At 48.0% G+C, this 57,671-nt stretch carries 50 protein-coding genes (2 of these 50 only partly in view); 35 read left to right on the forward strand and 15 right to left on the reverse strand.

Annotated features, from left to right (window positions below; all coding sequences use genetic code 11):
* The 7 genes from G441_RS0105210 to G441_RS0105240 all read left to right on the forward strand — a co-directional run.
* Positions 1–1,601 carry the 3' end of a beta strand repeat-containing protein gene (locus tag G441_RS0105210; protein ID WP_034474488.1) on the forward strand. 3,856 nt of this gene lie to the left of the window's left edge, so 1,601 of the gene's 5,457 nt are visible here — the last part of the coding sequence; the start codon falls outside the window, past its left edge; the stop codon is at positions 1,599–1,601.
* Between the two features lie 164 nt (positions 1,602–1,765).
* On the forward strand, positions 1,766–2,362 hold the full coding sequence (locus G441_RS0105215; RefSeq protein WP_169726048.1) for a substrate-binding periplasmic protein: 597 nt from the start codon (positions 1,766–1,768) through the stop codon (positions 2,360–2,362).
* A gap of 2 nt (positions 2,363–2,364) precedes the next feature.
* Entirely contained in the window at positions 2,365–2,841 is a 477-nt protein-coding gene (locus G441_RS0105220; protein ID WP_034474490.1) for a hydrogenase maturation protease, read from the forward strand.
* A 103-nt stretch (positions 2,842–2,944) separates the two neighbouring features.
* The gene (locus G441_RS0105225; protein WP_026375372.1) at positions 2,945–4,042 is read left to right on the forward strand and encodes a 4Fe-4S dicluster domain-containing protein; all 1,098 of its coding nucleotides are present in this window, start codon (positions 2,945–2,947) and stop codon (positions 4,040–4,042) included.
* Positions 4,035–4,853 carry an FAD/NAD(P)-binding protein gene (locus G441_RS0105230; protein ID WP_026375373.1) on the forward strand — a complete coding sequence of 273 codons (819 nt, stop codon included), beginning with the start codon at positions 4,035–4,037 and terminating at the stop codon, positions 4,851–4,853. Before G441_RS0105225 ends, G441_RS0105230 begins: the two co-directional genes overlap by 8 nt.
* Before the next feature lies 1 nt (position 4,854).
* Positions 4,855–5,655: an NADH-quinone oxidoreductase subunit B family protein gene (locus G441_RS0105235; protein ID WP_034474492.1), complete on the forward strand. Its 801-nt coding sequence runs from the start codon at positions 4,855–4,857 to the stop codon at positions 5,653–5,655.
* 2 nt (positions 5,656–5,657) lie between these two features.
* Positions 5,658–6,950, forward strand: a complete 1,293-nt coding sequence (locus G441_RS0105240; RefSeq protein ID WP_026375374.1) for a Ni/Fe hydrogenase subunit alpha — start codon at positions 5,658–5,660, stop codon at positions 6,948–6,950.
* Positions 6,951–6,957: 7 nt separating this feature from the next.
* Here the strand turns inward: G441_RS0105240 and G441_RS0105245 are convergent, their stop codons facing one another.
* Positions 6,958–8,289, reverse strand: coding sequence for a mechanosensitive ion channel family protein (locus tag G441_RS0105245; protein ID WP_026375375.1), 1,332 nt, complete (start codon positions 8,287–8,289; stop codon positions 6,958–6,960).
* 269 nt (positions 8,290–8,558) lie between these two features.
* Here G441_RS0105245 and G441_RS0105250 point away from each other — a divergent pair, with 269 nt between their 5' ends.
* From G441_RS0105250 to G441_RS0105260, 3 genes are all read left to right on the forward strand, one after another.
* Positions 8,559–9,128, forward strand: coding sequence for a hypothetical protein (locus G441_RS0105250; protein ID WP_156896289.1), 570 nt, complete (start codon positions 8,559–8,561; stop codon positions 9,126–9,128).
* Between the two features lie 71 nt (positions 9,129–9,199).
* On the forward strand, positions 9,200–10,309 hold the full coding sequence (locus G441_RS0105255; RefSeq protein WP_051275353.1) for a hypothetical protein: 1,110 nt from the start codon (positions 9,200–9,202) through the stop codon (positions 10,307–10,309).
* Between the two features lie 126 nt (positions 10,310–10,435).
* The gene (locus G441_RS0105260; RefSeq protein WP_034474494.1) at positions 10,436–12,547 is read left to right on the forward strand and encodes a methyl-accepting chemotaxis protein; all 2,112 of its coding nucleotides are present in this window, start codon (positions 10,436–10,438) and stop codon (positions 12,545–12,547) included.
* 17 nt (positions 12,548–12,564) lie between these two features.
* Here G441_RS0105260 and G441_RS17960 read toward each other — a convergent pair whose 3' ends face one another.
* Positions 12,565–13,224, reverse strand: a complete 660-nt coding sequence (locus G441_RS17960; protein WP_051275355.1) for a TorF family putative porin — start codon at positions 13,222–13,224, stop codon at positions 12,565–12,567.
* Between the two features lie 161 nt (positions 13,225–13,385).
* Here G441_RS17960 and G441_RS0105270 point away from each other — a divergent pair, with 161 nt between their 5' ends.
* Positions 13,386–15,896 carry a putative bifunctional diguanylate cyclase/phosphodiesterase gene (locus tag G441_RS0105270; protein ID WP_026375379.1) on the forward strand — a complete coding sequence of 837 codons (2,511 nt, stop codon included), beginning with the start codon at positions 13,386–13,388 and terminating at the stop codon, positions 15,894–15,896.
* Here the strand turns inward: G441_RS0105270 and G441_RS0105275 are convergent.
* Entirely contained in the window at positions 15,893–17,035 is a 1,143-nt protein-coding gene (locus G441_RS0105275; protein WP_026375380.1) for a response regulator, read from the reverse strand. The two genes, G441_RS0105270 and G441_RS0105275, sit on opposite strands and share 4 nt — an antisense overlap.
* Positions 17,036–17,292: 257 nt before the next feature.
* Here G441_RS0105275 and G441_RS0105280 point away from each other — a divergent pair, with 257 nt between their 5' ends.
* The 16 genes from G441_RS0105280 to G441_RS0105355 all read left to right on the forward strand — a co-directional run bounded on the left by G441_RS0105280 (position 17,293) and on the right by G441_RS0105355 (position 32,240).
* Positions 17,293–17,655 carry a response regulator gene (locus tag G441_RS0105280; RefSeq protein WP_026375381.1) on the forward strand — a complete coding sequence of 121 codons (363 nt, stop codon included), beginning with the start codon at positions 17,293–17,295 and terminating at the stop codon, positions 17,653–17,655.
* Positions 17,656–17,668: 13 nt separating this feature from the next.
* On the forward strand, positions 17,669–19,714 hold the full coding sequence (locus G441_RS0105285) for a chemotaxis protein CheA (RefSeq protein WP_026375382.1): 2,046 nt from the start codon (positions 17,669–17,671) through the stop codon (positions 19,712–19,714).
* A gap of 15 nt (positions 19,715–19,729) precedes the next feature.
* Positions 19,730–20,224 carry a chemotaxis protein CheW gene (locus G441_RS0105290; RefSeq protein ID WP_026375383.1) on the forward strand — a complete coding sequence of 165 codons (495 nt, stop codon included), beginning with the start codon at positions 19,730–19,732 and terminating at the stop codon, positions 20,222–20,224.
* A gap of 27 nt (positions 20,225–20,251) precedes the next feature.
* Positions 20,252–22,771 (forward strand): methyl-accepting chemotaxis protein, encoded by a 2,520-nt coding sequence (locus tag G441_RS17965; protein WP_051275357.1) that lies wholly within the window; start codon positions 20,252–20,254, stop codon positions 22,769–22,771.
* A 3-nt stretch (positions 22,772–22,774) separates the two neighbouring features.
* Positions 22,775–23,275 (forward strand): chemotaxis protein CheW, encoded by a 501-nt coding sequence (locus tag G441_RS17970; RefSeq protein WP_051275358.1) that lies wholly within the window; start codon positions 22,775–22,777, stop codon positions 23,273–23,275.
* Positions 23,272–24,021 carry a ParA family protein gene (locus tag G441_RS0105305; protein ID WP_026375384.1) on the forward strand — a complete coding sequence of 250 codons (750 nt, stop codon included), beginning with the start codon at positions 23,272–23,274 and terminating at the stop codon, positions 24,019–24,021. Before G441_RS17970 ends, G441_RS0105305 begins: the two co-directional genes overlap by 4 nt.
* Positions 24,022–24,486: an STAS domain-containing protein gene (locus tag G441_RS0105310; protein WP_026375385.1), complete on the forward strand. Its 465-nt coding sequence runs from the start codon at positions 24,022–24,024 to the stop codon at positions 24,484–24,486.
* 2 nt (positions 24,487–24,488) lie between these two features.
* Positions 24,489–25,304: a CheR family methyltransferase gene (locus G441_RS0105315; protein ID WP_051275359.1), complete on the forward strand. Its 816-nt coding sequence runs from the start codon at positions 24,489–24,491 to the stop codon at positions 25,302–25,304.
* The gene (gene cheD, locus G441_RS0105320; RefSeq protein ID WP_034474497.1) at positions 25,301–25,918 is read left to right on the forward strand and encodes a chemoreceptor glutamine deamidase CheD; all 618 of its coding nucleotides are present in this window, start codon (positions 25,301–25,303) and stop codon (positions 25,916–25,918) included. Before G441_RS0105315 ends, cheD begins: the two co-directional genes overlap by 4 nt.
* Before the next feature lie 9 nt (positions 25,919–25,927).
* Positions 25,928–27,031, forward strand: coding sequence for a protein-glutamate methylesterase/protein-glutamine glutaminase (locus G441_RS0105325; protein ID WP_026375388.1), 1,104 nt, complete (start codon positions 25,928–25,930; stop codon positions 27,029–27,031).
* A gap of 33 nt (positions 27,032–27,064) precedes the next feature.
* Positions 27,065–27,469 (forward strand): BLUF domain-containing protein, encoded by a 405-nt coding sequence (locus G441_RS17975; protein ID WP_051275360.1) that lies wholly within the window; start codon positions 27,065–27,067, stop codon positions 27,467–27,469.
* A gap of 43 nt (positions 27,470–27,512) precedes the next feature.
* Positions 27,513–28,163 carry a BLUF domain-containing protein gene (locus G441_RS0105335; protein ID WP_026375389.1) on the forward strand — a complete coding sequence of 217 codons (651 nt, stop codon included), beginning with the start codon at positions 27,513–27,515 and terminating at the stop codon, positions 28,161–28,163.
* The gene (locus tag G441_RS0105340) at positions 28,163–29,380 is read left to right on the forward strand and encodes an EAL domain-containing response regulator (RefSeq protein WP_026375390.1); all 1,218 of its coding nucleotides are present in this window, start codon (positions 28,163–28,165) and stop codon (positions 29,378–29,380) included. Before G441_RS0105335 ends, G441_RS0105340 begins: the two co-directional genes overlap by 1 nt.
* A 35-nt stretch (positions 29,381–29,415) precedes the next feature.
* Complete coding sequence (locus G441_RS19185) at positions 29,416–30,501, forward strand: PAS domain-containing protein (RefSeq protein ID WP_051275361.1); 1,086 nt, start codon at positions 29,416–29,418, stop codon at positions 30,499–30,501.
* A gap of 150 nt (positions 30,502–30,651) precedes the next feature.
* Entirely contained in the window at positions 30,652–31,602 is a 951-nt protein-coding gene (locus tag G441_RS17985; RefSeq protein WP_240485091.1) for a GGDEF domain-containing protein, read from the forward strand.
* Positions 31,603–31,646: 44 nt separating this feature from the next.
* Complete coding sequence (locus tag G441_RS0105355; RefSeq protein ID WP_169726049.1) at positions 31,647–32,240, forward strand: biliverdin-producing heme oxygenase; 594 nt, start codon at positions 31,647–31,649, stop codon at positions 32,238–32,240.
* Here G441_RS0105355 and G441_RS0105360 read toward each other — a convergent pair.
* The 5 genes from G441_RS0105360 to G441_RS0105380 form a co-directional block, all read right to left on the reverse strand.
* Positions 32,209–35,268 (reverse strand): ATP-binding protein, encoded by a 3,060-nt coding sequence (locus G441_RS0105360; protein WP_026375392.1) that lies wholly within the window; start codon positions 35,266–35,268, stop codon positions 32,209–32,211. The two genes, G441_RS0105355 and G441_RS0105360, sit on opposite strands and share 32 nt — an antisense overlap.
* Positions 35,269–35,379: 111 nt before the next feature.
* Positions 35,380–35,757: a response regulator gene (locus tag G441_RS0105365; RefSeq protein ID WP_026375393.1), complete on the reverse strand. Its 378-nt coding sequence runs from the start codon at positions 35,755–35,757 to the stop codon at positions 35,380–35,382.
* Between the two features lie 369 nt (positions 35,758–36,126).
* A complete protein-coding gene (gene yghU / locus G441_RS0105370; RefSeq protein WP_026375394.1) occupies positions 36,127–36,990 on the reverse strand; it encodes a glutathione-dependent disulfide-bond oxidoreductase in 864 nt (287 codons plus the stop codon).
* A gap of 27 nt (positions 36,991–37,017) precedes the next feature.
* Positions 37,018–37,713, reverse strand: coding sequence for an aspartate/glutamate racemase family protein (locus G441_RS0105375; protein ID WP_026375395.1), 696 nt, complete (start codon positions 37,711–37,713; stop codon positions 37,018–37,020).
* A gap of 1 nt (position 37,714) precedes the next feature.
* Positions 37,715–38,824: a sel1 repeat family protein gene (locus G441_RS0105380; RefSeq protein WP_034474501.1), complete on the reverse strand. Its 1,110-nt coding sequence runs from the start codon at positions 38,822–38,824 to the stop codon at positions 37,715–37,717.
* Between the two features lie 89 nt (positions 38,825–38,913).
* Here G441_RS0105380 and G441_RS19190 point away from each other — a divergent pair, with 89 nt between their 5' ends.
* Positions 38,914–40,089 carry a GGDEF domain-containing protein gene (locus tag G441_RS19190; protein ID WP_051275363.1) on the forward strand — a complete coding sequence of 392 codons (1,176 nt, stop codon included), beginning with the start codon at positions 38,914–38,916 and terminating at the stop codon, positions 40,087–40,089.
* Between the two features lie 9 nt (positions 40,090–40,098).
* On the opposite strand, the gene G441_RS0105390 is transcribed toward G441_RS19190, so the two are convergent.
* Both G441_RS0105390 and G441_RS0105395 read right to left on the reverse strand, forming a co-directional pair.
* Positions 40,099–40,626, reverse strand: coding sequence for an outer membrane beta-barrel protein (locus tag G441_RS0105390; protein WP_026375397.1), 528 nt, complete (start codon positions 40,624–40,626; stop codon positions 40,099–40,101).
* 135 nt (positions 40,627–40,761) lie between these two features.
* Complete coding sequence (locus tag G441_RS0105395; RefSeq protein ID WP_026375398.1) at positions 40,762–41,097, reverse strand: VOC family protein; 336 nt, start codon at positions 41,095–41,097, stop codon at positions 40,762–40,764.
* A 146-nt stretch (positions 41,098–41,243) separates the two neighbouring features.
* On the opposite strand from G441_RS0105395, the gene G441_RS19195 reads away from it, so the two are divergent.
* The 3 genes from G441_RS19195 (at position 41,244) to nei (ending at position 42,929) form a co-directional block, all read left to right on the forward strand.
* Positions 41,244–41,654, forward strand: a complete 411-nt coding sequence (locus G441_RS19195; protein ID WP_051275364.1) for a hypothetical protein — start codon at positions 41,244–41,246, stop codon at positions 41,652–41,654.
* A gap of 133 nt (positions 41,655–41,787) precedes the next feature.
* Positions 41,788–42,075 (forward strand): high-potential iron-sulfur protein, encoded by a 288-nt coding sequence (locus G441_RS0105405; protein ID WP_026375399.1) that lies wholly within the window; start codon positions 41,788–41,790, stop codon positions 42,073–42,075.
* A 26-nt stretch (positions 42,076–42,101) separates the two neighbouring features.
* Positions 42,102–42,929 carry an endonuclease VIII gene (gene nei, locus G441_RS0105410; RefSeq protein ID WP_026375400.1) on the forward strand — a complete coding sequence of 276 codons (828 nt, stop codon included), beginning with the start codon at positions 42,102–42,104 and terminating at the stop codon, positions 42,927–42,929.
* A gap of 3 nt (positions 42,930–42,932) precedes the next feature.
* Here nei and G441_RS0105415 read toward each other — a convergent pair whose 3' ends face one another.
* The gene (locus G441_RS0105415) at positions 42,933–44,216 is read right to left on the reverse strand and encodes a ribonuclease J (protein ID WP_051275365.1); all 1,284 of its coding nucleotides are present in this window, start codon (positions 44,214–44,216) and stop codon (positions 42,933–42,935) included.
* Positions 44,217–44,671: 455 nt separating this feature from the next.
* Here G441_RS0105415 and G441_RS0105420 point away from each other — a divergent pair, with 455 nt between their 5' ends.
* The 3 genes from G441_RS0105420 to acnA all read left to right on the forward strand — a co-directional run bounded on the left by G441_RS0105420 (position 44,672) and on the right by acnA (position 50,748).
* A complete protein-coding gene (locus tag G441_RS0105420; protein WP_026375402.1) occupies positions 44,672–45,610 on the forward strand; it encodes a phospholipase A in 939 nt (312 codons plus the stop codon).
* Positions 45,611–45,615: 5 nt separating this feature from the next.
* Positions 45,616–47,976, forward strand: a complete 2,361-nt coding sequence (locus tag G441_RS0105425) for a fatty acid cis/trans isomerase (RefSeq protein ID WP_156896291.1) — start codon at positions 45,616–45,618, stop codon at positions 47,974–47,976.
* Positions 47,977–48,045: 69 nt separating this feature from the next.
* Entirely contained in the window at positions 48,046–50,748 is a 2,703-nt protein-coding gene (acnA, locus tag G441_RS0105430) for an aconitate hydratase AcnA (protein ID WP_026375404.1), read from the forward strand.
* Positions 50,749–50,787: 39 nt separating this feature from the next.
* Here the strand turns inward: acnA and G441_RS0105435 are convergent, their stop codons facing one another.
* On the reverse strand, positions 50,788–51,948 hold the full coding sequence (locus tag G441_RS0105435) for an EAL domain-containing protein (RefSeq protein ID WP_240485087.1): 1,161 nt from the start codon (positions 51,946–51,948) through the stop codon (positions 50,788–50,790).
* A gap of 148 nt (positions 51,949–52,096) precedes the next feature.
* On the opposite strand from G441_RS0105435, the gene G441_RS0105440 reads away from it, so the two are divergent.
* Positions 52,097–53,734, forward strand: coding sequence for a diacylglycerol kinase family protein (locus G441_RS0105440; protein ID WP_026375406.1), 1,638 nt, complete (start codon positions 52,097–52,099; stop codon positions 53,732–53,734).
* 22 nt (positions 53,735–53,756) lie between these two features.
* Here G441_RS0105440 and G441_RS0105445 read toward each other — a convergent pair whose 3' ends face one another.
* The 3 genes from G441_RS0105445 to G441_RS18000 all read right to left on the reverse strand — a co-directional run.
* Entirely contained in the window at positions 53,757–54,950 is a 1,194-nt protein-coding gene (locus G441_RS0105445; RefSeq protein ID WP_026375407.1) for an MFS transporter, read from the reverse strand.
* Positions 54,951–55,028: 78 nt separating this feature from the next.
* Positions 55,029–56,645 (reverse strand): Na/Pi cotransporter family protein, encoded by a 1,617-nt coding sequence (locus G441_RS0105450; protein WP_240485088.1) that lies wholly within the window; start codon positions 56,643–56,645, stop codon positions 55,029–55,031.
* A 94-nt stretch (positions 56,646–56,739) separates the two neighbouring features.
* Positions 56,740–57,671: the 3' portion of an SDR family NAD(P)-dependent oxidoreductase gene (locus tag G441_RS18000; protein WP_051275367.1), read on the reverse strand. 25 nt of this gene lie beyond the right edge of the window; only the last 932 of its 957 coding nucleotides appear in the window; the start codon falls outside the window, past its right edge — the gene reads right to left on this strand; the stop codon is at positions 56,740–56,742.

Genomic DNA, 57,671 nt, shown 5'->3' on the forward strand with positions numbered 1-57,671 from the left:
GTGGGCTGATGGATGGTCAGGGTACCCTTAATAACGTCAAATTGACGAATATGGGCACCATTACGGCTCGAATCGGAGCCTACACCATTGATACCGCAGCAGGCTCGACAAACACCGGCTTGATTCAGGCCAATGCGGGCGGTTCTCTGGCGCTTCAGAATGGCACTATCAACAATGCTAACGGCATGATAAAGGCCAACAATGCTTCAATCACACTAACCGACTTCACTGTGCTCAATGGGGCGGTCGAAGTGATTGGCAAGAATGCGGCGCTGCGAGGCTACGGAAATCTTGAAAACGTCGCCTTGAAGGTGTCAGAAGGATTAATTTCTGCCAATGTGAACGGCCAGAAACTGACTATCGACCCTTCCACGGCAGCAGAGCTCTATCGCGCCACGCTGCAGGCGGAAAATGGCGGTACGCTGCTGATCACAAATGGTGATTTTAACGCTGCTGGCGGCACGCTAATCCGCGCCAAAAACGGCTCTATTGTCGAGATGTTAAATATTGTGATGGTCGGAGGTCAGTTGGTTACCGAGGGATCGGGCAAGATCATTGACCTTGGCTCGAGCAATTTTACCGATATGACATTTAATGCCAATACCGAAGTGGCGAGCGGCGGCGAGTTCAATTTCTACGGGACCATTGTTAATAAACAAAGCATCACGGTAAAGGATGGCGGTGTGCTGCATCTGCATGATGCACGCGTGACCGGCTTGTCATTAACGGTCAATCCTGATGGGACAGTGTCGGAAACAGTAGATGAAGGACTGCTGCGCATTGAACAGGGTGCACAGCTTATTCTCGATAGCGGTCGTATTGATAATCAGCGTTTGCAAAATCTCGGTCAGATGATGGTAAGCGGGGCAAACCCAAGCCGCATAAACGTGGTTGGTGACACTTTCTTAAATCAGGGCGGACTGACCATTAGTAATAGCTCGTCACTGTTTATCGACAATGCAATGATGGAAAATCAGGGCGATGTTGACGTGCAAGCAGGTTCCGAAATGACTGTTCAGGGCGTCTACACGCAGACTGACGGTACTACCCATGTTGACGGCACCTTATCAGCAGATGAATTGGTGTTCGAAGAAGGATCGCTGTCCGGCAACGGTACTATTGAGGGTGACACGGTGATCGGTGAGAATGCGACCATCAACCCTGGCAATTCACCGGGCACGTTAATTTTTACTGACGACCTGGATCTATTCGGCACCTTTATTGTCGAAGTGGAATCCACCACCAGTTTCGATTCATTGAATGTATTTGGCGATGTCACGTTCGATACGACCACGCTGTTTGATTTCAGATTCGGACCTGATTTTTCACCGCTGAACCTGTTCTCACTGGATTTCCTGTTAGCGGCTAATTTCATTAATGCCAATGTGCTGAGTCGTGCTAACTTCGCATTTAGCGGCTTATCTGACAGCTTTGATGTCGACTTTGTATTTGGACAGGGCAATGGACTGTTGTCACTGGTATTTTTTGACACGCAGACATCCAACGTCGATGTACCGGAGCCTGGAACTGTGGGCTTGATGTTGTTAATGATATCACTGCTAATTTTGCGCCAGCGCTGTGCCCGCGCGGCGTCTCGGTAGAGAGAATACTGTAAACAAACATTAGGGCTGTGCGCTACACTACAAGTTGAGGTAGTAAGTGGTAGATTGATGAGATGAGGGTTTTAAGGCCGGCCACATGGTTTTTGGTGCTTGTTATGTGTTCCGGTGCGGTATGCGCACAGTCAAGGACGATTACGTTTTTTGTGTCAGAGCAGCCCCCGTTTGAATACAGTGATGAAAACGGTGCTGCACGGGGAATAGCCATCGATCACGCTGATGCATTGTTTGCGCAGTTGGAATGGGATGTAAACTATGCGTTTAACTCGGTCAGTCGTGGCGTGGTAAACCTGCACGCAGGTGAATACGATATCAGTTCAGCGGTTAGCCCGGCCGACGACTTGCGAGAGCAATTTTACGTCAGTGACCATCCTCTCTATGAAATTACGCTCAGCGCCATCAGGCTTGCCAGCACAATGCCGGTTACGTCGGCAGAACAATTGAGCGATAAGCCCTATGCGGCCATTTTTGAAAATAGCTTCGCGTTTATCGAACGTCGGCTAACACAGGGAACAACGCTTCCTCAGCGTTACAATGTCGACAGTTATGAGCAAGGCATTAGGCTGGTTAGCCTGGGCAGACTGCCTTACTTTTTGACCTACGCCCTATCAGATTTGCCAGATTCAAACGTGCACCTGGAGGTGGATACGCTGATGACGCTGCCAGTTTATTTGATTGTGTCGAAACAGCATCCTGAAGGGCAGGCTCTGATGCTGGCAGTTAATCGGGTACTGACAAAATGACTATGCTGAGAGTACTTTGTCTGGGTAATCCGCTGCACAGTAATGACGCCGTTGGAGAATGGGTATTCGATGCGTTACAGAGCGTAGACTTTGGGCCTTATGTTGAAGTGATCAATGGCGGTATAGGTGGACTGACGTTGCTGCCATATTTTAAAGACTGTGAATGTGTGCTGATTGTTGACCTTATCAAAAGCGACCAGCCTGTCGGCACCCGTCAGTTGCTTACAGACCTTCCTTCACATCTAAAGCAGCTACCAACAACAGTTGCCACCCATGGCGGCGATCTGACCACCCTGCTGTCCATGCTACCTCTGTACGTGCCCAACCCGCCGCGCATAGACCTTTTATCAATGAGTGCTGAACATGTCTGTTATTTTAGTGAAAATTCGTCACAAGAGATTCGCCAGGGGATTGCTGCACTGTGTGACGATGTGAAGCACTACATAAGCCGATATCACGTATCCGGCACGCCCGCTTAGCGAGAATATTCTTTCTCTCATCGGTTCTTTTGCGCTGCATCAATAACTCTTTTTGCTAGTCACGCATTCTGTACCACAGGAATTTCAAATATGGGCTTAAGACATGGAAAAGGGCTTCCTGCCCAGAGAGAACTTATCCCAGTTACATGCCGTGTTATGTCAACAGGGGTATAAAGTCATTGGGCCGCAGGTCAAAGATGGCGCCATCGTTTTTGATGGTCTGCGTGATATAGCGGATCTTCCATGGGGAATAGTGGAGCATACTGAGGCAGGCGCGTACAGGCTGGAAGATACCGGAGATAATCGGTGTTTTGCATGGAATAATGGTCCGCAAGGACTGAAACCCTGGCTGTTTAAATCTCAACAAACCGTCTGGCGAGGTGAAGCTACGTCCGACGGGATCCGTTTTAAAAGTGAACAGCCCAGCCCTCAACCATTGGCATTTATTGGTATCCGTTCCTGTGATATTTCAGCACTTTATCTGCAAGACAAACACTTTATGCATTCGGCCTATGCCGATCCCTGGTATACGGCACAGCGCAAACAATTGTGCCTGATAGCGGTTAATTGCAGTCGCAGTAATGATACCTGTTTTTGTGAATCAACCGGTGACGGCGTCGAAGCCACCTATGGTTATGACATTCTGCTGGATGAGCTTGACGACGGATATCTGGTCGATGTGAAAAGTGAGCGGGGCAGAGCAATAACGGCAGCGTTACCGCTACAACCAGGCTCTCAACAGCATCATAAGCAGGCACAGCGACAGCTCAAAAATGCGCGCCATCAACAGCGAGTGATGCCAGACGCAGAGCAGTTATTGAAGCTGCTTGAGCATTTAAATGATAAGCATTGGCAGGATATCGCCGAGCGCTGCCTGGCGTGTGGCAACTGCACATTAACCTGTCCTACCTGCTTTTGCTCAAAACAGGAAGCTGAAGTGGAGCCGGTCAGCGGAGAACATCATCAGGTCAGGTATTGGGATTCCTGCTTCAGTGAAAAGCATGGCTACATTGCAGGTATGCAACTGCGTGGCGACGTCAGTCAGCGTTACCGACAATGGATGACCCACAAACTGGCAACATGGCAGGCGCAGTATGATCGCAGTGGATGTGTGGGATGTGGTCGTTGCATTAGTTGGTGTCCTGCCGCCATCGACATTGTGGCTGAGGCAAACCTGATATTGGGAGATGACCATGACTGATTACGTGCCGATCAGGGCGCGACTGATGGTAACCACTGAAGAGTCGCCCGGACTTGCTACATTGCATTTAAAAGTGCAAAGCGAGACGCCGTTCACCTTTCAGTTTGGTCAATTCAATATGCTTTCCATGTTTGGTATCGGGGAGATCCCCATTTCCATTATGGGCTGGCAGGACGGCCTTCTGATGCACACGATCCGAGCGGTAGGCCGCGTTTCGACTGCCATGATTGGAATGCAAAAAGATCAGGAATTAGGGCTACGCGGCCCTTTTGGTAAGGGGTGGCCGCTTGAAAAGTTTGAAGGGCGTGATCTGGTATTCATTACTGCAGGATTAGGCTGTGCGCCGGTCGTTGCCGCTATTAATTACGCAGTGGCACATCGCAATCGCTACCGTCGCATTGTCATTTTGCAAGGGGTAAAGCATCACAATGATTTGTTATGGCAACCCAAATACGATGCCTGGCGAACCATGGGGGACTGTCAGGTCTTACTCGCCGCGAGTGAGGAATCAAAGCGCAAGCATCATTGGAAACTTGGCCTGGTGACAGCGCTATTGGACGATGCTGAATTTGATCCCCGACACTGTGCGGTCATGATCTGTGGTCCGGAAATCATGATGCTGGCAGCGATGCCATTTTTACAAAAACATCAAGTGCGGGATGAAGACATTTATCTGTCCATGGAGCGAAATTTCCAATGTGGAATGGGCGCTTGCGGGCATTGTCAGATAGGTCCGCATTTTGTGTGTCGGGATGGCCCCGTGTTTCATTATCCTGACGTTAAGCCCTGGCTCGGGGTTAAGGGGTTTTAGCATGCTACAGCGTCCGCTCAAAGTGGCCATTCACAAGCTCACCTCCTGTTCCGGATGTCAGTTGGCGTTCATCAATCAGGGGCCGAAGCTACTTAAATTGCTGGAGTTTGTTGAGTTCACTCATTTTATTGAAGCGGGATTGTTTGCGCCCGACCAGGAAGTGGATGTGGCACTAATCGAAGGCAGCGTCTCGACTCACGATGACCTAAAGCGTCTAGTCAATGCGCGACAGCGAGCAAAGTTGCTCGTTAGCATCGGTGCCTGCGCAACCAGCGGGGGCGTTCAGGCACTGCGTAATATGGCTGACGACAAGGAAAACTGGAAGCGTGCCGTGTACGCCCATCCAGAATTCATTGAAGAGTTGCAAGACTGCACAGCGGTCGCGACACACGTTAAAGTCGATTTTGAACTGTGGGGGTGTCCTGTTACCCAACAGCAGGTTACTGAATGTCTGCGTCAGCTGCATGCTGGTGTAAAGCCGAAGGACAATGCCGAGAAGCTTTGTATGGAGTGCAAACGGCAAGGTAATGTATGCGTGCTGATCACCCAGCAGGCGCCATGCCTGGGTCCGGTTGTGCGAACTGGCTGCGGCGCCCTGTGCCCATCTTTTGGTAAAGCCTGCTATGGCTGTTTTGGTCCATCTGAACAACCCAACTGCGAGAGCCTTACAAACCGAATGACAGGTTTTGGATTGATGCCTAACGACATCGTCCATCGCTTTGCTGCTATTCACAGTCAATCACCGCCGTATCAGCAGCAAATCGCACGCTGGCGTTTGCAGGACCTTGAGGGGAGTGACTGAATATGAGTCGCGAAATTAAGCTTAATGTGCCTTTCATTACCCGAGTTGAGGGGGAAGGGGCGCTGCAACTATCCGCCAAAGGCGATGAAATCGAGTCATTACAATTACAAATTTTCGAACCACCGCGCCTGTTTGAACGATTTTTACAAGGTAAGCCCCATACTGATGTCGCAGACTTAAGTGCCAGGATCTGTGGGATCTGTCCTATGGCCTATCAGCTAACTTCAATTCTTGCCATGGAAAGCCTGTTTGAGATTGAACTGCCAGATCACATTGTGGATTTGCGACTGTTAATGAATCTTGGCGAGTGGCTGCAAAGTCACGCTTTGCATATCCATTTTCTGGCGATGCCTGATTTTTACGGCTACGACAGCGCGGTGCAAATGGCCGCAAAACATGGTGACCTGCTGACCCGCGGGATGCAAATTCAGGAAGCAGGAAACACGTTAATGCGACTGCTTGGAGGCCGCTCAGTGCATCCGATAGGATTGCAGGTGGGGGGATTCGCAGCTTTGCCTGATAAAGGTGCCTGGCAGCATGCCAGACAGTTGGTCAACGATGCGATACCTGCAGCAATTCAGCTGTTGCAATGGACAGCAGAGTTGCCGATTCCAGATCATTCGCAGGACTTTACCTATGTGAGTCTGCTAGGCGAAGACAGTTACCCCATTAATGGTGGCAATATCGCCTGCAGTAATGGCTTGACGATCACCGCACAGCAATACCCGCAGCATTTTAAGGAGCATCACGTCAGTCATTCGACCGCGTTATATTCACTGGTGGATGGACAGGACTATCTGGTTGGCCCTCTTGCGCGGGTCAACAATAACTATAGGACGATACCAGAGCACATTCGTCATCTGGCTGAGCAGTGTGGCTTGGAATTTCCCAATATGAACATGTTTACCAGTATTCAGGCCAGGGCACTGGAGTGCCTGTGGGCCTTGTTTGAAGCGCAACAGATGTTGCAATACGACGTACCGAAAGGCCAGGCACACGTGCCATATAAGGTGAGGGAAGGTGAGTGCAGCTTTTGTACTGAAGCGCCACGAGGTTTGATTTTTCATCATTATGAACTGGAACAGGATGGCACCGTTGCTAAATGCACCATTATTCCTCCCACCAGTCAGAATCAGGCCCGTATTGAACAGGACCTGAAACAGTCGGTGAAGCAGTATGGCTTACATCACTCTGATAACGAGCTGAAGCTGTTTTGTGAGCAGGTGATCAGGAACTACGATCCCTGTATCTCCTGCTCGACCCATTTTCTGGACTTCACGATAACACGCCAATAACAGACGTTTATTTGGCGTGCGTCGTATTGGAAATGGTCATGGCACTGTTATCCAGAACACGCACTTCACGCTGCGGGAAGGGTATTTCAATATTGTGTTCACGCAGTGTCTCAAACACGATCAGCAGCAAATCGCCGCCAACTCGATTTTTGCCGTCGTCGATGCCAAGCATCCAGAATTCAACGAACATATTGACACCAGAGTCGCCAAATGAATCAATCTCGCAGTCGGGACGCTCTTCAAATGGGATATCGTCGCCTGAGATAACTTGTGGGTGTTGCGCCACCGCCTCTTTAATGATGTCACACATGGCGCGAATATCGGTCTTGTAGGCAACTGAGAAATCGATACGGTAACGCTGTTTGGGATCTTTGTGTGTCCAGTTGATCATCAACGAATTGATGAACTTTTCGTTAGGCACCAGAATATCTTTACCATCGTAAGTTTCCAGCACCGTATAGCGCATACGAAACTCCCGTACAAAGCCCTTGCTGCCGTCATCAAGCTCAACGTAATCACCTGCGGTAAGTGATTTATCAAGAAGAATAATGATCCCTGAAATAAAATTAGAAGCGATGGATTGCAGGCCCAAACCAAGGCCAACACCGACTGCTCCTCCAAATACGGCAAGTGCGGTCAGGTTGATACCCATAACGTTGAGCAACAAAATAAACACTACGCAGAACAGCGCGACTTCAAAGACCTTGGAAAATACTTCTTTAGTGGTGATATCAAGTTTCTGCTGGTTGCGAATAATTTCATTGCCGACATTGCGTGACGCTCTGCCCAGCCAGAACAAGAAGGTACCAAATACTGCCACTCTGGCGACGCCGTAAGCTGAGATATCAACGTTACCCACCGTCACCGACATGGACTCCATGACTTCTATGATGGCGGGCAGGACATCAATCATATGCAGAAACACAATAGGCAGGCCGACCCAGCGCATGAAAATGGCAAACACGTCACTGTCCACAAACGCATTGATTAAAGTATTTAAAAACAGCATGACAGCCACAACCAGTGCAATATTGAGCAGCCAGGCGTCGAACTGGAACTGCTCACCCATGACGGTGGACAGTTTCAAAAACGTAATAGCAAGAATAGGGAACAGGATACCCTTGAGTTTATATATCAAAATCAAAAGGGTGTGAGCGCCTTCTTCAGGCGCTTTGTTGGTTGCCGCAAGTTTGCTTTTCACACGTGAGGAAAGAAGGAATGCGACGAGATAAATAGACAGAATGATGGACAGCTGAGTAGCAAATTCAACGCTAAGTATCTTGGTAAGGGTACTGTTGGCTAATGCCTGTACTTCCTGTAACACGTCATTAATTGACATAAATAAGTCACCACGTTTTTTTATTTGTGTACCTTGTAGTTAGCTCTGCGTCAAGCGACTACAATGTTGTTATTGGCCACAAGTGTAGCTGTGACTATTTCCAGATGCGAGTCTGTCAGCGTTTTTCCCGCACGTATGTTTTTGCGTTAGTTTCGGCCCTGTTTTTTGTGATGTGTGCAAACTCTGCACACAGCCAGACGCTTACTATTGGTTTTATTGAGCGGCCTCCCACTATTTTTAAAAACGCGGATGGGTCATTGTGCGGAGAGTTGGGAAAAAAGGTTCATGATATTATTGATCGCGCTAATCTGCGGGTAAGATTCACGCCAACAGAGCCTGACAGTATTGATAATTTCGCTGCTGACGTCTCTCTGGATGGTCTGCTTATCACACGTACGCTTGTCACCGACGATTCCCAGTTTGTGTTTAGCGACAAGCCGCTAATCGAATTACAGTTTTATGCCTATCATTTAGATGATGTCGCGCCCGTCTCGGACTTTTCTGGATTGGCTAATCGTAGCATCGTCAGCCCCATACAGATAGACGTGAAAAGGGGACCACTTAAAACCGCCCTGGACGACCCTAACCTCAATATCAATGTAGTGGCAGTGCAAAGTGAATTTGAGCCACAATTAGAATTATTGCACCGAAACATTGCCGACTACGCGATCAGTTATTTTAGCCCAAGCAATATGGCCTTGCTGTTTTCCCCACGTATAAATCAACGGGACTATATTGCCAGTGAGTTATTCTCTATCCCAATGCACCTCGCACTGCGTTCAACAGTAACGGATGCTGAGCAGCTTTTAGCGGTACTGAATGAGGCGATGTCTGAGTAAAAAGCGAAGCGCTTTACACCAACAAGGACTTCTGTGACTATTAGCGTGAACTTCACTATCACACCCACGCTATGCAGGACTTAACAGACATCAAGCCAGCGGAGTCTCAGGCTTCCTCACCCAGTCAAAATAAAATCCGCAGATTACAGGATAAGATCCCTGGCATAGAGCAGCTGCGCGCACTGTGGGAAAAAATAACGCGCCGCGAACCCAAGCCCAGACCTCGTATATCTTGGGGAGAGAAGTTCAGGCAACTTTCAGTGTCTCAATGGCTCTACTTCGCCGCGTTTATATACATGCTCAATTCGTCTACCGATTCAAACTGGGCCGACGGTGACATCATAACCATCGGGCTGATTGCGGGAGTTGGGTTAGCCAGAGAACTGTGGCACTTGTTCCAAAAAATGTGGTATTCGATGCTAGGCAGGGGGGTGATTGTCGTACTTTATGCCGCTACAGCGAACTTTGCACTGGCCATAGCCGCGTTGAAAGTCAACGCCATTGCGGGCGTGGAGCCGACGCCGCTTAAATTCACTATCGGCTTTACCACGCTCATTATGCTGCCGATGTGGATATTTGCCGCCTCTGTCGTGTTTTCGTCCATGTTATTAATGATAGGGAACTTATGGTCTCTGTTTTCTCTGTTGTTACGCATTGTGCGCATTCGCGTGCCGATCCATTGGGAGGACCGCTCATTCGCAGGGTTCTCAATGCTATTGCGACTGATATTGCTGCCGTTTGTGATCGCCGCCATCTTTTCGGTTACTGAACCCTATTTAAAACAAATCTACGTATTTGAATCGCCACTGCAAATAGTCAAAACAGAGATCGGCGCCGGCGTTGCCAAGGAGCTTGAAGGACTGTCAGATGAAGAGCGTTTGGTGAAGCTTCGAGAGCTGCAACAGGCAGGTGTGATAGAGATGAGTGAATTCAACAGTGTTGTCGATGTTGTTGAAGATCAGGAAGAGGAGCCGCGTTCACTGACTATCGACCGACTTATCGCAGGTTTCATCTATCAACTTGAGACCTATCCTTATTCAACGTGCCGAAAAGCAGACAACCAGCGTGTGCTCACGTTGGATGAATATTCTATGTTGGTGTCGGAACGCGATGACAGTGAACTGGGGTATAAATTCAGTATTCAGGCCTGCGTGCAGGTGCATAAAGAGATTGATGGTTGAGGCTGCAAGCAGTCTCAGCTATTAACAATGTGATATTTAAATAAATTAGTTTGTTAAAAACTCCCTCTGTTTCTATCTTTAATGTTGTAAGGCGTGTGCCGTTTTTTGCAAAGGAATCCCTGCAACATGCTATCCCGAAATAGTTCGATTAAAGCGCAAATGGCGCTGTTTTTGATTGCCATCGTTACGCTGTTGTCTGTGATCTATGGTGTGGTTGCCCTCACCAGCCTCACATCGTTCTCATCAGAGCAAGTTAAACTTAACGAATCTCGCCTGGAACAGACGGTGATTTCGCGAATGAAAGTGGCAGGTGAATATCAGGCTAGCAGGGTAACGGCGTTGATCAACGAAAGTTTCGCACTTGCTATCGGTTTGGCCAAAATATTGGCTGATACTGCCTATCCAGGACAACCATTAAGCCGAGAGGACGTCACCCGACTGACTGCGTCCACGCTGGAGGGCAGCAGAACGATAAGTGCCATGTATGCTCAGTTTGAGCCAAATGGATATGATAATGACGATGGAAATTGGACAACATTTGGCTCGCATTCGACACCGTCTGGCTCGTTGGAAGTGTATTTTGTCAAAGAGAATGGGGTTGCCGTTTTATACCCAGTTGAAAGTGAACAGGAAAAATATGCCGCCAATAAAGATGACAATGGTATTCGTGAAGCTGAATGGTACTTATGCAGTAGAGACACGAAAAATAACTGTGCACTGGACCCATACCTTTATGAAATAGATGAGGGTAATGAAGAACTGATGACGACATTGTCTGCCCCTGTTGTGGTGTCAGGGCAGTTTCGTGGGCTGGTAGGCGTAGACATCAACTTACCGGTTGTGCAGCAATGGGTAGAGCAATATGCAACATCGCTGTTTGATGGAAAGGCGGATATTGAGTTAATTAGCCAACGAGGTCTATTGATTGCCTCAAGTCAGTTTGAGAAGCAGCTTACCCAGCCCGTCAGTGACGTCAGTCAGTCATTACAAAGTGCGCTTGGCAGTAATCAGGAATTGTTGAAAAGTAAAGGTGTCTGGATGGTTAAAGTGCCGGTAACCATAGAGCAGGCGGATACTACCTGGACATTGATTATTTCTATTCCAGAGCAGGTGGCCCTGCAAAACGTCACCGAAATGAAAAACAGTGCAAGTGACAGTTTGCAAAGCACTACCACCACGTTTCTCGTGTTTGCCGTGCTGTCTGCGGGAATTGCCGTGGCGGCGGCGTTTTGGCTGACCAATTCAATCACTGCACCTATTCGTGTGGTGTCAGATTCGATTTCTGAATTGGCAGACAAAGAGGGAGATCTGACGCAGGTGGTTGATATCAGAAAGCATGCAGAGCTTATCAACCTGGCCAATGGTTTTAACCGCTTCATCACAAAACTGGCCGATATGATTCGCGTATCCAAGCACAGTGTACAAGAGTTGGCATCCCAGCAGAAACAGCTGCATACCATCTCTAATGAGGTGGAAGGTGACACGCAACGTCAACAAGCAGAGCTGGATAATGTCGTGACAGCCGTAACTCAAATGGCGGCAGCCGCCTCAGAAGTGGCTAAAGTTGCTGCAGATACTGCGGCCGGCAGCAGTCGCGCTTCAGAACTGGTCAATGAAACGCAAACTGCGCTGAGGGAGAGCGTACAAAACGTTGAAGCCTTGGCGCGCGGTATTGATGTTTCTTCACAGCAGGTGAGTCAGGTCGCACATCGAAGCGCAGATATCTCTGGCATTGTTGGCACTATTCAGTCGATTGCTGAGCAAACGAATCTGTTGGCGTTAAATGCGGCCATAGAGGCTGCCAGAGCCGGAGAGCAGGGTAGAGGGTTCGCGGTTGTGGCTGATGAGGTACGTAACCTAGCGGCACGCACGCAAAGCTCCACACAGGAGATTGCAACGCTCATCGATAATCTTCAATCTGATGTAAACAGCACGGTGAGCTCACTGGAGAAAATCCATCAGTCTGTATCGGACACCGTGGGGAAAACAACAGAAAGTCTGGACAGGCTAAACGAGACGCTCGCCAGTGTTGAAGAGATAAGCGAAGGTGCGACCCAGGTTGCCAGCGCTGCAGAAGAGCAAAGCACGGTTTCAGAGGATATCAATATGCGTCTGACGTTAGTGTCGGATAGCAGCCGGCACCTGGCTAAACTGGGCAATGAGTTACAGGCACAAAGCATCAACTCAAAGAATTTAGTTGATCAAGTTGAACAACAGCTTAGTCGATTAAAAGTGTGATGCTGTCTTTGCGTTGATTAAAATGAATACGAGGCGCCCACAACAACCCTAGCGTCAGCGGTATCGTCATCACTTATATCTGTTGAATAGATAGCCAGAAATGTATCGATGCCGTTGAATGTTTTGGACAAGGTTGCGCCATAGTCTGCGTAGTTACTGCCCAATGCATCTTCGCCGAATGAGTAGCCGGCATTCAGCGTTAATAGTAAGTCATAATAGGGTAGGGCTATGTCGTGAGAGGCACCGATGTAGGTCACGCTCTCTCCGCTTTGCACGTAATCAATTGCATGGGCCAGAGTCAATGTTGTGTCGCCAAATCCTGCGCCGATGATGACTTCCCCATAATCAGACTCATCTTCGCTCTCGTAACCTGTGTAGGTGTAATAAACCAGACTGACGTCTAATGTCATTGCACCAATGTCTTCAGAAAAACCGAGGTAATAGTCAATTTCAACGTTTGCATCATCGCCAAAATCGACGTTTGACGCCCAAGCGCCAATATACATTCCTCCTTCATGAGCATAGTCAATGCTACCCTGAAGCGCAGGGCTGCTATCTGTTTGGCTTATGCCGCGAAAAACATAATCAGAGACGACTGAGGCAGTGGCACTAAGTTCAGCGGCGGCCTGATGTGACAGAAAAAGTAAAGGTAAACCAACATAAATAGCAGTGCGCATGGTGAGTTCTCGGTATCTTTTGTTATTCGTTTAAAAGTAGCCCTCAAATGATCTTGGTGCAATGAAAAACCACTCTTAAATCAATCTACTTAACTGGTTGCGAAATCCTTATTGGCGTTCATACTATTCATATTCGATAAAACCAATGGTAAGTATTTGTCTTGACGGCCTTTTACACTGCGTTAATTGCTTTAAATCTATTTTGCGCCGGCGCATTTTTTCTTACCGGTAAAAAATACAAACAAAATCACTTTCTGGCACTGGGCGTGTTAAACGTACTGGTGTTCTTGTTTAATGCACTATCCCTGCGCTTGCTTAGCGAGTCTAATCTTCATGTTGCGGTCGAATACAGCAAGTTGCACACCGCTGTGTTGCTCATCAGTTATCCGGTAATTTGTTACGCATTTGGTTTATGGGCAAAATTTAAATATACCATCCAGGTGAGCACACTTTTTGCGGCACTATCTGTACCGGTGGTGGTGGTAAATTTCATGATGGATGGCACCATCAGATATGGTGCGCAACCGGAATTAGTATCATATACCACCATGTTCGGTGATGTCGCATACCTGCTAAAAGGCAGCCCAAATGCATACTATATCTTTCTGCATCTTGCCTATCTGGTGAACACGTTTGTACTTGCTTACTTTTCATGGCGGTTATTAAGACGCCATCGCTCACTTATTGCTTACACGCTTCTGTTCACAATCTTGTTACAGCTTGGTAGCAGCTATACCGGCTACGCTTTAGATAGAATGCAGGATTTCTGGGTGTATACCGGCGGCATTCCCTGGACCTTTTTATCTGTCGTTATCGCAGTATCAGTGGCGGCAGGGTTTGCTGATAACGCCAGGCGTCTACAAGAAGAACAAGACCAAAGAAATGCTATGCAGGACCTGTTCGCAGCATTGGCGAAAATATCCGTATCGGGTTCTCGTGCTAACTTTTATGTTGAAGCTGGCCGGTTGCTTGCCAAGTTTAGTCGAGCCGATTATGTCATCATCGGTTTTCCGAAAGCGGATGATGCCATGCAGATACAAACCCGTGCATTTATCAAACATCAGAGTGTTAAAGATAACTTTTCCTATCACCGACGTGGTACTCCCTGCGAGAATGTGCTGTCAGATGATACCTGTGTTTATGAAGATCATGTCGCTGATTTGTTTCCAGAAGATGCCATGCTGGCCGATGAAGGGATCGAAGCCTATATCGGTTATCCCATAGTCGATGCCACAGGACAGACAATTGGACTGATTGCCTTATTGTTTTGTCATCCTATTAAAAAGCAGCAGAGCACCGTGCAAACCGCACTTGATGTTTTCGCATCGCGACTTAGTGCAGAACTGCGTCAGGAACAGAGCAATGAAAAACTCAGGCAGATGGCCTACGTGGACTATCTGACCGGCCTGCCGAATAGAGCAAAGCTGATAGAGAAACTTCAAAGTTTCACACACAAGTCAAAGCAAGTCGGCATGGACTCTGTGCTCTTGGTGTGTGGTATTGACCGGTTTGCAGAAGTGAACAATAAATTTGGTTACGATGTGGGTGACAGGATCCTAAAAGTGCTTGCTGAGCGATTAAAAAACTATGCCAGCAACGATATGTTTGTCAGCCGCACCAGCCGCGACGAGTTCGCTATTGCGTTACCCCCGACAGAGGGAAAACCAGGCGCTATCATCGATCTGCAATGGGCAGCCATCAGCGCTTTGATTGAGAAAACCTGTGTAATTGGTGATCGTAAAATTAATCTGAGCTGCTCGATGGGGGCAGTGGTGTTTCCTTCTTATGAACTGGGCTCTTTTGATCTGCTCAGCGCAGCAGAGTACGCCATGCACCTGGCAAAAGATGACGGACGACGTCGCTACAGGGTGTACGAGCACAAGTTGGTAGAAAGCATAGAACGTAAACGCCATATTGAGCTCTTGCTTAATGAGGCGCTGCAAAAAAATAGTGGCTTGTCAGTGGCCTATCAGCCCAAAACGACCCACGATGGAAAGTTGGTAGGTGCGGAAGCATTGATTCGCTGGCACCACGATGACGATGGGTTTATTTCCCCAGCCGAATTTATCCCCGTGGCAGAAGAATCTGGACTGATCTTTAGACTTGGGCTATGGGTGATGGAATCAGTATTCCGGCAAATGCGAGATTGGCAATCCAAGGGGCATGCATTGGTGCCAGTTTCCATTAATGTGACGGCATCGCAGATTAACGATCCTGATTTTGCAACCGGGTTACTTAAGCTATTGGCTGAATATGCCATTCCAGCATATCTGGTTGAACTTGAGCTAACCGAATCGGGCTTACTTGCCAATGTCGACAACGCTGTAGAGGTGTTATCGAGTCTCAGGAAGGAAGGGATTAAAATAGCCTTGGATGATTTCGGTACTGGCTATTCTTCCCTGAGCTATCTATCTGAATTGCCCTTGGATGTGCTGAAAATTGACAAGTCGTTTGTAGATAAAGTGGGAGAACATCGCAGTCAGGAATTGATCCGTTCAATAATCGCGATAGGTAAAACTTTGGGTTTAAAAAGCGTGGCTGAGGGCACTGAACACAGGCATCAGGTTGACACACTAGCGTCGCAGGGGTGTGAAGTGTTTCAGGGATATTATTTCAGTAAACCGATTGCTGCCGCTGAATTTCAACGTTGGTTGTCGGACGGGCAAGACTAGAATAGTTCAATATCGTCGTGATCTTCAGGCTCTTCCTGAACGGCAGAGTCATCAATTTCCAAGTTTTTAGCGCATTCATCCAGCAGGTTAACTACTGACAGAAAGGTTTCGTTTGACGCATCTTCATTGAGCTTTTTCTCAATTAAATTAAGGAAAAAGCTTTCCTGTACTTCTGTCATGTCCAGTTCATGGAAACTCACACCGATCGTTGCTGCGATATCCTGCATTTTTTGTTTTCTGTCGATTTCCATATTGGCGATCGCCTGCTTGACCATATCAATGGTGTCATGCAGCGACGCTCTGGTGGTCTGCATGGTGATGACGTTGAGTAAAGAGACAAAACGACTACCAACCGCGGGGACTAACTTGGCGAATAAGTCAATTGCGGCATCGTAAGACAGGGTGCCCTCGGTTGGCATGTTTTTGACCAAAATAGACGCAGTTGGCTCGTTAAAAATCGTGCGTTTACCGAAATGATAAATTCTGCCTTTATCGTGAAGAAGCTCGAAGACTTTTATCTCGTTGTCGCTGCAGACCCGGGTGTCTACGTCAAAGTGGTAGCGCGCGTCGGCGACACGAAATTCAACGGCACAGTGATAGCCTTGCGCAAGTAGGCCGTTAGTCAACACTTCCATAAAGCGTTCAACGGTTTGGCACTGGTTAAGCTGGGCTAACAGTTCCAGGCCGCTGCCATATGCCGCAGCCTGCTTCATAGCCGTTTCAGCAAGGGTGCGCTTCTTGGCGTCATCCTGCTGTAAGGCATTGATCTGGGTGATATCCCGTGACAGGCGCATAACACGTTGATGAAATGCGACTACATTAAAAGGCTTGCCTATGTAATCACTGGCGCCCAATGAATAGGCTTCTTCGACGGTTTTCTCTGCCAGATCTCCAGATAAGATCACGACAGAAGGACGGTTATTAGGATTGAGTGCAGCAACGTGACGACAGATGTCTAATCCGGATTTCACCGGCAGGTGGATATCAACAATGATAAAATGAAAATGCTGTTTGCTTATCTCGTCAATGGCAGTTTGCCCATCCGATGCCAGCGTCAGATCAAAATCATCTTCCAGCATCAGGCTTAGCACTGACAATAAGTCGTCGTCATCCTCAGCAATCAGCACAGGGTGCTTCATAGGCGATGTTACTCCACTCAATGACGTCGCAATCTCACGTTGTTAAAACCTAGCATGCTATTGCGCTAAAAAGGTTGACATAAATCACTAAAATCATTTTGACTTAACACTAGTCTAAGATTCTGACTAACAAAAAGTTTTTTTTTAAAAAAAAACTAAATTTTGCCTTTCACTTTCAATTAGTGCTGCTATACCTAATGCATAGTGAAAGAATTCTTATCCTTTATAAGTAAAACGAAACGTTACAAGGGAGCACTATGGCTAAAATTTTGACTGTCGACGATTCTGCATCCATGCGTGCGATGGTGACCTTCACCTTAAGCGAGCAGGGTCACGAGGTAGCAGAAGCCGAAAATGGCCAAGAAGGGCTGAATACGGCGCGCCAGCAGCAATTTGATTTGGTCATTTCAGACGTCAACATGCCGGTCATGAATGGTATCGAGTTCATCAGCACACTGCGCAAGGATGAAGGCTATCGATTTACACCAATCTTAATGTTGACGACAGAATCCGGTCAGGATTTGAAAATGCAGGGTAAGCAGGCTGGTGCAACAGGCTGGATAGTCAAGCCGTTTGACCCACAAAAACTGGTTGCTGTGGTCAACAAGGTCCTTAAATAAGCGAGTGCCGTAGATGACAGATCCAATGGAGCGTTTTCGACAAGTATTCTTCGACGAGAGCGCCGAAGCATTGGACACTATTGAACAGCATCTGCTGGCACTGCATTTGCCTGATGTCGATGATGAAGTAATTAATGACATCTTTCGCTCGGCGCATTCTTTGAAAGGAGGCAGTGCCACGTTTGGCATGAGTGCGCTGGCTGACTTCACTCATGTAATGGAAACACTCCTGGACATGGTTCGTGCTGGAACCCGCAGCATGGACCAGGCAGTCGTGGATTGTTTGTTTGAGTGTCTCGATTGTCTACGCAATCTGGTTAATCATTATCAATTTGACGAGGCCGTTAACGCGCAACAAATTGAAGCCGTTAAAGCAAAGCTGCAGTTTTTGATTGATGATGTGGCCTCTGGCGACGGACAGCAGAGTGAACAACTCGCTGAGACAGGTGCAGATCAGGGGAAGCACTGGCAGATTGCGTTTGTGCCTTCTCCCCAGCTTTTATTATCCGGCAATGAGCCACTGCGTTACCTTGATGAGTTGTCAGAATTGGGTGACTTAGAGGTAACCTGCAACACAGAACGAGTGCCAGAACTTAATGATTTGTCTGCTCTGGACTTACATATCGAGTGGCAGATAGACCTCTCAGCTAATGACATTATAAGTAAGGAAGACTTGTCAGAAATTTTTCTGTGGATTGAAGATGACGCGGAGTTAACTTTTACTTGTAAGGACGCGTCTTCATCCAGCAGCAATCAACAAACTGATGCGCCAACCCCTGATGTCAGTAAAAAAGCAAGCACTGCTCCGTCACCGTCTAGCGAGGAAGCCACAGCCGCACCTTCTCCATCGTCTGCAACGGCACCTGCACAAGCTAATAAACAGCGGGCGACACAGTCGATTCGTGTAGAGCTTAAGAAGATTGACGGTTTGATTAACCTGCTCGGCGAGCTCGTCATCACTCAATCTATGCTCAGTACTTTCAAAGATTTGGAGCGTTTTCCACAGCTGCAACGTTTGCAAGAAGGGCTTGGTCAGTTGGAACGGCATACCCGAGACTTGCAGGAAGGCGTCATGCAAATTCGTATGCTGCCAATCGATTTCTGCTTTAGCCGGTTTCCGCGCATGGTGCGGGATTTATGTATTCAACTCGGTAAGGAAATAGACGTTGAGATCATCGGTGAGACCACGGAGGTGGATAAGACCGTCATCGAGGAATTAACGGATCCACTCGTACACCTGGTGCGCAACAGTATTGACCACGGTATCGAGCTACCTGCAAAGCGTGAAGAGAATGGTAAGCCGCGACAGGGTAAGCTGACGCTAAAGGCGTTTCATCAGGTTGGTAACATTATCATCGAAGTGGGCGACGACGGTCAGGGGCTGCCAGTTGAGAAAATCAGACAAAAAGCGATTGAAAAGGGTGTGATAAAAGGCTCTGAGCGACTTAGCGAACAGGCCATAAAAGAGCTTATATTTGCGCCGGGTTTTTCGACCGCGGAAAGTGTTACCGACCTTTCTGGCCGCGGCGTAGGCATGGATGTAGTGCGTCGCAATATTCAAGCGCTAGGGGGCCAGATTGAAGTACGTTCAGAAGAGGGACAGGGTACAACGTTCAGTATCCGACTGCCGCTCACCCTGGCCATTCTGGATGGTCAGTTAATAAGCGTAGCGGGAGAAACTTACGTTATCCCCATGCTGGCGATTATAGAGTCTATTCAGATCTCATCATCGGCCATTAACCGGGTTGGCAAACAGAATGTGTCGTTTAAATGGCGAGATCAGTTTATTCCATTACTGAATCTGGCAGAGACCTTTGGCTGTCACAACAGCGGCGAGCCTCTGCCCGACACATTGCTGGTTGTGGTGGTCGAAAGTGACAAACAGCAGTACGGCTTGATTGTAGATGAGCTGTCCAACCATCAACAGGTCGTGGTGAAGTCGCTGGAAGCCAACTATATCAAGGTGGATGAGCTATCCGGTGCGACCATATTAGGTGATGGCTCAGTGGCGCTTATTCTGGATGTTGGCGCTCTGACGCAGCGGTTGAAGGTGCATTAGATGGCGCTTGATGACATGAAAAATCTACAGTCTACAGACTCGCTTGCTGATGATAGTGATGATGCTGTAAGCCACGAGGAATGGCTAAGCTTTTCGCTTGATACCATTACCTATGCCGTCGACATTCTTAGAGTTCGCGAGATACGAACCTGGCAGACCATGACAAGGGTGCCATATGCGAAAGACTATGTCGTTGGCTTGATTAATCTGCGGGGAGCCATTGTGCCCATCGTCGATTTGCGTGCCCGGTTCGGACTTTCTCGCCGCGAGGCAGACAAAGAAACTATCGTACTGATCATGAGTGTTATGACCGAAGACGGTGAAAAAACCATGGGGATTGTGGTGGACCGCATTAGCGATGTGATCAACCTTAATACCGACAGCATTGAAAGTGCTGAAAAATTTGATTTAACCATCTCCAATCGCTTTGTGAGAGGGATCACGGATGTGAAAGGAGGCATGGCCGTGTTGTTAGAAATAGACGCCGTATTGGATATCGCCGACTTTTAAGGTCGGTACTTTAGAAGAGGAAGTGATATGAACACCAACCAACAGACAATATTCACACTTGTCGGCGTGTTGCTCGCAATCGCACTGGCACTGTCGGCATGGCAGTATCCATCTAATCCGTGGATTTTAGCCGTGTTCGCAACGCAGTTGGTGACTGCTGCTGCCATTTTCATGTGGGCCAAGCGCAACGCTAGCGTGGTCGAAGAGGCGATAAATGAATCACAGAGTAATGTCGATATGGTTGCTGACAAACTCAGTGCATCTGAATCGGCCATGGCGTCAATGACTACCAATATCATGATGGCTGATGCCAATCTGGACATCACCTTTGTGAATGATTCACTGAAACAGATGTTGGCCCGAAATGAACAGGAAATTCGTCAGCACATTCGTAGCTTTAATGTGAACTCGTTAATCGGCACGAATATCGATACCTTCCACGCCAACCCTCAGCATCAACGTCAGATGTTAAGTCGCCTGACCAGTACTTATGAAACCACTATTAAAGTCGGCCCTTTGTCTTTTGGACTGGTGGTCAATCCGCTCAGCGACACTAAGAATCGCGCTGCCGGATTTGTGGTGGAGTGGCACGATCTTACTGACAAGCTGAAGCAGGAAGCGCGTCAGCGAGATAATGTCCGACTGCAGGTCGCATTGGATAATGTAAATACCAATGTGATGATGGCCGACCCTGACTGCAACATTATCTATATGAACAAGAGTCTGCATGGCATGATGAAAGCAAATGTAGATACCTTCCGTTTGCTAAAGTCAGATTTCGACCCCGATCGTCTGATTGGCGTGAATATTGATATTTTCCATAAAAATCCTTCCCATCAACGCAATTTACTGGCGGACCTTAGAACCACTTACAATACCGAAATCAGCCTTGGCGAAATGACCTTTGCACTCACCGCGACGCCCGTATTTGACGATGCAGGAACGCGCCTTGGTACGACGCTTGAGTGGGAAGATGTGACCGATCGCAATCGCCGAGCGTTGATTGCAGAAGCGAATGCCCGTATCAAATCGGCGCTCGATGGCGTGACGACGAATGTTATGGTGTCTGATGCAGAACTCAATATCGTTTATATGAATGACTCCGTACAGAGTATGTTAAGAGACGCCGAGTCTGACCTACGTAAAGAACTCCCCAATTTCAACGCCAATAATTTGCTTGGGCAGAATATCGATCAGTTCCATAAAAACCCGGCTCATCAGCGTAATATGCTGTCCAAGCTGGAAACCACTTACAGAACCCGAATTCAGGTCGGCCGTCGTCGCTTCAATCTGATTGCCTCACCGGTATATAACGAGGCACGTGAGCGTATCGGCTTTGTGGTCGAGTGGGCCGATATCACCTTGCAGGTTGAAACTGAGCAGGAAGTGGAAAAACTGGTGACCAGTGTCGCGCAGGGCAATCTTGGCGCACTCATTAGTACCGAAGGCAAAGAAGGTTTCTTCCTCAACATTGCCAACGGTCTGAACGACCTGTCACAAACCGTCAACGCTTTTGTCAGGGATGTAAATACGTCGCTGCAGCAGGTGTCTGATGGTGACATGCGTGTGCAAATCACTAATGAGTATCAGGGCATGTTTGGTGAGGTTAAACAGGCGCTTAACAATACGACAAGACGTCTCAACAGTGTGATATCAAATATCAAAACGAGTGCAGATTCGATTCGGTCGGCTAACCATGAGCTCTCTCTTGGTAACGATCAGTTGTCAGAACGGACAGAGAAGCAGGCGTCTAATCTCGAGGAGACAGCAGCAAGTCTGGAAGAGCTGACCGGCAATGTTCGCAGCACCGCGGATAATACATCAACAGCGAATACTGCTGCGGGTAAAGCACGCAATCAGGCCAAAGAAGGCGAATTGATAGTGTCCAAAGCGGTGACCTCAATGAATGAGATCACTGAAAGTTCAAACAAAATCAGCGCTATTATCGGTGTGATTGATGAAATTGCCTTCCAGACTAACTTACTTGCACTAAATGCATCAGTAGAAGCCGCCCGAGCTGGAGAACACGGTCGTGGCTTTGCGGTAGTGGCTAATGAAGTGCGTAACCTTGCTCAGCGCTCTGCCACCTCAGCCAAAGAGATTAAAGAACTCATTGATGACAGCTCTACTAAGGTGCAGTCGGGTAGCGATCTGGTCAACCAATGTGGTGAATCCTTAAAAGAAATCATTGCCCATGTTGACCAGCTGTCGACGCTTATTTCAGATATCGATAATGCTACCAACGAGCAGGCTAGCGGTATTGCTCAGGTTAATCAGGCGGTAGCCGAACTAGATGATATCACACAGCAGAACGCGGCCCTGGCTGAAGAGGCATCATCGGCCAGTCAGTCCTCCGTGCAACAGGTCGATGATATGGTTGAGCGCGTGTCATTCTTCAAAGTGGAAGGTGGCGATGAGGCCCCCATGATGGCGTCAGCGCCTGCCAAGCAACGAGTGGTGGCCAGACAGCCATCGGCACCGGCGTCTGCGCCAAAGGCGGTGAAAGCGATGCCACAGACCAATGATGAAGATTGGGAAGAGTTCTGAGCAATGATGCATCAGTCTGCTGACTCACTGGAATTGCTGAATCTCAATGTCAGCAACGAATCCTTTGCCATGCACATTACCGACGTGCAAGAGATTCGTGTGCTGGAAGGCTTGCGACGCATGCCAAACGCGCCGGACTGTTGGCTGGGTGTAATTGATTTTCGCGATCATATGATACCGCTTATTGATTTGCGTCTGGTATTTGGCGCACGGGAGAACCCCATTACCGACAAAACCGTGGTAGTGGTGGTGCAGATAACCTTGGGTAATACACCTCGTCTAGTGGGCCTGGTGGTCGATGCTGTGTCGGATGTCATGAGTATCGCTGTGCAGAAGATTAAGACGCCGCCGGATATGAATGATAGCAGTAAGAGTGTGGTTGCTGGCGTGTTTAAGCACAATGACCACATAGTGTTGTTGCTTGATCTGATCAATCTGGTGAGTGCCAAGGATTTTGACAAGATACAGTCTCAGCTCTCAGTAGTAAGTGACGGAGTGGAATGACGCGAATTGTCAGCTGTGTTAACCAAAAGGGCGGCGTAGGCAAAACCACAGTATGCGTGAATATGGCTGACGCGTTGGTGCAAAAAGGCAACAACGTACTGGTAATTGATATGGATCCACAGGCGCATTGTTCACAGCACTTTGGCATTTTTAGTAAGCCTGAGCATGGCGTGTATCGTGTTATTCAGTCTGAATCCAGTCTCGACGATGAAGTGGTAGAAGTATTTTCAGGGCTGAGTGTGGTGCCTGCCGGTCAGCAGCTGATTCGACTCGAATCGGTGCAGATGAAACCGGGCAGGGGACTGCGACTGCGCAAAGCCATTCAGGCGATGCGAAAGCAGTACGACTTTATTCTGATTGATTGTCCGCCTTCTAATGGATTTTTGGTGGTCAATGCGATCGCTGCCAGTCAGGAATTACTGGTGCCGGTGACGCCTGATTATTTTGGATTGAGTGGGCTGTCGGAGATGACCCAACAAATCAAACGATTTGAAAGGGTCATGGGTGACTTCCGTCGCTGCTGGATTTTGATCAGCCGCTATCAGAGTCGTAAGGTCAGTCAACAGGCAGAAGAAAAGATACGCCACTATTTCAAACAGGACGTGATCAAGCAGGTTGTACGGGAGCGTACCGTGCTTGCTGAGTGTCCCGGTCATGGCATGCCGGTGTCACGTTATGCGCCGCGCAGCATGGCATGCAAGGAGTTTCGGCAGGCTGCCAGCCAACTTTTGCAGGAGGAACGCTAGGTGAGTAAAAAATCTCAAACTGATGATGAAAAACTTGGTCACGATCCTCTCGAGTGGCTTGCTGAGGAGTCTGTAATGGATGAGGACGCGCGGCTGCAGGAAACGTCGAGTGATGGCGACCTTGAACCGCAAGAACCATCTGAGGATATGCCTGACCGGGTGGATGAAAACGGAGCAGAACAGCTCAGTTACCCATTGCCAGAGCGTTTGACGGTGCAGGTCGTAGAAGCCATGCAACAGGAATTGTCAGCGCTACTGGGTAATGCAGGGTTACGTGAACTATCGCTGGATGCGCAAAATTTATCCATGCTTGACTCGTGCGGTTATCAACTATTGGTTAGCGTCCTGAAGACCTGTCATGCTAGACAGGTGAAGATAAAGCTACATGACGTGCAGGAAGCAGTGTTATCGCAGCTTCTTCTATTAGGTGATCATGACCTGTCTGCCATTCAGGGAGAAGTATAATTTTGAAAGCGGACAAAGAGTTTGATTTTTCTTTCAAACAGTTCGACCGCCTCCGCCGGTTGGCACATGATTATTCTGGCATTCATGTTACCGACGATAAATATGAGATGTATTATGCGCGGCTCGCAAAGCGTCTTCGCGCATTAAAACTGAACAATTTTACTGATTATATTACGCGGGTAGAGAAAGATAAGGATGAATTTCGTGAATTTATCAACGCGATCACGACAAATGTCACCGCTTTTGAGCGCGAGCCACATCACTTTGCTCATTTAAAACAGATTATCTCTAGTTGGTCAAAACCCACCATAAATATTTGGTCGGCAGGATGCAGCACGGGACAAGAACCCTACAGTATTCTGGTCAATATTTTACCGATTTGTAGACAAAAACGCATTAACGTAAAAATGCTGGCTACTGATCTCGATACTGACGTCTTGATGAAGGCCAAAGCCGGTATCTATCCACTGGAAGCGATTGACGCTTACGACATTGATACAAAACGTAAGTTTTTTAAGCGAGGCAAGGGCAATAAAGAGGGGTTTTGTCGGGTCAAACCTGAGCTCACAGGAATGATTGATTTCAAACAACTCAATCTGATTTATCCATGGAAAATGGACCAAACATTTGATTGTATTTTCTGTCGTAACGTATTGATTTATTTTGAAATGGATAAAAAACTGGAGATCCTTGATCGTTACGCCGCGCAGCTTGCTCATGATGGAACCTTGTTTCTTGGTCACTCCGAGTCGATACCCCGTTCCGATACAAGCTGGCAGACCATTGGCAAGAATATGTATCAGAAACGGTCGTTATGAGTGCTATTCCTCCTTGTCTGCCGGGTTTTGAACATATCAACCGGTTCATGGACCGGCAGTTACATTTGCCCACTGCTAAAATTTTACCGGGTGAGTTCTACGTCACAGGCAGGCATGAGTTGATTACTACCGTGCTTGGATCCTGTGTTTCGGCGTGTATATATGATGAGAAAAACCATGTGGGTGGCATGAATCACTTTATGCTGCCACAGCAAAACACCGCAAAGATTGACGTTACAAGTGAGTCATTTCGATTTGGTGATGTGGCAATGGAGCGTCTGATTAATGAGGTGATAAAGGCGGGGGGAGAGAAACGCCACCTCAAATTTAAGGCATTCGGAGGCGGCCAAATTATCAAAAAGATGACGTCAATCGGTGAAAGTAACATTGAGTTTCTGAAAAAGTTTATGGCGTTGGAAGGCTTTTCGCTGCTCGCCTCGGATCTGGGTGGCAGGCATCCGAGAAAAGTCCGTTTTGACCCCCTTAGCGGCAAAGTATGGGTGAAAAAGTTAGAGCATTTACACAACGATACCATTTCACAACGTGAAGTCAGTTATCAGAAAGCGCTTGAAAAACAGGAAGAATCTTATGGCGATGTGGATTTATTTGAGTAGGACACGGGTATGGTACGTGTAGTCATCGTTGACGACTCCAAGCTGATTCAATCAGTGTTAAACACCCTGTTCGAGAAGGACGGGCGTTTTCAGGTCGTGGGCATTGCCGAAAATCCCCATGATGCCCGTCAGGTCATCAAAGATACTGACCCGGATGTGATCACGCTGGATGTGGAAATGCCAAAAATGAATGGTATTACCTTTCTACGCAATTTAATGAGACTGCGGCCCACCCCGGTGGTGATGATTTCTACGCTAACCGCCAAAGGGGCTACAGTGACGATGGAGGCGTTGGAGTTAGGCGCGCTTGATTTCGTTGAAAAACCGGCAGATCTGGCTCACTCGATGGAGAGTTACCAGCAGGATATTTGCGACAAGGTATATGCCGCATCCAAAGTGTCACGCTTGAAGCTGTTGGATTTGCAGCAGCGGTTGTTGTCCGATAACGCCGCCTCCGCGGCCCAAACGGCGGCACCTTCTGTTGCGCAAGTTGCCCAGAGCAGCCAGCCTGCGGCGCCAAAGGGTATCGTCGCGGCACACCGAATTTGTGCCATTGGTGGTTCAACGGGAGGGCTGGAGGCCCTAAGCCATTTGCTTAAACATGTCAGTTTTTGCCAGCGTGAAACCATTGTCGTGGCGTTGCACCTGCCTGCTGGATTTACTGCATCTTACGCCAACCGTCTCAACTCTCTTCTACCTATCGATGTGAAAGAGGGAGAACAAGGGGAGGTGCTCAGACAAGGATGTGTCTACATTGCGCCAGGAGGACGCCATATGGCGGTGAAGAAGCGTCAAAGTAACTATGTCATCGTACTTGATGATGGTGAGCCAGTGAATCGCCACAAACCCAGTGTCGATGTGTTATTTGATTCAGTAGCGTCAGAAATTGGCGCCAGTGCAATAGGTGTGATCCTGACCGGAATGGGCAGAGATGGCGCCGTTGGACTAAACAATATGGCGCAAGCCGGCTGCGTAACCTATGCTCAAGATGAGGCAACGTCGGTAGTGTGGGGAATGCCGGGAGCGGCATATGAATTGGGCGCGGTGAGTGACAGAAACGTACTGCCACTGACTGAGTTAAGTCAGCGTGTGACAGCCTATTATCGCAAGTAGTGAAGATCGCGAGCAGTTCAGTGGAGGTATAACGTGAATGCTTTAAAACAACTCGTTTACGTGAGTGAAGTAGAAAAGGACATGTTTACATCGGATACGGTGACACAAATCCTCAAAGTAGCGCGCAGTAACAACCCTGAGAAGGGTATCTCTGGAATGCTGGTGTGTAACTTTGACCATTTTCTACAAGTTCTTGAAGGACCCTCAGATGAAGTCCGTCATTTGTTTGACAAAATTGCTCATGACAAACGCCATAAGAATGCCAAGGTGATTGGCGAAAAAGACATTGATGAGCCGCAGTTTGATAAATGGGCAATGGGCTTTGCCAATACGAATAAGGGCATATGGCCTTACGCTGACCAGTCATGGGCAACGCTCAGTAAACAACAGGCGATGGAAGTACTGAGCTTTGCTGCGTCGCAGTCAAAAGCGATTTAAGTCTTCTAGAATGAAGTAAAAGTAATCACGAGGTATGTGTAGCATGACAGTTGATTCTCAAACAGTGCGCACCTGGCTACATGATATCGCTAACCGCGCGATGTCATTAGGTGGCCCGATTACTCTGATGCGACTGGGCAAAATAAAGGCCGATCAAGATCAGTTGATGGCTATGGAGCAAAAGTTTGAAGCACTGTCCGATGCCATTAATTCCGCGCGCCATCAGCTTGCTGCAAACGTCGCGAAATCTGAATCCCAACAACTGCTCGAAATTACCTGCATCAGTCAATGCGCGGTAGATACAAATGACAGTGAATTCGAATACATACTCAATGATATTCGTAGTGAATCTGCCGAGCGAAACAGCAAATGGAATATTAACGGCTTTTTACTGTATTCCGACGGTATATTTCTGCAGCGACTGGAGGGTAATTCGGAAAAAGTACGACAACTTGCCGCCACCATAGCTCTGGATCCTAGACACAAATGCGTGACTTTTCTTTCCCAGCAGCCTATTTCTCATAGCGACCAAGATAGGTGGAAATCTATGCTTTTCTTCAGTGCAAAACAGGAAGATAAACTAGCAGAAAGTTTGCACCGGCTTCAACAACTGGTGCTAGACTCAAATGACGCAAGTCAACGAAATGCTCTGTTGAACGATTTGACAGACATGTTGAAGGACAAATCAGCATAATGGCTAACGATGAAGTAACTAACTCATTTTCCATCGTTATCATTGAAGATGATAAGGACATTATTGATGTGCTGTGTCACTACGCCGCTGCATCGGGCGCGAATGCCCACGCCTTTTCAGAGGTTGAACATATTGACCATGGTGTACTGGCCAACGCTGACCTGATCTTTCTGGACTTAATGCTGCAAAGCCATGACGGTCTGGATGTGGTAAAAATCATGCAGGATCATCAAATCACCACACCGATAATTATCTGTTCGGGCATGGATGCAGGTATTATTAGTTCGGCTCAGGACCTGTTACAAGACTATGGATTGAGTTTCGCTGGTAAACTGCTAAAGCCCTTCACCTACGCGCAATTTGAGGAAGTACTGACCCGCAAGCAGCAATCGGACAATGTGCCAATTACTGGCACTGAAGCACAATCAATACAGCTATCCCGTGTTGATGTACAACAAGCACTGAATGCCGGATGGCTGACGTTGGCCTATCAGCCAAAGCTAAACCCATCTAACGATATGATTTGCGGAGTTGAGTGTTTGGTGCGCATGGAGCATCCTCTGTTCGGCACCTGCATGCCCGGACAGTTTTTACAAAAAGCAATTGCTGCTGGTTTAATGACCAAGCTTACCCAAACGGTGATTCAAAAAGGCCTAGAGGAGCTCTGTCATTCTTCCATACCTGAACATGTCACCATTGCTTTTAATATCGATCCGGGCTCTCTCAGTCATGACTTTCTGGCCTGGGTGATTGCAACAGCCGAAGATTATGATGTCAGCCCAAAAAGAATCTGCCTAGAGATAACCGAAGTGTCTGCACTAGAGCTGACCAAAGACATTAAAACTATTCTGACTAAGCTACGTATCCGGGGCTTCAGCATTTCATTGGATGATTTCGGCACCGGTTATTCTACTATTCAGGAGCTTAACGACTTACCGTTCAATGAGCTCAAAGTCGACCGCTTGTTTGTGTCTTCGATGCTCGAGAAGGACACATCGTTTGCTATCGTGCGTTCAACGATTGAGCTTGCCAAGCGGCTAGATTACACCGTTGTGGCAGAGGGGGTCGAAACTCAGCAACAGTTGGAAAAACTTATTGAGCTGGGCTGCGGGCAAGTGCAAGGGTTTTTATTCTGTAAGCCTGTTAGTATTGAATTGTTGGAAGGGTTTTACCAACAAAGTCTGGATAATCAAGGCCGCGATAACATCTCTGAGTAAGCGCGACAGAGGAAAGCCAGGAGAGCATCAGGATTATGAAGAATATTAACAAGTTGGACTCTCTGCAACTGCAAGGCCTATTAGAAATTTTGCTCGAGAAAAGCTTTGAAGCAGTAATCATTACTGACGCCAGTGTCGATGATCATAGGATCCTGTATGCCAACCCGAGATTCTGCAAGATGACCGGTTACAGCAAAGAAGAGCTGTATGGGCAAAGTCCACGCATTTTGGGTGGCGAGAAAACCAACCCTGAAGTGATCAAACGCCTCAAAGCATCACTCGTTTCTGGCGAGCACTTTATTGGTGCGACGACAAACTATCGCAAAGATGGCACTAGTTACCCCGTACAGTGGAATATTTACCCTGTTAATGACAATGAGGGGCAGGCGCAATTTTTTGTTTCTATTCAGAAAGACCTGTCTGATTTACGACGTTCCCTGACGCGATTAAAGTCGTCGAGCGGGTACTTCAGACAGTTTTTGATGGAATTGGAACAAAAGAGGCTGCTGGATAAATCTGAAGGCTCTACAGCTGCCCAAGATAAAGTAGAGAGTGAGCTGAAGAGCAACGTCCAAATGCTATCGGACTACGTCAATACCAGTGACGCAACAAGCAACGATGAAGAAGATTTCTTTGATTTCGATGACTTCGCTATCGATTCAGACATCGATAGCGTCGGTGCAGACATGGAAAAACTCAGTGCTGTAGAGCTTTTTACCTCTACATCGATTGATGAATCGGTGCTAAGAGACCTAATCAGCATTGCTGCAAGCCTCAAAAAGTATGCCGAGGAATATGACTTACAGGACTTATTTGAATCAGATCGCAAAGAGCTAATTGAAGAACTGCAGGAACTGGCTAATGCGATCTTCTTTATTGAAGAATTCATGGATATCTCGGTCAGCTTAAGTGAGCTGGTTGTCGGGATGTATCACCGGGTTGAAGAGCCCTTTGATGTGATTATCGCCGAGTCTCTCAAAGGTTTGATTAATGACCTTTATATTTGGATACAGGAAGTTTTTGAAACACGGACATCGTCAAATATTCACTGGTTGGATAACAGTATTATCGGCAGTTGTAAGCAGGTGCTGGTGTTTGTCAGATTGCAAGAGATAGAGTGATACCAAGTAAATAAAGCGGTTGCTCGAAGTGAATCGCAACGTGAATGAGTAAATGTTACACAGGATCTTAATGTGCAAACAAATTTATTGTCATCCATAGTCAAGCTGACTCGCTCTCGCAGTACAGATAATTTGGAAGTCAGTTTGCTGATGACTATTACCGAGTTAATGAAGTGTCATGAGATACAGTTGCTTGAGAGTTACGTTGTAAATGGCGAAGTAATTATCGAGGTGTTGCTTGGTCTGAAAAAGACGCAGGATACTGGGGAGATGCGTTGGTTACCAACTCACACTTCACCATCGCATACTGAACAGGTGACAACGGCGTGTCGGCAGAGAAAAAACGTTCGCAAGTCTTTGAAATCCGGTGAGCTTAGGTGTGTCCCAATAGAGCTGTCAGAGACAGAGACTAATTGCCTAATGATAGTTGCTGATAGCTTCACTGCGGAACAGACGCTGATGCTCGACGCGTTGGTGCAGATCTACGTTAACTATAATATTCTGATACAACAGTCTGAAAAAGATAAGTTAACCGGGCTTCTAAATCGCAGCTCACTTGAACGTCGTTATAACTCCTTGGTTGAAAAGCAAATGCAAATGCAGCGCGAACTTCAGGCAACCAACGAGAAGCGAAACCTCTCCCAACAAGATAGTACGTGGTTAGCGTTGATCGATATTGACCATTTTAAAAAGATCAACGACACCTTTGGGCACCTATGCGGTGATGAAGTCCTGCTCAGACTGTCACAATATATGAAGGGCATGTTTCGTAAGTCAGACCTGCTATTTCGCTACGGTGGAGAGGAGTTCCTGATTATTCTGGAGCCTATTTCAAAATCAGCTGCGGTTCAAAAACTGGAAGCATTCCGCAAATTTGTGGGCCATGCTGATTTTCCATTGATAGAAAAGATTACCATCTCCATTGGTTTTACTAGTATTTCTTCAAATGAATATTACCAAAATGCGATTGAGAGAGCTGACAAAGCACTCTACTACGCTAAAGAAAATGGCCGGAACGCCGTGTATAGTTATGAAGATTTAAAAGAAAAGGGAGCAATCTACACAACTGATATCGATGCCGGTGATGTAGATCTGTTTTAGGTCCGCTATTCAAACATTGCTATCAACAAGAACAAGGAATGATATTGACCATTCTAACGGCATTACGAACTGAAACCTCAGCACTTCATCATGCAATAGAAAGTCAGTATCCGATGTCTGTTTTTGCGCAGAGTGACTTTACCACTCAAGAATATGCGTGTGTGTTGAGGTGTTTATTGCGATGGTACGATGCTGTACTGCCTCCCAGTCGAGCTGGTTTATCTGGGACGCCCTTTGCAGCGCTTTTGGACGATGAACTATCACAGTTCCTAGTCAAAGATTTGCAAATGCTGGGGCAATTTACACGATTGTCTACGCTTCAAAAAGCCCCGCTCGTTATGAATACCTGGCACTGTATTGGCGCTTGTTATGTGATTTTGGGGTCGAGTCTGGGCTCTGCTTATATTCTCAAACGCATAAACGTCTGGAATAAAAAACAACCTAACCCATTACCTGTAGCGTTCTATTCAGCCAACAAACAACAAAGCGCACAGTGGAAAGCGTATATTGAGCTGCTCGATGACGTTAATGATAATAATGCACATATGGTAGTACAGGGTGCAACGTTGATTTTCGCTCAACTACAACAGATTATGACTGAGCTGACTATTTGTCAGCCTGACCTCTCACACTGTTAAAGACCTTCTCTAAACAGACCTCCAAGTCTTTATACTTAATCGGTTTGTGTAACAGAAAGCTAATGGATACACCCTGAGCGGTAAGCTCGTCCATATTTTTTGTCATATCGCCTGTCATCATGACGCGCCGCGAAGGACATGACGGGATAGAGTTCAGCATTTCCTCGCCTGTCACTTCCGGCATATGAGAGTCAATAAGCAGTACATCATAATCGCATCTGGATATTTTCTCCAAAGCGTTGGCAGCCGAATCTGCTTCATCTACCTTGCACCCCATCATCGTCAGTTGACTGCAAATTGAGGCTCGTAAATCGTCTTCGTCATCAATCACGAGTGCAGATAACTCGTATTTCTTCCTTTTTGTGGGGCCGTCTGCAGACTTGGGCGTTAACTTACTTAGCTTCATTTTGATTGAAAAGGTCGTACCCTCTCCAACCACGGAGTCGACCAGCAAGTCACCTCCCGCTTCACGCAGTAAGTTCCGTGATATAGATAAGCCCAGACCCGTGCCTTTACCGCGTTCTTTAGTGGTGTAAAACGGCGAAAATATTTTTTCTATTCTTTCTTGTGAAATCCCATGTCCCCGGTCAGACACGTCTAAAAATAAAAACTTTCCTTCAAGTCTTTCAGTGATGCGAATGGTTCTATCTTCAGCATCGTGTGTCGCATCTTTTGCGTTATTGATCAAATTCATTAAAACCTGTTGTAGACTAGAGACATCGATGGCCGCATAACTTTTCACTGCGTCAAATTGGGTTGTGATAGTCACACCATGTTTTTTCAACAACTCTGACATCATGTCTGTGATCTCGTTTACTGCAGACGGGACATGGCAACTGGTGTTGTCGTCTCTCGCAGAGGCCTTTCTCGCCAGGCTTTTTAGTCCTGCAACAATTTTACCTACTCTCTCTGTTGCGGCTAAAGCGCGTTGATTCGTATTGATAATTTCATCGTAGAGTGGTGGACTTTCTTCCAATGCAAACTGTTGCAGCTCCAGGCTGCTCATTATTATCGCAAGAGGATTATTGATCTCATGACCTACGGTTGCCGCTAATTCACCCAACGACACGAGTCTGCTTTGCGAAGCGTAGTGCTGTAGGTCATCTTTCATCGCTTCGTTGCTGATTAATTCATCGGTAATGTCAACGTTGGTGCCTACTACGCGAGTAACTTTTTGCTGATCGTCCTGTTCAATGGTGGCATGCGCCCGAATAGTACGTATACCTCGAGTTGGATGCATAATACGAAACGTAAGCTGGAAAGGGCGATGCTCATGTACGCATCGTTCAAATGCTAGAGACGCTTCTTGACGGTCACTCTCACAAAGCGCATGTAACCAGATTTCATACTTGGCAGTAAATTTGCGCTTGTCGATACCATACATATCGAACATTCGGTCACTCCAGTATAGGTGGCCGGATGCTACATCAAGACTCCAGATGCCAATGTCGCTACTTTCAGAGACAACCTGCAATTCATGGTGACGCAGTAATCGCAGATTGACCAGATATCCTTCCATGAAAATGCGTTGCAACTCATCTATCAAAATCTGTTCAGATTTTTTCCAATCCTGACATCTGTCGTGCATCACTTGTTGCCACTGCTCAAATGAACGTCGAGGTGACAACGTTGTAGCTTGACCTAAATGCTCTATATGCTTTTCACTGGGGTTACCTGCCCAGTTGATAACCTGCGTGGCCTCTTTACGAAATAGCATAAGATGGACAGCAAGCTCAGGTGTGTGATCATCCACGATAGGCGAAATGATGCATACCCCTGATATGTTAAAATCCAAAGGCTGATTTGGGATAAAGTCCTTGAGGCAATGTATATATCGCACATGCTGATTTGTGATTATGGACTTCGCAAGCACCTTCTGTATTCTGTCTGCGCTTAGCGTCTCACCAAAGCAGCGGATGTTAGCGCCGTCAATCAACGCCAGTCCACAGCTGCGGGTTAAGCCTTTAATGTCTTCTATTAACCACTCATTTCCCTCAGGGTTCTGCAGAAAACGTAGCATAGAAAGTGCACTGAAATGGCTACGGGCGATGGCTTTATTATCCAATCTAAAACCGACGTTGAGGCGCTCGATCATTAGAGACACGATCAGCGCCAGTGACTCGCAATGCGCTCTTTCCTCAACGTTAAGGTACCTTGCTCCCTGATAATGATGACAGGCAATCAGCCCCCATAACTTGCCTTCAACAATGAGTGATAGTGTCAGTGTAGCGTTCACGCCCATATTCTTGAGGTACTGAATATGTATCGGGGATACTGCTCGACAACCAATATATGTCATATCAAGTGGCGTCCCAGTATCATCAAACATAAGTAAAGATTGCGTGGAGCTATCTACATTTTCAATCTGTCTTACTAACTGTTTGGTGTAGAGCTCGCGAGCCTGTTTTGGGATGTCGGTTTCTGGATATTGAAGGTGTAAAAACGGTTCGAGATGAGAAGACTTGTTCTCTGCTATTACGCTGCCATTCCAACTTTCATCGAATTGGTAAATCATACAGCGGTCGTAACCCGAGCATGAGCGTAATATTTCAACGGTACGTTCAAATAGCGCCTCATGCGTTTCGCATTTAGTTAATTGACCAGATATATTTTCAGGGCGGCAGTGTGGAAAGTCGAATGCGGTACCCGCTGATTCAGCTAGCTCCAGCTCAATCGATAGCCAATTTTCATGACTGGGTATCGTTGCGCACCTGATACTGTAATTAACGTTATTGATTGTGACGAGGTTTGAGACCGTACAACACGTCTCACCGTGTTCTGATTTGGCCAGGTTAGTGTTTTTAAAAGGCGGCAAGGTCGCAAGCGGTTGATGCACTATTTGATCAGCAGATAGCTTCAACAGTGTCGAGACGTTCTCTGATATACCGCGTATTACACCGCCTGAATCGACAATAATTAGCCAGGCAAAGCTCTGCGTTTTACCGGGAATATGAATGGGCTCTTTTTCACAATCTGAAAAATCAGGATGATTATGTTTGTGGTGTGAAGACAAGTCGCAGTCGTCCATGAAAAGTGAGTACACCTAAACTTGGTAAAGCGGAGGTAAAAAAGCAAACCCTAGATGAAAGAACGATGATCCATAACAAACTCTCCTGTGATAATGACCATAACCTTGCAGCTAAGTACAAGGAAGAATCTCTCGTGTCTTTTCAAGAATATCATTGGCACGTGTAGGCTTGAGGAAGACCGCAACGGCGCCCGCGCTTAAGAATGCTTCTTCTTCATGCTCGTCCGCATACCCCGTCATGATGAAGATAGGTAAAGACGGAACAATTTTATGTACTTTCTCCGTAAGTGATTTTCCGTCCATGTTCGGCATCATAAAATCAGACACTAGCACATCGATATTGTCGTGGTGTTGCGTTATGTAATCCAGAGCAAGTTGGCTATCGTTAAAACACGTCACGTTGTGCCCGGCATGTTCAAGTAACGCCTCCATACTTTCCAGCAATGAAGGCTCATCATCAACCATTACAAAACGCAGTTTCTCTAACACATTACCACCGCTGACTGCTAAAGAATTATCAGTTAAGTGTGTTCAGTGAAGTGACGAAGTGAAGTTCTCACCTTAATGTGTTATCTCCATACCTCGCTTTCACTGGCCAAAGTTTCATTTTACATTCACCAGCACACTATACTTTAGTCTAATTTTAAATTAAAAAATGAAAACTGCCTTTATATTTTTATTCATGCTTTATTCGAAAAAAATAAAATTTTACCAACGAGGCTTAATATGTGCTGTTCAAGCCATTAAACCTAAGCGTGTTGATCTCAACGAAGGCTGACTTGCTTGATAATGGTGACGGAGTCAAATCTTTCGCATCGACAGTAGGGGCAGCAGAGCTTTATCTTAGAACTCCAACGCCTACACAAGTTTATCCTGCGTTTTGGTTTCAAAGTCTGACGCATCATGTCGCTCATGCAGCTGATCGTGCGGCTCTCCCCAAGTGCGATTGACCATGCGTCCGCGCTTGGCCGCTGGACGTTTGTTGATCATATCTGCCCAGCGAATGACGTGGGTGTAGGAGGCAGCATCGATGAACTCCCCCGCGTCGTATAGCTTGCCTTTTACCAGCGCGCCATACCATGGCCATATTGCAATATCCGCAATCGTGTATTCATCACCACACATATACTGATGCTCCGCCAGATGCTGGTTCAGCACGTCCAATTGGCGTTTAATCTCCATGGTGTAACGGTTAATCGCGTACTCGTATTTTTCCGGCGCGTACGCATAAAAGTGTCCAAATCCGCCACCTAGCAAAGGTGCACTGCCCATTTGCCAGAACAACCAATTCATGCATTCGGCTCGCTTTGCGGCGTCTTTGGGTATAAAGGCAGAGAACTTATCTGCCAGATAAAGCAGAATTGACCCTGATTCAAACAGGCGAGTGGGTGGGGTGGTGCTATGATCCACCATGGCGGGGATTTTTGAGTTTGGATTGACCTTGACGAATCCGCTGCTGAACTGTTCGCCTTCCATAATATTTATCAGAAACGCATCGTATTCAGCCTCGCTGTAGCCCGCTTCAAGCAGCTCCTCTAGCATCATGGTGACTTTCACGCCATTGGGCGTCGCCAGTGAATAGAGTTGCAGGGGATGTTTGCCTGTTGGCAGTGCTTTATCGTGCGTTGCGCCAGCTACAGGGCGGTTGATATTCGCAAACTTTCCGCCGCTAGCGGCATCCCAGGTCCATACTTTTGGGGGCGTATAGGTCGGGTCTGACATGCGGTTGTTCCTCCAGTTACACGTGCCCTATTTCAGGGCTGCATCAATGGCATAATGACAGTGGATTTGTAATGCATCATAGCAGGGCAATTCACAACGCTGGTCGTCCAGTAACATGCCAAGCTCTGTACAGCCAAGAATGACTGCCTGACAGCCACGTTGGTTGCGATAGTAGCGGACGATGTCAGCGAGTGTCTGCTGTGATGTTTCGGTTGTTATGCCGCGGCATAGTTCATCGTAAATGATGTCGTTGACCTGGGCCTGGTGCTGCTCATTCGGTACGGTTACCACAGGCCCTGAATCTGCACTCAGCCTGTCTCGATAAAAAGCCATGCTCATGGTGTATTTGGTGCCGAGCAGCAATACCTGTTGGATGCCATTGGCAATCAGCTGGTCTTTAACTGCATCGATGATATTGCATACTGGCAGGCCCGTTTCACGCTCAATGTCATCTGCGCAATAGTGCATAGTGTTCGTACATATGAGCAGCTGTTGCGCCCCCGCTTTTTTCAGGCTCCTGGCAGCGTTGAGCATGTCCTCTGTCGCTTGATGCCAATTGCCACTGGCTTGGTACTCGGCAATATCTGCGAAATCAAAGGACCAGACCAGTAGTCGCGCAGAGTGCAGTCCGCCAAGCCTCTGTGCAACGAGTCTATTCAGGGTTTGGTAATAAACAGCGGTACTTTCATGACTCATGCCGCCAATCAAACCGATAAGTTTCATCTCAGTTTGCCGTCATGCGAGTAGCTGCCTCATGCCTGTCGAGCAGGGCGTTTTCTATTGCCGCTTTCAGTTTCTTATAAAAGGCCTGCTGTGGCTGGTACAAATTAAAATAAACTGGACGCTGCTGTTGCTGATATAGCGCCAAGCGCTCATCAAACTCGCTGCGCAGTTCTTGCTTGCGCGTGTCAGTGAGTTGCTCATCAGCCTCAAGAAAATCGATGGCCTGCTGCTGCAAGCTCAAGGCCTGTGCAAACTCCCCGTTATTGGCATAAGCGGCAGCCAGGGTATCCACATAACTGTAGCGTTCGGCATGCTCTTCATCGTCTACCACTTTTTTCGCCAGTTGCAATGGATAGGTGGGATCGGTAATAGGATTTTCATCCAGAGTAGCCAGAAACCATGCCACGTTGTTGGTAGTAGTAGGGAAGTTGGTCATGGCGTAGTCATCAAGAATGTTTGCAGCCCGCTTCATGTTCACTCTGGTACCATAGCCATTGCTGTGTATACGTGCCATATCGTAAGCTGACACGATGGTATTGTCAGTCTCGTAAGCGCGTTCCATTAACCATGCGGGACTGGCCTGTTTAGGCATGCTGTTGAGCTCAAGTTGGTAAATTGACGCAAGGTAGGCCAGCGCCATTGGATAGCCGACATTGGCCAACTCGCGTATACCTTGCTCGCCACTTTCCTGATCCTGCGGTTCGGTGCCAAGGATAAACAGTAAGATATTGCTCAGCAGTTTTGATTCATCACGCTGCCTGCTCGCCAGTGCCAAGTAGTCAAACGCCGCTTGCCAGTCCTGATAATCACCTTCAACGCTGTATAGGAATGCCATTTTTTGTTGGGCCCGATATGAGCCTTCCTCAGCAAGCGCTGAGCAGGCCTCCAGCGCTTCGCTAGGGGCCGCGTCAACCAGTTCATTGCAGACGGAAAGTGACTGTTCGAGCTGCTCATTATTGTTGGTTGTGTCTCGGTTTTCTTCGTCTCGTGAACCTTGAGTGCCTACGTAAACCCAGGCGGCAACAATCAGTGCTACGATAATCAATAAGAGCCAGTTTGAGGCCACAAAACCTCGTTGGCGAAGTCCTGATGAACGGTGAAATGTGCTCATGCTATTTGTAAGAATTCCTTAAAATTGGGTTTCCTTGAGTCTGATTCGTGTTATGCCGATATATGTTGTAAATTGAATCACTTAACTCAATGACCTACATCATTATGCAGTCTGCGGCAGAAGTAAACCAACAGCTATCGACACAACGCATCAACAACCTGTTTGATGCCACTTATACTCTTGCCATCGGTCAGCCGATCATCGGACTTATATGCATTAATCTGCTCTCTGCTTCAGTGGACGGGTTTATTGTCGGTTGGTTTAGCGTATTGCTGCTGCATTCAGTGCTTTTTGTTATCGCTCAGCGACAATACCGAAAAACAGCTGTAAAGCCGCAACACGGTGATCTTTGGCTGCGTCGTTTGATCATGCTCACTGCCATTTTAGGGTTAATCTACGCGACGGCCTGGACAATATTGATCCCGACGGCGCAAAGTCACACAGACCTTGTCGTCCTCAGCATTTGGATGACAATACTGGCCGCATTAGTCTGCAACACGCTGTACGCTGACAGAATTGTCATGCTCGTGTTTGTGGTTTTCTGTGTCGGCGTTGGTATTACGCTGTTAATCCACAATGCAGGTACCTTCGGTATGTGGTTGAGCGCTTTATTACTGGTTTTTACTGCACTGACACTACGAACTGGCCATGTGCTGCGACTTGCCTTCAACACAAGTGCTGGAGAGCACCTGTTATTACAGCAAGAACGCGCCCAGCGCACCGCGCTTGAACAAAAGCTGGCGCAATTATCGTTCAATGATAGTCTGACCGGCCTGGCCAATAAACAGGCCTTTACCCAGCACTTCACCGATGAACTTAACCGCGCAGAACGAGCCGGTAATCCGGTAAGTTTGCTTATCATCGATATCGATGCATTTGGATTATTCAATAAACAATACGGCCACGTGGCGGGTGACAGCAGTATTCAGCGTATTGCGGAAATATTGTCCAATTCTTCCCGGCGCGCAGGCGAAATGGCTGCCCGTCTGGAAGGCGCAACGTTCGGCGTGATCTTGCCGAGTGTCACCGCCCCTCATGCATTTGTGGTGGCCGAAGCAATACGTACGGCAGTGCAGGCATTACGCATTGACCATGCGTCGAATCTGGCTACGGGGGCGAATGTCGTGACGGTTAGTATTGGCGTTATAACTGCCGTGCCCAATAAAGACAAACACGCGGAGTATTTTACACAGCACGCGGATGCTGCATTGAAAAAAGCCAAGTCATCCGGACGCAATGGTATCCATCAGGTTACTGAGTGCTAACACCTGAATTTAAAAGGAATAAATCACGCCAAAGTTGACGGTTGAGACATCTACGTCAGAGCGCTCAACGTGCTGGTAGTCGAGGTTAGTAGACCAGTTTGGGGTGAATCGATAACGCCAGCCCAGTGCGCCGCCCCAGCTTGCTGAATCGTCACCGCTGAATGTGGTGTCGTGATACTCCGATAGCAAATCGGTTTCGTTGGTACCAAACGCGGCATATACCTCGTTTTTTTGAGTGATGGCGACGCTTGCGTTGAGCTGAATGAAAAACGACTCAACATTATATTCCTGCCAGTAATTGCGGTCCTGGATCACAAATGCTGGCGCCGGAGGTTGCTGGCCATTCAATTTCACATCAACACTGAAGGCAGGGGTAAACTGCAGTCCATAGTCGCGAGCTGACGTTTGGCCGATAAAACTGTCCAGCGAAGGAAGAGAAGCAATACCGGAATGAGGCTGATAAACATCTTCTGCTGCACTGACGGAGAGCGTCAGGGACAGTCCATACAGCAATGTGATGGCGCGAAGCGTGTTCATAGTCGTGTGTCTCTTAACATTTGGCCCACTCTTTTGGTGAGCCTTATTTTCAGTGTAAACGCTTCTTGTGATAGTGCGAATATTATCTGCAGAAAGTGATAGCCATCCCAATTTTTAGGTTAAAAAATAACCAGGTTAAAATTGATCGAACATAATACGGTTACCATCTGGATCGCTTAGCACGAAATGCGTCGGTCCATCAGTACCCTCAGTCGGTTTATCAATATGATATCCCGCCTCCTTAATCGTTTGTTCGATAGCCCGTGCATCGGTGGGGTTGAACGTCAGAATATTGTCCTCGAACATACCTTCAAACAAACCTATATGTGTCGTACCGTGGGTCATGATCAACCATTTGTCTTGAATAGAGCCACAGTCTGGCTCGGCAACGAACCCCAATGTTTCATAAAAGGCTTTTGATGTAGCAATATCCTTTACGGCGAGACTGACTGAAAAGCGACCGATGTCCATAAAAATGCTCCTGAAAATAAGAAAGTGACACACTGCGAATCACAAAGCATAGTGCAACGTAATGCATTTGCATCTTGTTAATAAATTGTTAAACCACTAAGGTGTGATCCGCGTAGACAAACACTAAAACCAATAAAGGGTCTATTATGAACATACAAGAGCTTGCAACATGGACAAATCGATTAGACGAGGCGTCTGATGAAATATTACTGGGATTAAGGCTTGTGCTTGATGAGCCCGATCCGGTTGCCAGTATTGAGCAGGATCTGCAAGATCTTTTTACCTATCCCGAACGTCTGCAGGAAAGTTATCGTCACGAATGGGTAGCCTATGTTAAACGCGCACTTGCTGAAGAACTCAGTAGTGAACAGTTGAACGATCGTCATATTCTGGAAGCGTTTTTACAAACCCGGCTGCATGAGCGGGAAATGTGGATCAACCGTGTGATGGATTCAGGCATTCGGGCAATTGCAAAAACCACAGCACTGTTATCATCGGACAATGTAACGCGCCTGCCGAACGCTCATCGTCAGGCGGTGGAAAGAATGGTCGAATAAAGTGAACCAACTTCCCATATTGTACGTTTGAATGCATAGATAACAACCGCCCCGCAGATCGCGGGGCGTTGTCGTTTTAATAGGCTAGTAAATAAGAACAATTTTCATTTTTATCTACACATAGGTGAAGACAATGTCGAACGTAAACAGACGGGATTTTCTTAAACTTTCAGGTACCTCACTGATTGGCATGACGTTAGGTGGCGTGACGCTGCGCGCGTCGGCACAGGAGCAGGTCAAACTAGACGACCCGACTGCGAAAGCCTTGCAGTACACCCACGAGTCGGCAATCGAGGGGCAGGCATGCAGCAACTGCATGCACATACAGGGTGATGCAGCTGATTGGCGTCCCTGCGCGTTGTTCCCGGGCAAATTAGTGAACAATAACGGCTGGTGTGCGGCCTGGTCTAAAAAGCCCTAAACCTTATCAAGTTGGTATAGTAGGCGATGCCTGAAGGCCCTGAAATTCGCCGCGCGGCAGACCAGATAGCCGATGTGTTAGTGGGAAAAACCATACAGCACATTGAGGTTGGTCTGCCGGCACTACAACCTTACATTCCTAATCTTACCGGACAGACGGTGACTCAGATTGAATCTCGCGGCAAAGCGTTGCTAACGCATTTCGACTGCGGACTGAGTGTTTATTCCCACAACCAGCTGTACGGAAAATGGGTGTGCGGACGTCGCGGACAGCTTCCACCCAGTAATCGGTCTTTGCGTCTGGCATTGCATACCGATAGTCATTCGGCAGTGCTCTATAGCGCATCCGATATTCAAGTACTCGATGAAACCGGTCTTGCAGCGCATCCGTTCTTGCGGAAAATTGGACCGGACATACTCGCTGCTGAACTGACGCCCGCTATTATTGCCGACCGGTTACACCAGAAAATCTTCCAAAATCGAAAGCTTGCTATTTTATTTCTGGATCAATGTTTTATTGCGGGATTAGGTAACTACTTGCGCAGTGAAATACTGTTTGCAGCCCGAGTGCATCCAGACCTGACCCCAGCACAATTAAGTCACGAACAAGTGCGTAAACTTGCCGACGCGACATTGCACATTTCACGCCGAAGCTATGACAGCGGTGGCTATACGGTGCCCGAGCATCTGCTCGGTGCATTACATCGCGAGAAAGGGGACTTTGAGCGCGTTCGTTTTATGGTATTTGATCGAGAAGGACTGCCTTGCCGGGAATGTGTTAAGCCCATAGTTCGTATTACGCGTGCCAGTCGCCGGCTTTACCTGTGCCCGGATTGTCAGGCACAGATAAGCTAACAGCTATGTATCAATGGCGATTCTGCCGACGGGCACAGCGCTGCGCCTGATGCCGGGAACAGGCGCGAGTATAAACAAGTCACCGTTATTACCGGTCAGCGTTCTTGTCACGCCAGACTGACTGGCAATATTGGCATTGCATTGCATGTGTTCAGGCTCACCGTGGGTCGGCACCGCAATGTTCGGTTTTACCCATTTGTACATGGTTTCCAGCTCTTGCTGGCAAGGATGACCTGATGCATGGATGGGAATATCACTGTCTGCGGCAAGAATGACGTTAATGTCACGGCTTTCGAATTTTTTCACCAGCGATGCCACTTTATCTTCGTTTCCCGGGATCAACATCGCACTAAAAATGACGGTGTCGCCCGCCTCAAGATCGAGCTCACGACAGTTGCCATCGGCGAGCTTGTTTAGCATGGCCCGGGGCTCGCCTTGGCTACCTGTGGCAACGGCTAAGACTTCTTCACGGGGCAAAAAGCCCAGATGCATCGGGTCGATATGCAGTGCTTCGTCAGGCCAATGACCGCTGACCCTGGCAGCCGCGACCATGTTTCGAATACTGCGGCCTATCAGTCCCATATAACGACCACTGTGACAGGCAACCTGACTGAGAGTAATGAGTCTGGCAATGTTGCTGGAAAAACATGACACCACAACTCGTCCAGTCGCATTCTTGACATGCTGCATTAACCCGTCAAAACACTGCCCCTCCGATACTGAGTGACCAGTAATGGTCGCATTGGTCGAGTCACACACCATAGCCGTGACATTTTCACTGGCCAGTCTTTGAAACGGTGTCGGGTCGAATGGCGTTCCGCTGACCGGTTGAGGGTCAATTTTCCAGTCTGCCGTATGCAACACCGAGCCTGCAGAAGTGCGGATCATCAGCGCTGCTGGCTCTGGGATTGAATGGGTGGTGGATATCCATTCCAAGTCGAAACCACCGACACTGAACTTGCCGTTATCTGTCATGGTGTAGATGGGCATGTTCTGCGCAGCTGTCTGACCACGCAACTTACGTTTCAGCACTTCGGCGGCAAATGGGTTAGTGAATACCGGCGCTTTGAGCCTTTGCCACAAGTAGGGCAGAGCACCAAGGTGGTCTTCATGGGCATGGGTAATTATAATACCCGCCAGCAGCTGGCGGCGGCTTTCAATAAAACTTGGGTCCGCACTGACAACCGGATATTTTTGTTGTGACATTGGGTGAAGCGGCTCATCGAAGGTCACACCGCAGTCCACCATAATCCATTGACCATCATGGCCAAATAGATTGAGATTCATGCCTATCTCTCCCGTACCGCCGAGCGGAAGAAACCAAAGATCATGCTTAGTGGGCGTCAATTCTGCCTACTCTGTTTATTGATTTTGCTCATTGATACGTCACTTGTAACAAATAGGTGCAGATTAGTCATTGCAAAACCGATGTCGGCGAATTATAACTACAGCGTTGATTAATCACGCGTTTAAGAGACGCCATAATGTCTGAAAAAATGAAATGCGAACAGTGCAAGTCACCTGTTACGCCTGACCATATCCATGAATGCCCCTATTGTTATGGAGAGTTTTGTGCCCGCTGTGCGGATAAACACATGCGCTCCTGTAGCCACTCTTCCAAGAAGAAAACACAAAAACGCGAGCAGCATAATTACGAGTGATGAGCATGCTTGTCGTGCGTAAGACTCTGTCAGTCGGGTAGGACGAGTCAGACAGCTATGCCAATTTAACAAGGACGTCAAATGAGAAATGTGACTACGGCAACATTCACTCTGGCCATGGCATCGGCAATGACGCTGATGCCTTGCGCATCTATTGCACAGCAGCAAACCGCAACAAGTGCAGAGGCTGATGAAACTGCGCAAACAGAAGTGAAATCAATTTTTGATGAACGTAAAGCGAAAGAAAAATCGGCTGTAGATAATCCGTTTTCTATCACTCAGCATCGGCGTAACTACATATTGCCTTTATCTCATATCAAGAACCCCAATCCGATTGGTGTGACTGAGCTGGATGAGGAAAATGTCGATAATCTTGAAGCGAAGTATCAGATCAGTGTGAAGTTGCCAGTCTACCTAGAGGGTAATGACGACTCGGGCCTTTATGTTGGGTTTACCGCGGTGTCATATTGGCAGCTGTATAACAGCGAAGTCAGTAAACCGTTTCGCGAAACCAATTATGAACCAGAAATCTTTTATGCCTGGCGTAACGATTTTTCCGCCCTTGGCTTGAAGTTTAACGAATTTAGATTTGGGTTTAATCACCAGTCCAATGGTCAAAGCGGTCTCAAATCCCGCAGCTGGAATAGGCTGTTTGCGTCAGTATTGTTTTCTGATGACGACGACTTTTACTATGCCAAAGCCTGGTATCGCATACCCGAGGACGACAAGCTCAATCCCTTAGATCCAGATGGCGACGACAATCCTGATATCACCGATTTTATCGGCCACGCTGAAATAGGCTATGGCACCCGGGTAGGTAATGTAGATTTGCTACTGTTGCTCACCAATAACTTTGATTTCAGCGACAACCGCGGCGGGGTAGAAGTGTCCCTGTCTTACCCTCTGACCCAGAGATATGATATCTTACTACAGTATTTTAATGGTTACGGAGATTCTTTGATCGACTATAACCGCCATCAAGAGCGCATCGGCATTGGTATTCAGCTCAAGTTCTTGTGAGTCCTTTGACTGCCTCTAAAGCAAGCTTTAAGAAATGGATGCTTGTTGGTATTGCTTTCGTACTTGTTGTGTTTGTGTGGGTGCGTTATTTTCTGGTCCAACCCGCTGTTAGTGCGAGTCGCTACGATGCACCATTGATCAGTGACCAATTATCCTATCAGCAACATATCAAACCTATTCTCGACTCTCGCTGTGTCGTGTGTCACGGCTGTTATGATGCCCCCTGCCAGCTCAAGTTAGGGAGCTTCGACGGTATCGTGAGAGGCGCGCATCCTGATCCTGTTTACAATGGTGAACGTCTCACCGCTGCCTTACCCACACGCCTGTTTGAAGATGCCAATACGGTCACCGAATGGCGTAAAAAGGGGTTTCATCCCGTCCTAAGCGAAGGCGAAGCAAACCCGGAAGACGACCTGACAAACAGCGTGCTTATTGCCATGTTGGAGCAAAAGCAAGACCACCCTCTACCTGAAACGGAGCGATTACCCGACTCCTTTGACTTTGACTTAAACCGCGAACTGAGCTGTCCCAGCGTCAGCGAGCATGCGCGTTATGAGAAGAAATATCCACTGTGGGGAATGCCTTACGCGTTGCCCGCGATCAGTAATACTGAACATCAGCTTATACGTGAGTGGGTAAAATCCAGTGCGCCTACGGCGCCAATTCAGCCGTTACCTCAAGCATTGCAAAATCAGGTCGCAGCATGGGAGCAATGGTTCAACCAAAACGGCAATAAACAAAGGCTGGTCGCACGGTATCTGTTCGAACATTTGTTTATGGCACATCTGTATTTTTCTGATGAAGATAACCCTTTGCGACCAAAGGTTTTTTTCAGGATATTCCGCTCGCGCACACCACCCGGAGAGCCGGTCGATATTATTGCGACCCGACGACCTTTTGATGACCCCGGTGTGGACCGAGTTTATTACCGTATCGTACCCGTCACCGAAACTATTGTAGATAAGCTGCACTTACCGTTTGCGCTAGACCAGGAACGCCAACAAAAGTGGCAAACGTGGTTTTTCAGTGATGATTATGAGGTTGTGTCTCTGCCCGGATATGATAGTAAGACTGCCTCTAATCCATTTATCACATTTGCACAATTGCCCACCCGGGCGCGCTACCGTTTTATGCTGGATGAAGCACAGTACAGTATCATGCAATTTATTAAAGGGGCGGTGTGTCGCGGGCAAATAGCCCTCAACGTGATCAACGACCATTTTTGGGTGGTGTTCGCCGATCCGGAGCTGGACCTCGCAGAATATGATGAAGCCTTCATGAGCGAGGCGCGCAGTACCATTAAACTGCCTGCTGAGGCAGACAGTAATGCACTGCCTCTGAACTGGATAAATTATGCGCGCAGTGAGCGCCAATATCTGAAAATTAAGTCACAATATATCGCCGAGCATGTTGAAGGGCAGATCCCCATTAATCTTGATTTGATATGGGATGGCGACGGCAATAACGACAACCTGGCACTCACTATCTTCAGACATTTTGATGCGGCGAGCGTGGTCAAAGGACTTGTTGGCGACCGACCGCAGACAGCATGGGTGATCACCTATCCGCTATTCGAGCGTATCCATTATCTACTGGTCGCAGGTTACGATGTATATGGCAACCTCGGCCATCAGTTGAATAGTCGAATGTATATGGATTTCCTGCGTATGGAAGGCGAGTTTTATTTTCTGTCGCTGTTACCCAAGGCGGTCAGAGAAGACACCCGTAAACGTTGGTATCGAGGTTCGGTCAGCATGGTTGAAGAATACGTTTACAGTGGCAATCAATATTCACCGAAAACAGATATAGCGTATGACACTGAACAGCCTTTGTCAGAGCTGTATGCGCGTTTAGGCCAGTACGTGAATCATGCGCAGAGTCAGCGTCACCTGAAAAATGGCCGGGTATCTGCTGATATGGACGCCGCTACTACCTTATTGAATCAAGTGACATCGACGCCAGCACAAATACTGCCCCAGGCGTCATTAGTGCTAGTCGATCACGACGATGGTGAAGCATCGCTGTACACCTTACTCAGCCACAATGCTTACACCAATATTTCCCATCTGTTTGGCGAAATGGACCGCAGAATTCCCAATGAAGATACTGTTACTTTTGCCCCCGGCGTAATGACGTCCCACCCTAATGCCTTGTTTGAAGTTAAGGTCTCGCAAATGCAAGAATTCGCACAAACAATCGCCAGGATGAACAACGAACAGGATTACCGAGAGGTGATGACAAAATGGGGAATACGCCGCACCGACCCAGACTTCTGGGCATTTAGTGACCGGTTGCATCAACACTACCGCAACGCCTATCCTATTGAGTTCGGCTTTTTCGATTATAACCGATTGGAAAACCGTTAATTGTCCCACGGGGTAGTCAGCCACAGGCGCGCTATCTCCACAACGCTTTAACACGAGCAGGAGGTTTACATGACATCCAAGCAAGTTAAGCAATCTTTATCCGTTGCCGGTACGGATTATGAGTATTTCAGTTTGTCGGCACTGCAAGCGCAGTATGACCTGAGCCGACTTCCTTATGCAGCCAAAATTCTGCTGGAAAACTTACTGCGCCACGCAGATCAACCCTTTGTCGAATCAGAACATATCGATACGTTGGCAACGTGGGACACCAACAGCGAACAAGAGACGGAAATTGCCTTTGTGCCATCAAGGGTGATTTTGCAGGACTTTACCGGCGTACCAGCGATTGTCGATCTGGCTACCATGCGCGATGCAATTGATGAGCTTGGCGGCGATGCCAATAAAATTAACCCGCTAAAGCCTGTTGAACTAGTCATCGACCATTCTGTGATGGTCGATGTGTATGCACAGGCCGATGCCTACCAGAAAAATACTGAAATAGAAGTGCAGCGAAACCGTGAGCGATACCAGTTTTTACGCTGGGGGCAGCAGGCATTTGATAACCTGAAAGTCGTCCCACCGGGCCGTGGGATTGTGCATCAGGTTAACCTTGAATATCTGGCCAGAGGAGTATTCGAAGAAGACAAGCTCTTGTATCCGGATACGCTGGTGGGGACGGACTCTCATACCACCATGATCAACGGTATGGGCGTGCTTGGCTGGGGTGTTGGCGGTATAGAAGCAGAAGCCGCTATGCTCGGACAGCCGATTTCCATGTTAATCCCGGAGGTCATCGGTTTTGAGATCAAAGGAGAGTTGCAGGAAGGGGTGACAGCGACCGACTTGGTACTCGCTATTACCCAGCAGCTGCGTGAATTCGGAGTGGTAGGCAAATTTGTCGAATTTTGCGGTGAGGGGCTTCAGCATCTGACTCTTGCCGATCGCGCGACGATTGCCAATATGGCGCCGGAGTATGGCGCGACATGCGGAATATTCCCGATTGACGAGCAAACAGTGCGTTATTTGCAACTGACAGGGCGCGACGAAAAACACATCGAACGTATTAAAGCCTACTGTCAGGCACAGGATATGTGGGGATATCAATCTCAGCAACATGCCCAGTATCACGCCAGATTAACCCTGGATTTATCTACCGTAGAGCCCAGTATTGCCGGTCCTAAACGGCCACAGGACAGGATCCCGCTGACGCAGGCCGCATCGTCTTATTATGATTGGTTGAAAGAGCAGGATGAGTACATTATCGCCCCCAGTGATCCAGAGCAGGGACGTTTTGAGAGCGAGGGAGGCCCCACATCTGACCAGCAGCCCGGCGAAGTAGAATGTGAGCTTAACGGTGAGCCATTCTCTTTGGCCAATGGTGCGGTGGTTATCGCCGCCATTACCAGTTGTACTAACACGTCTAACCCTGATGTGCTGGTTGCAGCAGGTCTGCTTGCACAAAATGCCGTTGCAAAAGGCTTGCGGGTTAAACCCTGGGTAAAAACCAGCTTCGCGCCCGGCTCACAAGTCGTGACCGAGTATCTTGAGCGAGCCGGCTTGACGGACTCGCTGGACAAGCTGGGTTTCCAATTGGTGGGCTATGGCTGTACCACCTGTATCGGTAATTCAGGACCACTGCCGGATGAGATATCAGCGGCTATTCATGAAGGTAATCTGTCAGTGACCTCCGTCCTGTCTGGTAACCGAAACTTTGAAGGGCGCATCCATAGCGATGTGAAAGCCAATTATCTGGCATCACCGCCGTTAGTCATTGCCTATGCATTGGCCGGCAATATGCAAGTGGATATCACCACAGAGCCTCTCGGAGAAGATAGTCATGGCAAGCCGGTATACCTGAAAGACATCTGGCCAAGTAACGAACAGGTCCAGTCCCTGGTCGATACTAATGTGACCAGCGACCTGTTCAGCAGCAAATACGCCAGTGTTTATGACGGCGGGGATGTATGGGAGTCGCTGCCGGTTTCCGAAGGTGCCCGCTACGCCTGGCCGGATTCCAGCTATGTGCGCAAGCCTGGTTTCTTTGACGATATGCCCGCTGAAGCACCAGAAACGGCGGATATTGAACATGCGCGCTGTTTGTTGAAACTGGGTGACAGTGTGACTACCGACCATATTTCTCCAGCCGGCAGCATTGCGCCTGATTCACCTGCAGCGCAATACCTCAAAGAGCAGGGTGTTGAGCCCAAAGATTTCAACTCCTATGGTAGCCGTCGCGGTAATCATGAGGTGATGATGAGAGGGACTTTCGCCAATGTGAGGCTGCGCAACCAACTGGCGCCGGGCACGGAAGGCGGCTGGACCCGCTATCAGCCTGACGATCAGCAAATGACGGTGTTTGATGCCGCAACGCGCTATCAGCAGGAGGGCGTTCCACTGATTGTGCTTGCCGGAAAAGAATACGGTACAGGTAGCTCTAGAGACTGGGCAGCAAAAGGCCCGTTGCTACTTGGTGTGCGAGCCGTGATTGCCGAAAGCTATGAACGTATCCACCGTTCTAATCTGGTGGGCATGGGCATTCTTCCGCTGCAGTTTAAGCAGGGAGACAGTGCCGACACCCTAGGCCTAGACGGCACCGAGAAGTTTTCCATTAATGCGGTGAGCGCGACACAAAAAACGGCGACGGTGAACGTTGTGCCCGAGTCTGGTGAGGCATTTAACTTTGAAGCGTTAATCAGAATCGATACGCCAAATGAGTTTGCCTATTATCAGAGCGGAGGGATCCTGCACTACGTATTGCGTCAACTTGCCTGATGCGCGAAACGAGCCTCGTTAAACGAGGCTCTGTCCTTGTTATTGCCTTGCCGCTTTTTTTAGTGGTGATAAGGAAGAGGATATCGTGTCTTGTTGACTACCCGAGACGCTAGGTGCCCGACGCTGCGGTTTACCAAATAGATAGCCTTGCAAATAATCTGCACCCAATTGGCGCACCATATCCGCTTCCTCGGGCTCCTCAATGCCCTCGGCAATCACTTTGATGCCAGCTTGCCTGGCAATTTGAATCAGGTGGTCAACGATGGTTTGCTTCAGTGAATCCTGATGAATATTTCGTACCAAATCCATGTCTATTTTGACATAGTCGGGTTGCACTTCATTTAGCATATTCAGGCCGGACCATCCTGAGCCAATGTCGTCCAGCGCAACCCCAAAACCGGCATTGCGATAAAACGCCAGGATCCCTTTCAGATGCGCCATGTCTGTTGCTCGATGGGTTTCCGTAATCTCAAACACAATATCCTGCGGTTTATAACCAATTTCGGCGATAGCGGCGGCAGTAGTGCGCAGACAGTATGAGGGATCATAAATACTCGAGGGATTGAAATTAATAAACAGCTTACCATTAAGTTGAGATTTGGCGGCACATTCAACGGCAGAGCGTCTGGCCACCAAATCCACAGAAAACAGCAGGTTCGACTGCTCGGCCAGGCCGAACACCATAGCGGGTGGGATCATGCTGCCTTGCGCATCATAAACACGGAACAGCGCCTCGTGAGCAAATGACTTTATATTGTCTTTGGTGCTACTCGCATGCACGATGGGCTGGTACCAGCTTTCGAACCTGTCATTGTCAATTGCATCAATTATCCAGCCACCTTTATGGCGGTTAATGAACACGTCAAGACTCATGACCTTGCCAAAATCCAGGGCCTCTGGTCTGTGTCCCTCTGACGTCGTCACGACTCTGCTATGAGCAAGCTCCTGCGGCTTGATACTGCCGTAAACTTGAGTTAGAAACTTATCAATCTGCGGCTTATCCAGTGTCACCGCGATGCTGTGCGCCGATTCAGGCATTGCATAGTAGCCGTTTTGTCCACACAGCTGCGCGACTTTGGCGAATGCATCTTCAGTCGGGAAATATAGCCACAGTGTTGTTCGCTCAAAGTACAGGTCGTCTATTCTCTCACAGTCAATGCACCACACGATTGAAACCCCCCTCTCGTCTTTATTGGCCATTTATACTGTTAAATGGCTGTATTAGATCCAGACCATGTTGTTAAATTGATGAAAATTTCTCCACCTGAACTTGAGTATAGAGCGTGATAAGGTAAATGCGCTAAGCGGCAAAGAGAGTTCGGCATTAAAGTACATCAATGGAGAGATTATGTTTGTAGCCAGGTATTATTTTGTTGTTGCCATAGTACTTGCGACGGGCGCATTTTTTGCGTCTGGCTGGTATTTCAGTGTGGTCCTCTCATGGTCAGCAGTGAGCGTGCTGCTTGTCAGCCTGGCTTATGTTTCCGGACGCGCCGACATTTTCAGAAAGCGCGAAGACGGATCTATTCCACTGTATGCCAGGTGGCTATTCATTCCTTTTTTATTGGGTGCACAGTTATACAATGGCTGGGCTCGTAAGCGCGATACCGTACCAGCTATTCAAAAAATTGAAGATGATTTGTTTCTCGCCTGCCGATTATTTCCCTCCGATATCACCGACCTTAAGAATAAGGGCATCAATTCCATTGTAGATGCTACAGCAGAGTTTGATGGTCTTGACTGGAGTGCGTCTGGCGAAGGGTTGGCGTATCTCAATATTCCCGTCCTCGATCATTTGGCACCCACTGATGCGCAGCTGCGTCACGCTATCAGTTGGCTGGATGAACAGGTTCGCCAGAATAACAAAATTGTCGTGCACTGCGCGTTAGGTAGAGGGCGCTCGGTACTGTTGATGGCAGCATACCTTTTGCACCGTCATCCAGACTGGACAGTAGAGCAGGCGTTAAGATTCATTAATGACACCCGTCAAACAGCACGACTTAACCGCAAGCAGCGAAATGCGCTCGACTCTTATGTCAACGATTCACAGCGCCGCGCCTGGATCATCGCCAACCCGGTGTCAGGTGGCGGTAAATGGCCCGAATCTAAACGACAGGTTATACAGAGACTGTCGCAAGGTTATGTCGTGCATATCCGTGAAACTACGCCAGACTGCGATGGCTATGCACTGACTAAAGAAGCATTGGCCGACAATCCTGACTTACTTATGGCGGCAGGTGGTGATGGCACCGTCAGAGAAGTCGCTGCTGCACTCGTCGACAAAAAAAGCCAGATCCCGCTCGCTATTCTGCCAATGGGTACAGCCAATGCACTGGCGCATGTGCTATTTGGTATCAAGAGTAAGTTGATCCCGGTAGCAACCGCTTGTGATGCGGCAATCCATGGACAGATTAGTGCTATTGACACGGTTACATGTAACGAGCAAACCATGTTACTGGTCATGGGAATCGGCTTTGAACAGAAAATGATTGAGCAGGCCGATCGCAAGGAGAAAGACAGCGGCGGGCAGTTCGCCTATCTGTCTGCACTATGGGAATCAATTGAGTTAGATGAACAACAAGCTCTCACTGTGACACTGGATGATGACAGCAAGCAGCTAACGACCAACAGTTTCATCGTGGCAAATGCTGCGCCTTTTACTACCTTGCTAGCTCAAGGGGGCGGCCAGCCTTCACTACAGGACGGCAAGCTTGATATCACCTGGCTTAATCCTGACAGGCAGAACAACAGCGCCTGGCAGGGCCTGCCAGAGCTAATGCTGCGAGCCATAAATGGCAAACAGGAACTTGACGACAACGTTGTTGTTTATCGTCAGGCTAAACAGGTTTCTATCAGTGCAGCGCATCCGCTCAAATACGTCGTTGACGGCGAGAATCGCGAGGCGGACAGGATTGACATTCAGGTTGTGCCAGAATCCCTGCGTGTGATGGTACCCGCCACGTCTGTGATGAACAGCGAAGATTAATTATCGTCGCAATTATCATGCTTTATTTTTCGCGTTTAAGCTGTACGGTATGAATGCCACCCAGGGCAAGTGCAACCGCCATTAACGTGATGATGAAACTGTCAAGCCACGCATAGGCCAGTGCGTAGATTCCACCGAGTAGCAGCAATACTACACCAACAATAGTGTTGCCGGCGGCGACATACTGGCTGCGTTTATCATCTTCAGCGATGTCCAGTACATAAGTTTTACGGCCATTACGAATACCCGCATAGCCTATATTGAGAATTAAAAACCCGATTATTGGCGTCCAACCGTTGTAGAGCGGCAACAGCGCTACGCCAACGCATGCGACTACGCAAATCATGCTGCCATATTGCAGTGATCTTACGGCGCTGTCGTCGGAAAGCTTGCCCCATAGATAAGAGGATATAAACGATGCGGCGGCGCTGGCGGCGATAAAAAAAGGCAGACTGAAGTTGCTGTCACTTCCATTCATGGACACGCTGACAAAATACGGTGCGACCAGCGCACCATGCAGCAATAAGCAGCGGCTGATAACCAGGTGTTTAAGCGCTGTATCATTCTGTACGGTATTGACCAGTTCGCTCAATCCTTCCTGCTGGTCTTCCTGTTTATCAAATTCACTGGCCAGCCCGCTCGACACGGGTAAGGTGACAAGAAACAGCACACTGGCTATTGTCAGCATGACCAGCAACGCGGTATCACCCAATCCTTGTTGTCCGAGTAATAGCATGGCTGCAGATAAAAATGACAGTAGACCTGACACCGTCGTGGCCGTTCCGTTTAGACGCCCGCGCTTGCCTTTTGAGACATTATGGCCCTGAATATCTTTCATCGTCAGCGAACACAATGAACGACCAATGCTCATCAGTGCCAGTAATATGATGACGGTGAGTCCTGCCGCGAAAGCGGGCAGTATGAGCACCGCGGGTACCATCAAACCAATACATAGACCCTGTGCGACAATACCGTAGCGCCACAGCTTCAGGCGATTGCGGATATCGGACGTGGACTGTCTTACCGGCCACTGCGGGATCAGCGAACCGGCTTCCCGAATCGGCACCAGCGTCGATATCATCCAGCCTGGCGCGCCTATGCTGCTTAGCAACCAGGGCAGGGTAGTCTTGGCCGACATCAGAATATCTGCCAGCTTGGTGCAGGTGGAAATGATGATTAATCGAACAAACCGTGCTGATTCAGATGGAGTAGGCATTGCGTTTGTCGCTTATTCTTATGTGAAGAGGCGTTTTAAACATATCATGCATTGATAGCGGCGCGGACAGGTTATCGATCAGTCCTGATGTGACTTTGACTTTGTTGCGACTGCGGTTTGTTCCGGCATTTTGATCATGGCGTAGTTGTTGAGCTTGTCTTTCAGACGCTGTGAATAGGTCACAAAATTGGTCAACGCGCCGGCGTCTACCCGCGTTGGGTCTGCCAGCAACGCCAGCAAATCGCGATTGGCTTCATCAATATGCTGCTGCAGTGCCTTACTTTGTTTGCGAATATCAAACGCCTCCTGACTTTGTATTGCCTGACGAAGATCGTCAAAAAGCGTCAGTGTCTGGCTGGATAAATCACGGATCACAATCAGCACGTCTGTTTTAAGTTCAATGAACTGCTCGTTCATGACCTTTTTAGTGTTGAATAAGTCGGTAATGGAATCGTGGATTTGAAACAGATAGTCGAACTGATGGATCAATTTGATCAGCGCGTGGGAATCGGTTTTATCTTCAACCGCATTAACGGCTTTGGAGAAGTAATGCATGTACTGTTTTTTCACAAAATTAATGTAATCGAGACGCTTTTCCGCAGCATCAAATACACCGCGATAATTGGTCTCTATACTCAATGTGACGGAGTTGTAGTTCTCTTGTAGAAAGACGTAAAGCTCGCCAGAGCCTCTCTCAAGGTCGGACTTAATGCTTTCAAACGACGTATCGTCATCATAATGAGGCAAGCTCAGGCGTTCGAAATCCATTTTACCTTCGCCCAGAATGGTATCAACCAGACGCGTAAAGGGCGTAATGGCGAGGGTGAAAAGTATACTGGTAATGACGTTAAACAGAAGATGAATAAATGCCAAAGCGATGGCGGGGTCAGTTTCCAGGGTGCTGAGGTGATGGCCGAAAATCAGTAACGCTGGGGTGAACAATAAGACGCCACCCACGTTAAAGAGGAAATGACTCAATGCCGCTTTTTTGGCAGCCGTATCCATATTGAATACAGCAATAAGAGCGGTGGCGGTGGTACCAATGTTAGCCCCCATAATCAACGGAACAGCGTTCTCTAAACCTAGGATCCCCTGCTGGGTGAAGACAATGGCCAGGCCGGTTGTGACTGAACTCGACTGCACCATTGCTGTGAACACGCAGCCTATCAGAATAGCCAGCAACGGGTTCTGCGGCTGGATCAATAAGTCAATTAGTGTCTGGTTCGACTGAAGCGGTGCCAATGATGATGAAATCAGGTTGAGACTGAAGAACACGAAGCCAAAGTAGAATATCGCTTTACCGAAAATGGCGCTGCGGCTGCGCACCAGTGACATAAAAAAACCAATGATGATAATCACCGGCGCATAGGCAGTAAGCTTAAATGCGACTAGCTGCGCCGTGATGGTGGTGCCGACATTGCTGCCAAATATGATCCCGACGCTGCTTTTAAACGACAATACGCCCGCATTAACCAAACTTATCGCGATAACCGAGGTGGCCGAGCTTGACTGGATGACCATGGTTACTAGCGCGCCGATAATTACACCCACTATGGGTAATCGGGTGGCATTGCTGAGCGATTGACGGAAATGTTCGCCGGTGATGCGCTCAATTTCCTTGGAAAAATTCTCCAGTCCAAAAATAAATAGGATGACAGCAGTCATTCCGGCCATCAAAATTTGAATATTTTCCAATCGCGCGTCCCGTCAATGTGCACTAGTTATGAGTGTAGACAGCCGCGAACTTCTTTGTGTTGACGTGGGTCAATGAGGAAATCGACGCGAAACGTTACTTTTTAAAATACAACGCCGCTTTTGCTGCCAGCTTTTTCACGCCAGGCATGGCTTCCACTACCGCTTTAGTAATGAACTTCTCGGTTTGCTTCGCACCTGTTTCCAACGCCTGGTGACCCGTGGGGTCAACAATCTGTTGCCAGTGTTTTTGCACCTGCTCAGGAGTACGCAATTCTTCAGGCAAAAATACTCCATCGGTTTCATACATGCTGCTTTGCGTGTACACGCCAGCACCCGAGCACAATATGGCGCGGTTTGGCGCATCTTCATGACACAGCAAAAGTGCGGCAGCCGTAACAGATTCAGGTGTCAGTAAGTTGATATATTTTTCAGGGATCAGCTCTTCTGTCATACGTGTACCAGCGATTGGGGAGAGCGCATTGACGCGAATATTGTATTTAGCGCCTTCAATGGCCAATGTATTCATTAGACCAACTTGCGCCATTTTTGCAGCCCCATAGTTACTTTGCCCAAAGTTGCCATACATACCAGACGATGAGGTGGTCATCAGTATGCGACCATATTGTGCGTCCTGCATCGACTGCCACACTGCCTTACAGCAGTTTGCAGCGCCCATCAGGTGCACGTCCATGACCAGTCTAAAATCCTCTATGGACATTTTTGCAAAACTTTTGTCGCGCAAAATGCCGGCATTATTGATCAGAATATCAACCCGGCCCCAGGTATCCAGCGTTTGTTCAACCATGGCCTCAACTTGCTCAAAATCTGCCACGTTAGCGCCATTCGCAATGGCTTCTCCGCCATTGTCAGTGATCTCCTTTACCACAGATTGAGCGGCATCACTTGATGCACCAGAGCCATCGCGTGCGCCGCCCAAATCGTTGACTACGACTTTGGCACCTCGGGCGGCTAATGCCAGCGCGTGAGATCTGCCCAGTCCGTTACCTGCACCGGTGACAATTGCAA

It is taken from the genome of Aestuariibacter salexigens DSM 15300 (genome assembly GCF_000429145.1).
In the GTDB taxonomy this organism is placed as follows: Bacteria; Pseudomonadota; Gammaproteobacteria; order Enterobacterales; family Alteromonadaceae; genus Aestuariibacter; species Aestuariibacter salexigens.

Coding starts and splice junctions, on each gene's coding strand:
- G441_RS0105235 (WP_034474492.1), top strand. CDS start 4,855: ATGCTACAGCGTCCGCTCAAAGTGGCCATTCACAAGCTCACCTCCTGT.
- G441_RS17985 (WP_240485091.1), top strand. CDS start 30,652: ATGACTATTACCGAGTTAATGAAGTGTCATGAGATACAGTTGCTTGAG.
- G441_RS0105280 (WP_026375381.1), top strand. CDS start 17,293: ATGGCTAAAATTTTGACTGTCGACGATTCTGCATCCATGCGTGCGATG.
- G441_RS0105240 (WP_026375374.1), top strand. CDS start 5,658: ATGAGTCGCGAAATTAAGCTTAATGTGCCTTTCATTACCCGAGTTGAG.
- G441_RS17960 (WP_051275355.1), bottom strand. CDS start 13,224: ATGCGCACTGCTATTTATGTTGGTTTACCTTTACTTTTTCTGTCACAT.
- G441_RS0105415 (WP_051275365.1), bottom strand. CDS start 44,216: ATGAATCTCAATCTATTTGGCCATGATGGTCAATGGATTATGGTGGAC.
- G441_RS0105395 (WP_026375398.1), bottom strand. CDS start 41,097: ATGGACATCGGTCGCTTTTCAGTCAGTCTCGCCGTAAAGGATATTGCT.
- G441_RS0105225 (WP_026375372.1), top strand. CDS start 2,945: ATGGAAAAGGGCTTCCTGCCCAGAGAGAACTTATCCCAGTTACATGCC.
- G441_RS0105260 (WP_034474494.1), top strand. CDS start 10,436: ATGCTATCCCGAAATAGTTCGATTAAAGCGCAAATGGCGCTGTTTTTG.
- G441_RS0105375 (WP_026375395.1), bottom strand. CDS start 37,713: ATGAAACTTATCGGTTTGATTGGCGGCATGAGTCATGAAAGTACCGCT.
- G441_RS19190 (WP_051275363.1), top strand. CDS start 38,914: ATGACCTACATCATTATGCAGTCTGCGGCAGAAGTAAACCAACAGCTA.
- G441_RS19185 (WP_051275361.1), top strand. CDS start 29,416: ATGAAGAATATTAACAAGTTGGACTCTCTGCAACTGCAAGGCCTATTA.
- G441_RS0105340 (WP_026375390.1), top strand. CDS start 28,163: ATGGCTAACGATGAAGTAACTAACTCATTTTCCATCGTTATCATTGAA.
- yghU (WP_026375394.1), bottom strand. CDS start 36,990: ATGTCAGACCCGACCTATACGCCCCCAAAAGTATGGACCTGGGATGCC.
- acnA (WP_026375404.1), top strand. CDS start 48,046: ATGACATCCAAGCAAGTTAAGCAATCTTTATCCGTTGCCGGTACGGAT.
- G441_RS0105230 (WP_026375373.1), top strand. CDS start 4,035: ATGACTGATTACGTGCCGATCAGGGCGCGACTGATGGTAACCACTGAA.
- G441_RS0105245 (WP_026375375.1), bottom strand. CDS start 8,289: ATGTCAATTAATGACGTGTTACAGGAAGTACAGGCATTAGCCAACAGT.
- G441_RS0105360 (WP_026375392.1), bottom strand. CDS start 35,268: ATGGACGACTGCGACTTGTCTTCACACCACAAACATAATCATCCTGAT.
- G441_RS17970 (WP_051275358.1), top strand. CDS start 22,775: ATGATGCATCAGTCTGCTGACTCACTGGAATTGCTGAATCTCAATGTC.
- G441_RS0105405 (WP_026375399.1), top strand. CDS start 41,788: ATGTCGAACGTAAACAGACGGGATTTTCTTAAACTTTCAGGTACCTCA.
- G441_RS0105220 (WP_034474490.1), top strand. CDS start 2,365: ATGCTGAGAGTACTTTGTCTGGGTAATCCGCTGCACAGTAATGACGCC.
- G441_RS19195 (WP_051275364.1), top strand. CDS start 41,244: ATGAACATACAAGAGCTTGCAACATGGACAAATCGATTAGACGAGGCG.
- G441_RS0105390 (WP_026375397.1), bottom strand. CDS start 40,626: ATGAACACGCTTCGCGCCATCACATTGCTGTATGGACTGTCCCTGACG.
- G441_RS0105290 (WP_026375383.1), top strand. CDS start 19,730: ATGAAAAATCTACAGTCTACAGACTCGCTTGCTGATGATAGTGATGAT.
- nei (WP_026375400.1), top strand. CDS start 42,102: ATGCCTGAAGGCCCTGAAATTCGCCGCGCGGCAGACCAGATAGCCGAT.
- G441_RS0105255 (WP_051275353.1), top strand. CDS start 9,200: ATGCAGGACTTAACAGACATCAAGCCAGCGGAGTCTCAGGCTTCCTCA.
- G441_RS0105275 (WP_026375380.1), bottom strand. CDS start 17,035: ATGAAGCACCCTGTGCTGATTGCTGAGGATGACGACGACTTATTGTCA.
- G441_RS0105335 (WP_026375389.1), top strand. CDS start 27,513: ATGACAGTTGATTCTCAAACAGTGCGCACCTGGCTACATGATATCGCT.
- G441_RS0105380 (WP_034474501.1), bottom strand. CDS start 38,824: ATGAGCACATTTCACCGTTCATCAGGACTTCGCCAACGAGGTTTTGTG.
- G441_RS0105285 (WP_026375382.1), top strand. CDS start 17,669: ATGACAGATCCAATGGAGCGTTTTCGACAAGTATTCTTCGACGAGAGC.
- G441_RS0105435 (WP_240485087.1), bottom strand. CDS start 51,948: ATGGCCAATAAAGACGAGAGGGGGGTTTCAATCGTGTGGTGCATTGAC.
- G441_RS0105445 (WP_026375407.1), bottom strand. CDS start 54,950: ATGCCTACTCCATCTGAATCAGCACGGTTTGTTCGATTAATCATCATT.
- G441_RS0105305 (WP_026375384.1), top strand. CDS start 23,272: ATGACGCGAATTGTCAGCTGTGTTAACCAAAAGGGCGGCGTAGGCAAA.
- G441_RS0105325 (WP_026375388.1), top strand. CDS start 25,928: ATGGTACGTGTAGTCATCGTTGACGACTCCAAGCTGATTCAATCAGTG.
- G441_RS17965 (WP_051275357.1), top strand. CDS start 20,252: ATGAACACCAACCAACAGACAATATTCACACTTGTCGGCGTGTTGCTC.
- cheD (WP_034474497.1), top strand. CDS start 25,301: ATGAGTGCTATTCCTCCTTGTCTGCCGGGTTTTGAACATATCAACCGG.
- G441_RS0105440 (WP_026375406.1), top strand. CDS start 52,097: ATGTTTGTAGCCAGGTATTATTTTGTTGTTGCCATAGTACTTGCGACG.
- G441_RS0105420 (WP_026375402.1), top strand. CDS start 44,672: ATGAGAAATGTGACTACGGCAACATTCACTCTGGCCATGGCATCGGCA.